50 protein-coding genes (2 of these 50 cut by a window edge) are annotated in these 57,671 nt (G+C 35.9%); 18 read left to right on the forward strand and 32 right to left on the reverse strand.

Annotated features, from left to right (window positions below; translation table 11 throughout):
- From FB551_RS16690 to FB551_RS16710, 5 genes are all read right to left on the reverse strand, one after another.
- Positions 1-230: the 5' portion of a T9SS type A sorting domain-containing protein gene (locus FB551_RS16690; RefSeq protein WP_047426940.1), read on the reverse strand. The gene continues 586 nt to the left of window position 1, outside the view; the window shows 230 of its 816 coding nt (coding positions 1-230); it begins with the start codon at positions 228-230; its stop codon lies off the left edge, out of view.
- 86 nt (positions 231-316) lie between these two features.
- Entirely contained in the window at positions 317-1,858 is a 1,542-nt protein-coding gene (locus tag FB551_RS16695) for a protein adenylyltransferase SelO (RefSeq protein WP_142018305.1), read from the reverse strand.
- A 75-nt stretch (positions 1,859-1,933) separates the two neighbouring features.
- Positions 1,934-4,312: a transglycosylase domain-containing protein gene (locus tag FB551_RS16700; RefSeq protein WP_047426945.1), complete on the reverse strand. Its 2,379-nt coding sequence runs from the start codon at positions 4,310-4,312 to the stop codon at positions 1,934-1,936.
- A gap of 6 nt (positions 4,313-4,318) precedes the next feature.
- Positions 4,319-4,783 (reverse strand): gliding motility lipoprotein GldH, encoded by a 465-nt coding sequence (locus FB551_RS16705; protein WP_142018306.1) that lies wholly within the window; start codon positions 4,781-4,783, stop codon positions 4,319-4,321.
- On the reverse strand, positions 4,776-6,155 hold the full coding sequence (locus FB551_RS16710; protein WP_142018307.1) for a PSP1 domain-containing protein: 1,380 nt from the start codon (positions 6,153-6,155) through the stop codon (positions 4,776-4,778). The genes FB551_RS16705 and FB551_RS16710 overlap by 8 nt, the downstream gene beginning before the upstream one ends.
- A gap of 463 nt (positions 6,156-6,618) precedes the next feature.
- Here FB551_RS16710 and FB551_RS16715 point away from each other — a divergent pair, with 463 nt between their 5' ends.
- The 5 genes from FB551_RS16715 to FB551_RS16735 all read left to right on the forward strand — a co-directional run bounded on the left by FB551_RS16715 (position 6,619) and on the right by FB551_RS16735 (position 12,642).
- A complete protein-coding gene (locus FB551_RS16715) occupies positions 6,619-7,857 on the forward strand; it encodes an OmpP1/FadL family transporter (RefSeq protein WP_047426954.1) in 1,239 nt (412 codons plus the stop codon).
- Positions 7,858-7,869: 12 nt separating this feature from the next.
- Positions 7,870-9,429, forward strand: a complete 1,560-nt coding sequence (locus FB551_RS16720) for an SGNH/GDSL hydrolase family protein (RefSeq protein WP_047426956.1) — start codon at positions 7,870-7,872, stop codon at positions 9,427-9,429.
- An 85-nt stretch (positions 9,430-9,514) separates the two neighbouring features.
- Positions 9,515-10,453: a ribose-phosphate pyrophosphokinase gene (locus FB551_RS16725; RefSeq protein ID WP_047426959.1), complete on the forward strand. Its 939-nt coding sequence runs from the start codon at positions 9,515-9,517 to the stop codon at positions 10,451-10,453.
- Between the two features lie 56 nt (positions 10,454-10,509).
- On the forward strand, positions 10,510-11,157 hold the full coding sequence (locus tag FB551_RS16730; RefSeq protein ID WP_047426962.1) for a 50S ribosomal protein L25/general stress protein Ctc: 648 nt from the start codon (positions 10,510-10,512) through the stop codon (positions 11,155-11,157).
- Positions 11,158-11,421: 264 nt separating this feature from the next.
- On the forward strand, positions 11,422-12,642 hold the full coding sequence (locus tag FB551_RS16735; RefSeq protein ID WP_142018308.1) for an aminotransferase class V-fold PLP-dependent enzyme: 1,221 nt from the start codon (positions 11,422-11,424) through the stop codon (positions 12,640-12,642).
- 53 nt (positions 12,643-12,695) lie between these two features.
- On the opposite strand, the gene FB551_RS16740 is transcribed toward FB551_RS16735, so the two are convergent.
- The gene (locus FB551_RS16740) at positions 12,696-12,821 is read right to left on the reverse strand and encodes a GNAT family acetyltransferase (RefSeq protein ID WP_142018309.1); all 126 of its coding nucleotides are present in this window, start codon (positions 12,819-12,821) and stop codon (positions 12,696-12,698) included.
- Between the two features lie 154 nt (positions 12,822-12,975).
- Between FB551_RS16740 and FB551_RS16745 the strand changes: the two genes are divergently transcribed.
- Positions 12,976-13,797 carry a T9SS type A sorting domain-containing protein gene (locus tag FB551_RS16745; RefSeq protein WP_142018310.1) on the forward strand — a complete coding sequence of 274 codons (822 nt, stop codon included), beginning with the start codon at positions 12,976-12,978 and terminating at the stop codon, positions 13,795-13,797.
- A gap of 75 nt (positions 13,798-13,872) precedes the next feature.
- On the opposite strand, the gene hemE is transcribed toward FB551_RS16745, so the two are convergent.
- From hemE to hemA, 4 genes are all read right to left on the reverse strand, one after another.
- Positions 13,873-14,904 (reverse strand): uroporphyrinogen decarboxylase, encoded by a 1,032-nt coding sequence (gene hemE, locus FB551_RS16750; RefSeq protein WP_089692984.1) that lies wholly within the window; start codon positions 14,902-14,904, stop codon positions 13,873-13,875.
- A 45-nt stretch (positions 14,905-14,949) separates the two neighbouring features.
- The gene (locus tag FB551_RS16755) at positions 14,950-15,633 is read right to left on the reverse strand and encodes a uroporphyrinogen-III synthase (protein ID WP_142018311.1); all 684 of its coding nucleotides are present in this window, start codon (positions 15,631-15,633) and stop codon (positions 14,950-14,952) included.
- Positions 15,634-15,696: 63 nt separating this feature from the next.
- On the reverse strand, positions 15,697-16,605 hold the full coding sequence (hemC, locus tag FB551_RS16760) for a hydroxymethylbilane synthase (RefSeq protein WP_142018312.1): 909 nt from the start codon (positions 16,603-16,605) through the stop codon (positions 15,697-15,699).
- Positions 16,592-17,866, reverse strand: coding sequence for a glutamyl-tRNA reductase (gene hemA / locus FB551_RS16765; protein ID WP_034691745.1), 1,275 nt, complete (start codon positions 17,864-17,866; stop codon positions 16,592-16,594). The genes hemC and hemA overlap by 14 nt, the downstream gene beginning before the upstream one ends.
- Before the next feature lie 372 nt (positions 17,867-18,238).
- On the opposite strand from hemA, the gene FB551_RS16770 reads away from it, so the two are divergent.
- The 6 genes from FB551_RS16770 (at position 18,239) to FB551_RS16795 (ending at position 24,587) form a co-directional block, all read left to right on the forward strand.
- Entirely contained in the window at positions 18,239-19,264 is a 1,026-nt protein-coding gene (locus tag FB551_RS16770; RefSeq protein WP_002982450.1) for a rod shape-determining protein, read from the forward strand.
- Positions 19,265-19,292: 28 nt separating this feature from the next.
- Positions 19,293-20,147: a rod shape-determining protein MreC gene (gene mreC / locus FB551_RS16775; protein ID WP_047426984.1), complete on the forward strand. Its 855-nt coding sequence runs from the start codon at positions 19,293-19,295 to the stop codon at positions 20,145-20,147.
- Entirely contained in the window at positions 20,140-20,646 is a 507-nt protein-coding gene (locus tag FB551_RS16780; RefSeq protein ID WP_002982456.1) for a hypothetical protein, read from the forward strand. The genes mreC and FB551_RS16780 overlap by 8 nt, the downstream gene beginning before the upstream one ends.
- Positions 20,643-22,688, forward strand: coding sequence for a peptidoglycan D,D-transpeptidase FtsI family protein (locus FB551_RS16785; RefSeq protein WP_047426988.1), 2,046 nt, complete (start codon positions 20,643-20,645; stop codon positions 22,686-22,688). The genes FB551_RS16780 and FB551_RS16785 overlap by 4 nt, the downstream gene beginning before the upstream one ends.
- Positions 22,685-23,914: a rod shape-determining protein RodA gene (gene rodA / locus FB551_RS16790; protein ID WP_047426990.1), complete on the forward strand. Its 1,230-nt coding sequence runs from the start codon at positions 22,685-22,687 to the stop codon at positions 23,912-23,914. Before FB551_RS16785 ends, rodA begins: the two co-directional genes overlap by 4 nt.
- Positions 23,915-24,011: 97 nt before the next feature.
- Positions 24,012-24,587, forward strand: a complete 576-nt coding sequence (locus FB551_RS16795; RefSeq protein WP_142018313.1) for a pentapeptide repeat-containing protein — start codon at positions 24,012-24,014, stop codon at positions 24,585-24,587.
- A 186-nt stretch (positions 24,588-24,773) separates the two neighbouring features.
- Here the strand turns inward: FB551_RS16795 and FB551_RS16800 are convergent, their stop codons facing one another.
- The 3 genes from FB551_RS16800 to FB551_RS16810 form a co-directional block, all read right to left on the reverse strand.
- Positions 24,774-25,484: a C40 family peptidase gene (locus tag FB551_RS16800; RefSeq protein ID WP_047426996.1), complete on the reverse strand. Its 711-nt coding sequence runs from the start codon at positions 25,482-25,484 to the stop codon at positions 24,774-24,776.
- A gap of 338 nt (positions 25,485-25,822) precedes the next feature.
- Positions 25,823-28,018: a glutamine synthetase III family protein gene (locus tag FB551_RS16805; protein WP_047426998.1), complete on the reverse strand. Its 2,196-nt coding sequence runs from the start codon at positions 28,016-28,018 to the stop codon at positions 25,823-25,825.
- 646 nt (positions 28,019-28,664) lie between these two features.
- Positions 28,665-29,990, reverse strand: a complete 1,326-nt coding sequence (locus FB551_RS16810) for a hypothetical protein (RefSeq protein ID WP_142018314.1) — start codon at positions 29,988-29,990, stop codon at positions 28,665-28,667.
- Positions 29,991-30,159: 169 nt separating this feature from the next.
- Here FB551_RS16810 and FB551_RS16815 point away from each other — a divergent pair, with 169 nt between their 5' ends.
- The 4 genes from FB551_RS16815 to FB551_RS16830 all read left to right on the forward strand — a co-directional run bounded on the left by FB551_RS16815 (position 30,160) and on the right by FB551_RS16830 (position 34,867).
- Complete coding sequence (locus FB551_RS16815) at positions 30,160-31,851, forward strand: DUF6909 family protein (RefSeq protein WP_142018315.1); 1,692 nt, start codon at positions 30,160-30,162, stop codon at positions 31,849-31,851.
- A 46-nt stretch (positions 31,852-31,897) separates the two neighbouring features.
- Entirely contained in the window at positions 31,898-32,377 is a 480-nt protein-coding gene (locus FB551_RS16820; protein WP_167497885.1) for a cysteine peptidase family C39 domain-containing protein, read from the forward strand.
- 4 nt (positions 32,378-32,381) lie between these two features.
- Positions 32,382-32,852 (forward strand): DinB family protein, encoded by a 471-nt coding sequence (locus FB551_RS16825; RefSeq protein ID WP_142018317.1) that lies wholly within the window; start codon positions 32,382-32,384, stop codon positions 32,850-32,852.
- Positions 32,853-33,028: 176 nt separating this feature from the next.
- A complete protein-coding gene (locus FB551_RS16830) occupies positions 33,029-34,867 on the forward strand; it encodes a M1 family metallopeptidase (protein ID WP_142018318.1) in 1,839 nt (612 codons plus the stop codon).
- Positions 34,868-34,917: 50 nt separating this feature from the next.
- Here the strand turns inward: FB551_RS16830 and FB551_RS16835 are convergent, their stop codons facing one another.
- The 9 genes from FB551_RS16835 to FB551_RS23345 form a co-directional block, all read right to left on the reverse strand.
- The gene (locus tag FB551_RS16835) at positions 34,918-35,520 is read right to left on the reverse strand and encodes a hypothetical protein (protein WP_142018319.1); all 603 of its coding nucleotides are present in this window, start codon (positions 35,518-35,520) and stop codon (positions 34,918-34,920) included.
- A 16-nt stretch (positions 35,521-35,536) separates the two neighbouring features.
- Complete coding sequence (locus tag FB551_RS16840; protein WP_142018320.1) at positions 35,537-35,914, reverse strand: hypothetical protein; 378 nt, start codon at positions 35,912-35,914, stop codon at positions 35,537-35,539.
- 6 nt (positions 35,915-35,920) lie between these two features.
- The gene (locus FB551_RS16845; protein ID WP_142018321.1) at positions 35,921-36,409 is read right to left on the reverse strand and encodes a hypothetical protein; all 489 of its coding nucleotides are present in this window, start codon (positions 36,407-36,409) and stop codon (positions 35,921-35,923) included.
- A 130-nt stretch (positions 36,410-36,539) separates the two neighbouring features.
- A complete protein-coding gene (locus FB551_RS16850) occupies positions 36,540-37,007 on the reverse strand; it encodes a hypothetical protein (RefSeq protein ID WP_142018322.1) in 468 nt (155 codons plus the stop codon).
- A gap of 18 nt (positions 37,008-37,025) precedes the next feature.
- Positions 37,026-37,466 (reverse strand): hypothetical protein, encoded by a 441-nt coding sequence (locus FB551_RS16855; protein ID WP_142018323.1) that lies wholly within the window; start codon positions 37,464-37,466, stop codon positions 37,026-37,028.
- A gap of 65 nt (positions 37,467-37,531) precedes the next feature.
- Positions 37,532-38,047, reverse strand: a complete 516-nt coding sequence (locus tag FB551_RS16860) for a hypothetical protein (RefSeq protein ID WP_142018324.1) — start codon at positions 38,045-38,047, stop codon at positions 37,532-37,534.
- Positions 38,037-38,471, reverse strand: coding sequence for a hypothetical protein (locus FB551_RS16865; RefSeq protein ID WP_142018325.1), 435 nt, complete (start codon positions 38,469-38,471; stop codon positions 38,037-38,039). Before FB551_RS16865 ends, FB551_RS16860 begins: the two co-directional genes overlap by 11 nt.
- A 436-nt stretch (positions 38,472-38,907) precedes the next feature.
- On the reverse strand, positions 38,908-40,797 hold the full coding sequence (locus FB551_RS16870) for a hypothetical protein (RefSeq protein WP_142018326.1): 1,890 nt from the start codon (positions 40,795-40,797) through the stop codon (positions 38,908-38,910).
- 180 nt (positions 40,798-40,977) lie between these two features.
- A complete protein-coding gene (locus FB551_RS23345) occupies positions 40,978-41,133 on the reverse strand; it encodes a hypothetical protein (RefSeq protein ID WP_167497886.1) in 156 nt (51 codons plus the stop codon).
- Positions 41,134-41,283: 150 nt separating this feature from the next.
- Between FB551_RS23345 and FB551_RS16875 the strand changes: the two genes are divergently transcribed.
- Together FB551_RS16875 and FB551_RS16880 are read left to right on the forward strand one after the other, a co-directional pair.
- Entirely contained in the window at positions 41,284-42,042 is a 759-nt protein-coding gene (locus tag FB551_RS16875) for a type III pantothenate kinase (RefSeq protein ID WP_142018327.1), read from the forward strand.
- A 71-nt stretch (positions 42,043-42,113) separates the two neighbouring features.
- Positions 42,114-42,644 carry a GNAT family N-acetyltransferase gene (locus FB551_RS16880; RefSeq protein WP_142018328.1) on the forward strand — a complete coding sequence of 177 codons (531 nt, stop codon included), beginning with the start codon at positions 42,114-42,116 and terminating at the stop codon, positions 42,642-42,644.
- A gap of 108 nt (positions 42,645-42,752) precedes the next feature.
- On the opposite strand, the gene FB551_RS16885 is transcribed toward FB551_RS16880, so the two are convergent.
- From FB551_RS16885 to FB551_RS23545, 10 genes are all read right to left on the reverse strand, one after another.
- Positions 42,753-43,184, reverse strand: a complete 432-nt coding sequence (locus tag FB551_RS16885) for a nucleoside deaminase (protein ID WP_047427018.1) — start codon at positions 43,182-43,184, stop codon at positions 42,753-42,755.
- A 1-nt stretch (position 43,185) separates the two neighbouring features.
- On the reverse strand, positions 43,186-43,797 hold the full coding sequence (locus FB551_RS16890) for an energy transducer TonB (RefSeq protein WP_142018329.1): 612 nt from the start codon (positions 43,795-43,797) through the stop codon (positions 43,186-43,188).
- Positions 43,797-44,414, reverse strand: a complete 618-nt coding sequence (locus tag FB551_RS16895) for a hypothetical protein (RefSeq protein WP_226798719.1) — start codon at positions 44,412-44,414, stop codon at positions 43,797-43,799. Before FB551_RS16895 ends, FB551_RS16890 begins: the two co-directional genes overlap by 1 nt.
- A 53-nt stretch (positions 44,415-44,467) precedes the next feature.
- The gene (locus FB551_RS16900; protein WP_047427026.1) at positions 44,468-45,388 is read right to left on the reverse strand and encodes a helix-turn-helix transcriptional regulator; all 921 of its coding nucleotides are present in this window, start codon (positions 45,386-45,388) and stop codon (positions 44,468-44,470) included.
- A 124-nt stretch (positions 45,389-45,512) separates the two neighbouring features.
- A complete protein-coding gene (locus FB551_RS16905) occupies positions 45,513-47,861 on the reverse strand; it encodes a M14 family metallopeptidase (RefSeq protein WP_142018330.1) in 2,349 nt (782 codons plus the stop codon).
- A 488-nt stretch (positions 47,862-48,349) separates the two neighbouring features.
- The gene (locus FB551_RS16910; RefSeq protein ID WP_142018331.1) at positions 48,350-49,108 is read right to left on the reverse strand and encodes a hypothetical protein; all 759 of its coding nucleotides are present in this window, start codon (positions 49,106-49,108) and stop codon (positions 48,350-48,352) included.
- Complete coding sequence (locus FB551_RS16915) at positions 49,105-50,982, reverse strand: hypothetical protein (RefSeq protein WP_142018332.1); 1,878 nt, start codon at positions 50,980-50,982, stop codon at positions 49,105-49,107. The genes FB551_RS16910 and FB551_RS16915 overlap by 4 nt, the downstream gene beginning before the upstream one ends.
- Positions 50,983-51,053: 71 nt before the next feature.
- The gene (locus FB551_RS16920) at positions 51,054-54,878 is read right to left on the reverse strand and encodes a hypothetical protein (protein WP_142018333.1); all 3,825 of its coding nucleotides are present in this window, start codon (positions 54,876-54,878) and stop codon (positions 51,054-51,056) included.
- Positions 54,879-54,885: 7 nt separating this feature from the next.
- Positions 54,886-57,060: a hypothetical protein gene (locus FB551_RS23435; protein WP_185150219.1), complete on the reverse strand. Its 2,175-nt coding sequence runs from the start codon at positions 57,058-57,060 to the stop codon at positions 54,886-54,888.
- Between the two features lie 58 nt (positions 57,061-57,118).
- A protein-coding gene (locus FB551_RS23545; RefSeq protein WP_226798720.1) for a leucine-rich repeat domain-containing protein crosses the window boundary here: on the reverse strand, positions 57,119-57,671 show its 3' portion. Its footprint extends 80 nt past the window's final position; only the last 553 of its 633 coding nucleotides appear in the window; the start codon falls outside the window, past its right edge — the gene reads right to left on this strand; the stop codon is at positions 57,119-57,121.

The following is a 57,671-nucleotide window of genomic DNA, read 5'->3' on the forward strand; positions in this document are numbered from 1 at the left end:
GCCTGGGCAATCCATCCTATAGCGGCTGATTTTCCTCCATTGATATTAAATGTTGCCTGCCCGGTTGCATTGAAGATTGTGGTAGTGAATCCCCAAGGTCTTGAAGCTACATTTGTTCCGGTTGTCCATCCTGTTGGAGGAAATGTCGTACCCTGAAAAGTCTCTGTGAGAATCTGTGCTTTCCCAAATACAAAAGAGATTAGGAAAATGAATAGTAATTTTGTTTTCATTTGGTTTACGTTTAAAGTTGTTAGTAAATGTAATAAAAAAATGAAAATAATTACATGTTTTTTAATTTTTTATGAATATTTGTCAGTTACGAACTGCATGAGAGTGTGGAACATCCGGCTGTATCATCGTATCCTGACGGTCTTTTGACAGAGAACTCCGGGTATATTTCCTCATACGGATTTTCAAGGGCTTTGATTAACTTCTCAAGCATCTCTTTTCTGCCATTGCTGATCTCTTCAATACATTCATAGAGAAGATAATTTCGGAGTATAAATATTGGGTTGGATTTTTCCATCATGGCTAAAGAGTCTTCTTCCGAAATGGAGTTTAACGCTTTTCTTGCTTCATAACTTTTGATGAAACTATTAAGTTTTTCCAGCTTCTCTTCATTCAGAATACTATAAGAGGTGTCTTTAAAAAGTTCCGATATATTTGCGTTTTGGGTTATTTTTTTCAGTTGATTGAAAAACAGGGTGTAATCCAGCTGAAGTTCCTGCATAAGACCCTGCCAGTTGGTGAAAAATTCTTCATCCTGTTTTAGAAGCTGATCAAAACCAAATTTTTTACAAAGCATTTGATCATGAGCTTCCCAAAAATAAGTTCCGAAATTATTTAAAGTATCTTCTAAAAACTTTTCATCTTTGATTAATGGGTGAAGAGCATTGGCGAGCTGCCAGAGATTCCATTGGGCAATTTGTCCCTGTTTTCCGAATGCATATCTTCTTCCCGGAAGGTCTGTGGTGTTGGGGGTGAAATTCAAATCATATTCGTCCATCATTGAATAGGGACCGTAATCAATGGTTAATCCCAGAACTGACATATTATCTGTATTCATCACTCCATGTACGAATCCCACTCTGAACCATTCAACCATTAGGTTAGCAGTTCGGGTACATATATTTTCAAAGAAGTCTTTGTATTTCTTATTGTCAGTGGCTGTAATTTCGGGGTAATAGTTTTCAATGGTAAAGTCGGCAAGATCCTGAAGATTGTTGTATTCTCTTTGGGCAGACATAAGTTCAAAATGTCCGAAACGTAAAAAGCTTTCAGCAGTTCTGATAACCACAGCCCCTTTTTCCAGTTTTGGATTTCCATTGTACATGATGTCCCGCATTACATCTTCACCTGTAAAAGCCAGACTAAGCGCTCTTGTTGTGGGAACGCCTAAGTGATACATGGCTTCACTCATCAGGTATTCGCGTACAGAAGACCTTAGTACGGCTCTTCCATCGGCATGTCTGGAGTATGGGGTAGCGCCGGCTCCTTTCCATTGGATCTCGGTTTTTTTTCCTGCCTCATTGGTAATTTCACCTGCAAGGATGGCTCTTCCGTCTCCAAGCTGTCCAGCCCAGTTTCCGAACTGATGTCCCGCATACGCTGTAGAATAGGTTCGAACGTTTTCCGGAAGGTTATTTCCAACCAGAAAGCTCAGATCTTTATCTTCATATGTCCCCAAACCTATTTCCTTTGATAAGGTTTCATTAAAAGCAATCAATTCCGGTTTATCAAAGCCGGAAGGTTTAATGGTAGCAAATAAAACCTTTGGAGTGTTTCTCTGCATGGGATTGTTTGAAAAATCACCGGGAAAAGTTTCAATAAATGGCTGTCTGATACGTTCGATATTCATCCTTCAAAGGTATTAATTATAAAAGAAAAGACCTTCCAAATAATTGAAAGGTCTTGTGTATTACTAAAAGAGAATTTATTTATTGAAATCTACTTCATCATTGGAATGAAGGTTTTCATTGATGTTGTCCTCTTTCTTTTCTGTTGGTTTTTTAGGAGTTGGATCTGCTGGTCTTGGGTTTTTGATTTCGTCAATGGTCTGAAGACTTCCATCATCGCCATATCCTCCACTTAATCCTTTAAGGTTTGAACATCCGTCTTTCCAGTCTGAAGGTTTAATAAACTTATCATCCGGAGTAACCCCTAAGCTCTTATCCGCCCAAACTTTCTTCATGAAAATGGCCCAGATCGGTAATGCCATTCTCGCACCCTGACCTTCACCTGTTCCAAAGAAGTGGGTGGCTCTGTCTTCCCATCCAACCCATGCTCCTGTTGCCAGTTTTGGAGTAATTCCCATAAACCATCCATCTGAGTTGTTCTGAGTTGTTCCTGTTTTAGCAGCAATTTCTACCGCTTTTGAGATCCCTCTTCTTCCCAACTCTCCGGAAGCGGTTCCGTACTGTGCAACACCTTTCATGAGTTCAATCATGGTGTACGCATACATTGGGTTCATTACTTCTTTCGGCTCTACGTTTACTTCTTTGATAACTCTACCGTTGGCATCTTCAATTCTCCAGATCATTTCTGGTTTGTTATAGTTACCATAGTTAGCAAAAGTACTGTAAGCACCAAGCATTTCGTAAATCGTAATGTCTGATGAACCTAAAGCGATAGTATTGTTTCTTGGAATATCTTCTGTTACTCCCAGATCTCTTGCCGTCTGGATTACAGCGTCTACTCCTGTCATTTCAATTAGTCTTGCAGCAACAGGGTTTTGAGAGTGTGCCAATGCATCTTTCAATGTAAGCATTCCACCTCTTCCCGGTACGTGCCATCCGTTATGATCATAAGTTCCGTTAGAAACGGCTGAACAAGGAGTCATTCCCAGTTTCATAATAGCCGTAGCATATACGAAAGGTTTGAAGGTAGATCCTACCTGTCTCTTACCTTGCTTGATGTGGTCATACTGGAAGTGCTGCCAGTCGATACCTCCTACCCAGGCTTTGATTTCTCCGGTTCCCGGAACCATAGACATCAAACCTGCCTGTGCAATTTGTTTGTGGTATCTGATAGAGTCCCATGGAGACATTTCAACCTCTTCTTCTCCGGCCCATGTGAATCGTGAAGTTTTGATAGGTTTCTTGAACTCCATCATGATGGAATCTTCAGGCATTCCGTCAGCTTTCAGCAATTTGTAACGGCCGGTTCTTTTCATGGCCTGAACCATTACATCTTTGATCTGTTTATCATTAAGATAGTAGAAAGGTCTGTTCTTTCTTCCTCTCTGTTCTGCATCAAATCTCTTCTGAAGATCTGTTAAGTGTTCTTTGATTGACTCTTCAGCATATTTCTGCATTTTAGAATCAAGAGTAACATATATTTTTAAACCGTCCTTGTAAAGGTTAAGTTTTTTACCGGTTTCTTTTTCATGAGCATCAAGATATTTATCAATCTCTTTTCTCAGATAGAACTTGTAATAAGCAGAATATCCATCTGTTATACTTTTGATAGGGTGGAAGTCTACTTCAATCGGAGTAGCAGCTGCTTTTTCATAGGTTGCAGCATCAATATATCCGGTTTTCTGCATTTGATCCAATACCACATTCCTTCTTTCTTTAGCCTTTTCAGGATATCTGTAAGGATTGTTTTTTCTTGGATTTTCAAGCATTGCTACAAATGTTGCAGCTTCAGGTAGTGTAAGCTCAGAAGTCTTCTTGTTAAAGTAAACTCTGGAAGCCATTTCAATACCATTAGCATTGAAAAGGAAATCGAATTTATTGAAGTAAAGAGTAATAATCTCTTCTTTGGTATATCTTTTCTCAAGGCTCACGGCTACTACCCATTCTTTCAGCTTCTGGAATGCTCTCTGAACTTTATTCTGAGAAGCGTTTCCTGTGAAAAGAAGTTTGGCAAGCTGCTGGGTAATGGTAGAACCTCCACCACGTCCACCACCGTATGCTACGGCTCTGGCAACGGAATATAAATCGATTCCCGAGTGTTCTTTAAAACGCTCATCTTCTTTAGCCTGTAGGGCATAAATAAGATAAGGAGGAAGATCCTTATAAACGATTGGCTGGGTTTTTTCTTTTTCAAATTTACCCAGAGTAACTCCATCTGAAGATATGATCTCAGAAGCAACAAAGATGTCCGGATTTTCAAGTTCTTTTACATCAGGCATTTCCCCAAGGAATCCTTGAGAAACCGAAAAGAAAAGTCCTGAAATTCCCAGAACCACTGCAATGAGTCCGATCCAGATAAATGAAACCCATTTTCTCCAGGAGGTATCTTTCTTTTTCTTGGGAGGCAGAGGAAATGTTTTCCCCTTATTTCCTGCATTTTTTTTGTTTTCTTCCATTTATGGTTACGGTTTAGCCGTTTCTATTTTTACCCCAATATCCTCAATTCCCGGAAGGTTGTCATTTCTCATCGCCTGGGTAAGACCGATTTCATACTTTCCTTTTCCTGGGAACTGGTAATTTACTTTATACTGAAAAAAAGTTTCCTTCGTATCACCAAACCCTGTACCAAGCCATTCTCCGTTCGGTTTTGCCAGTACATAATTCAGGGTGTCTGTTTCCTTTTTTTTGTTTTGGAGATTGGTGAAATTCACTATAAACCTTATATTGCTGTAAGGATAATTGTTGTTATTTCTTACAACAAATATAATATTTTTAGGATTCTGCGGATCTGAAATTTCAAGATTAAATTTTTGCTCACTTTTCTTATTCCATTTGTTATCAACGGAATTCATGATGATGTCTCCTCCTGAGGAAGAGTTACAGCTAAAGAAAAGGATAAGTGACAGTAATCCTAAAATTTTATGCATTATTATCTTTTTTTGGAGGATATTTCTTTTTGAATTTCTTCTTGTTTGGGTTGCTCTGTGGTTTTTTATCAGCGTCAGAATTATTCACAGCTTTTTCCACAGGTGCTTTTTGCTGTGGGTGCTGTTTTTGAGGTTTAGGCTGATTTACAGACTGTGGGTTCGGGTTTTCGGTTTTTTCAGATCTTTCCGGTCTGTTTCTTTTTTGTCCCTGTCCTTGTCCTTGTGGACCCTGTTGGTTGTTATTCTGCTTATTTTGGTTATTTCTATTTCTGTTTCCTCTGTTTTTCTTCTCAAAACGATCCACATTATTTTCCTGGATCAGATCAATAGTGTGGGTAGAGGGTTCAGGTTGTTTCAGATCTTCAAGAGGAAGTGTTTTTTCTCCTCTTTTGTTTTTTGAAATCAGCTTTTTAACAAGATCAATATCGAAATCATACCATGCAATTGAACTGTCCACATAGGCAAACCACATTTTCTTTTTGAAAACGTCAATTTTAATACAGAATGCTTTTCCTTTCTCTGTTTCCAGAGTCGTTGAAGATGAAGGGAAGTTGCTTAACGCATCCAGGTAGCTGTCAAGCTCATAGTTAAGGCAGCATTTCAGCTTACCGCACTGTCCTGCCAGTTTCTGAGGATTGATACTCAGCTGTTGATATCTTGCAACATTGGTGTTTACAGACCTGAAATCTGTAAGCCATGTAGAACAGCAAAGCTCACGTCCGCAAGACCCGATTCCACCCACTTTGGCGGCTTCCTGTCTGAAACCGATTTGTTTCATGTCGATCTTGGTACGGAATGCTCCGGCGTAATCTTTGATCAGCTGTCTGAAATCTATTCTGTTATCAGCAGTATAATAAAAGGTTATTTTTGAAGAGTCACCCTGATATTCCACATCGGTAACTTTCATTTCAAGGCCTAATCTTTGTGCAATTTTTCTTGCTTCAAGTTTTACGCCGTCTTCTTTTTTCCTTGCTTCCTGCCATACCTCAAGATCTTTTTGGTTGGCCTGTCTGTATATTTTAAGTGCCGACTCTTCCGAAAATTTTTTCTTTTTCATCTGAATCTTTACTAATTCTCCCGTAAGGCTTACTACGCCTACATCGTGTCCCGGACTTGATTCTACTGTAATTACGCTACCTATATGTAAAGGAATATTATTTACATTCTTATAAAACGATTTTCTGTCATTTTTAAATCTAACTTCTACAAAATCACACCTGTTTGGTGCCGGATTGTTGATGTTAGAAAGCCAGTCAAAAACACTTAATTTATAACTATTCCCGCAGGTATTTACATTTTCACAGCCATTTGCGGTTTTTTTAGGGCCGCAAGAATGTGCAGAATCGCCGGATGTTTTACATCCACAACTCATATTTTCTATTATTTATAATCTGCAAATTTATGTATTTTTATCTTTATGCGATTCTAAAATACTCAAATAAGCTGAATTCGACATAAAACATTTCCAGATTTTGAAGAGAAATGATGGCTGGAGGCGTGGTTGGAGGTGTTGTACGGAAATATAAGTGTTGATTTTTAATTTTATATTTTGCTCTGTGCTGTTTAATTTAACATTTATTATCTTTTTACTTTTCTTAGGGTGTTTTTATTGCATAACCATTTAATTTTAAACGATCGTTTAAAATTAAACAATGAATGTAACTTGGTTTTTTACCTGTTTTAAATGGTTAATAATGATGATTTTGTGTTTTATTTTCTTTAAGTTGTTATTTTAAACATAGTTTTCTTTTAGAATATTGTTTAAAATATTAGGAAATATTAACAGACGTATTCAAAATAATTTTATATTTGGCTTATATATATAATAATAGTCTATGAAAAAAATATTAGTATCAACTGCTTTATTGGCGGGAGTTCTATCTTATGCAGGAGGCTTCAGAGTTTCCCTGCAGGGGGTAAAACAATTGGCAATGGCGCATACTAGTGCTCATGCCGAAGACGCGAGTGTGACATTCTTTAACCCGGCGGGTATGTCATTTATCCCTTCCAAACTGAGTGTAGTGGCTGGAGGGTTTGGTGCAAGTAATAAAGTTACGTTTCAAAACTTCAATACTTTACAAAGTGCAGAAACAGATAACCCTATAGGAACACCTATATATGCAGCAATTACTTATAGACCCATAGAGAAACTTACCGTAGGATTCAGTTTTTCAACGCCTTTTGGAAGTACAATCAAATGGCCTGATAACTGGGAAGGTAAAGAATTGGTGCAGAAAATGGAGCTGAAAAGTTTCTATTTCCAGCCAATGGTCTCTGTAAAATTGGCGCCATGGGTTTCTTTCGGTGCCAGCTATATCTATGCACGAGGAAAAGTAGATTGGGACAAAGCAGTGACTCAATTTGACGGAAAGGTTAACATTAATGATAATAACGCAAGCGGTCACGGTTATGGATTCGGTTTCTACTTCAGACCTGATCCGAAATTAGATGTGAGTATTGCTTACCGTTCTGCAATCGATATGAAAGCTAAATCAGGAACAGCTACCTTCCAGTTCCCTTCACAATCTGTTTATAATCAGCTAAAACTGAATGCTGCAGGACAAGATGGTTTCTCAGCAACATTACCATTGGTTGAAGAATATACTATTGGTTTAACCTATAAGGTAACACCGAAATGGCAGGTTTCTGCAGACTTTAACTATCATGGATGGGAAAGATACAGCAAACTTACATTGGATTTCGACAATGCACCTATTGGAAACAATCCTTCAGATCCGACAATTCTTACAAATCCTAAGAACTTCAAAAACTCCAAAACTTTCAGACTGGGAACTCAGTATGCGTTCACAAACATGATTTACGGACGTTTGGGAGCTTATTATGATGAAGCACCTTATACTACAGATAACTTTATCCCGGAAACACCTTCATATGATACCTATGTGGTTACAGGTGGGGTAGGCTTCAAGCTGAAGCAGTTCGGAATTGATATTGCGGGAGGATATGCAATGCCTCAGTACAGAAAGGTAAATAATGCTAATATAGGGCTTAACGGACAGTCTAAAGCAACAGCTTTCTACCTGGGTCTAGGTTTCTCTTATAATCCATTTTAATTTTAGAAGACTATGAAAAAAATTATAATATCGACAATTGCTGTTTCTGCACTTCTTTTTACAGTAAGCTGTAATACGGATTTCGATACGGATGTGAAAGATATCCCGGTAACAAAAGGAGACGCAGACTTTTCAAAATATATTTCGCTAGGAAACTCCCTTACTTCAGGATATCGTGATGGTGCACTGTACAGCAGCGGTCAAAATGAATCTTATCCAAGTATGATTGCTGCACAGATGAAACTTGCAGGCGGAGGAGACTTTAAACAACCATTGATGCCTAATGATATAGGTGGATTCAATAATCTTCCCGGGTTTCCTGGAAAATTAACTCTTCAGGTAGTTAACGGATCTTTAGCTCCTGTACCAAGTGGTGCAGCAGCTCCATTAGATGTGTTATCTGGCGGAGGTACTTATAATAACATGGGGGTTCCTGGGGCGAAGTCATTCCACTTAGTGGCTCCCGGATATGGTAGTCAGGCAGGTCTTCTGACCGGAACGGCTAATCCTTATTTTGTAAGGTTTGCTTCTTCTGCAACAACCAGTGTACTTGCTGATGCCATGGCTCAGAAGGCTACGTTTTTCTCTCTTTGGATAGGAAATAATGATGTATTGTCCTATGCTACCAATGGAGGAACAAACTCGCAGACCGTAGGAGGAGTGACAACCTATTCGGTTGCAACAGTTCAGACGGGAAATACAAATCCTACAACTTATAAATCAAATGATATCTCTGATCCTGCACTTGTTGCCGGATCTATTAAAGCGGTTTTAGACGGTCTTAAAAGTGTAGGAACAACAAAAGGAGTTATTGCTAATATTCCTTCTGTTACTTCAGTTCCTTTCTTTACTACAGTTCCTTATAACCCTTTGACACCTGCTCTTTTAGGTTCAAATCTGACAACGCTTAATACGAGTTTGTACGGACCTTTGAAGCAGGCACTTACTGCTTTCGGAGCTGGGGATAGAATCAATTTACTTTCCGCTACAGGTCCGAATCCTGTTTTGATTAAAGATGTCGCTCTGACAGATTTATCTGTTCAGCTTACAGCGGCTTTAACTCCTGCTTTGGGTGCGCCAACAGCTGCAGCTTTTGGACAAATCTTTGGTCAGGCAAGACAGGCAACGGCAGATGATTATATCTTGCTTACTACCAGCTCTGTGATTGGAAGTACAGCGGCTGGAGTTCCTGCTCCGGTAAATATTTATGGAATTTCTTATCCATTACAAAACCAACATGTATTAACAAAAACAGAAGCCGGCTATGTGAAAACAGCAACAAATGCATATAATGCATCTATAAAATCACTTGCTGATTCCTATGGACTTGCATTTGTAGATGCCAACACTAAGATGGTTGAACTGAATGCTCAGTCAGGAATTATATTTGATGGTGTAAAATATTCTGCGAAATTTGTTACAGGCGGAGCTTTCTCTTTAGATGGAGTTCACCTTACAGGACGTGGATACGGTATTGTTGCTAATGAATTTATCAAGTCTATCAATGCTAAATATAAGTCTACACTTCCACAGGTAGACCCGAACAAATATTCAGGAGTTAAATTCCCTTAATAATTGATAAAATAAAAACTTAGAAACCACAAGAGTAAATCTTGTGGTTTTTTTTTAAATTTGCAAAATCTTTTAAAAAGTAAAAATGGCCGATCAGTTAAGTTATCTATTTTGTACAAGAACCAGCAGGGACTTGGCAGAGAAAATTGCCCAGAATTATGGGAAAGAATTAGGAAAAATCAACTTTCAGGAGTTCAGCGACGGGGAATTTGAGCCTGTTTTGGACGAATCTGTAAGAGGAGGAAGAGTTTTCCTGATTGGATCTACATTCCCTCCTGCAGACAATCTTTTGGAGCTTCTTCTAATGATTGATGCAGCAAAAAGAGCTTCTGCAAAGAGCATTACCGTAGTAATTCCTTACTTCGGACTTGCCAGACAGGACAGAAAAGACAAACCAAGAGCACCGATCGGTGCTAAACTAGTTGCTAACCTTCTTACAGCAGCAGGAGCAACAAGAGTAATGACTATGGATCTTCACGCAGACCAGATTCAGGGATTCTTCGAAATTCCGGTAGATCATCTGTATGCTTCTTCTATTTTTGTGGATTATATCAGATCTTTAAATCTTGATAATCTAACCATTGCTTCTCCGGATATGGGAGGTGCAAAAAGAGCTAAAAACTATGCCGGCCACTTAGGTGCAGAAGTAGTAATTGCTTATAAGGAAAGAAAAAAGGCAAATGTTGTGGAAGAAATGTTCCTTATTGGGGATGTAACAGGTAAGAATGTTATCCTTATTGATGATATGATTGATACTGCAGGTACACTTTGTAAAGCTGCAGATATCTTAATTGAAAAAGGAGCAAAAACAGTAAGAGCTATGGCAACTCACGGAGTGCTTTCAGGTAAGGCTTACGAGAATATTGAGAACTCAAAACTCTTGGAAGTTATTGTAACTGACTCAATTCCTGTTAAAAATAATTTGTCATCTAAAATAAAAGTGCTATCTTGCGCCCCATTATTTGCTGACGTTATGACAATGGTTCATGAGCACAAATCAATTAGCAGCAAGTTTGTTATTTAATTGATTTTAAGCAGGTTGCAAATTAAAATTAGAATAATTTTTTAAATTTTTTATAAATGAAATCTATTACAATTCAAGGTACAAAAAGAGAAAGCGTGGGCAAAAAGTCTACAAAAGCTTTACGTGATGCTGAATTAGTTCCTTGTGTTGTTTATGGAGGTGAAGCACCTTTGAACTTCTCTGCTGAAGAGAGAGCTTTCAAAGGATTAGTATACACTCCTGAAGCACACACGGTATCTATTGAAGTTGACGGAAAAACAATTCCAGCTGTTCTTCAGGATATTCAGTTTCACCCAATTACTGACAAAATTCTTCACATCGACTTCTATCAGTTATCTGACGATAAGCCAGTTATCATGGAAGTTCCTGTAAGAATTACTGGACGTTCAAAAGGTGTTGTAGCTGGTGGGGTTTTACGTCAGTCTTTCAGAAAACTAAAAGTAAAAGCTATTCCTGCTAACCTACCTGACGAAATCGTTGTAGATGTTACTCCATTAAGAATTGGTAACAAACTTTACATCGGTGGTATCAAAACAGAAGGATATTCTTTCATGCACCCTGACAACGCAGTAGTAGTTGCTGTTAAGATGTCTAGAAATGCAATGAAAGGTGGTGCAGCAATGCAGGATGATGAGGATGAAGAAGAAGTTGCAACTGAAGAAGGTGCAGCTCCTGAAGCAGCAGCTGAAACTGCAGCAGAATAAGAATTGCTTATTTAAACCATATAAAAACCCGTCAGTTTTGGCGGGTTTTTTATTTGATCACCGCTCTTCACAGCATGAACTATACAACGTAATAGGTTGTTTCCAATTTTGTCTGCTTGCTTTATTGTCTTTCTTCACTTTAAACTATCGAATATTTCTATCACCTGACAATGATCAGTAGCCAACCTCATGCTTCCTTTCGAAAAAAAAGCCGTAAATTTGAAGAGTTCTAAATAAGAACGGTTTAATTTAAAAAATAAATAAATGTTTGACATTCAGGAAATAAGAAGCCAGTTTTCTATATTGGACAGAGAAGTGAATGGTAAACCCCTGGTTTATCTGGATAATGCAGCTACATCCCAAAAGCCAAATTCAGTTTTGGAAGTCTGTCACGCATATTATACAGAACTTAATGCCAATGTTCACAGAGGAATTCATACGCTGAGCCAGCTGGCAACAGAAGAAATGGAGCTTTCAAGAAGAAAGATCCAGAAATTCATCAATGCTGAACATGACTTTGAAGTAATTTTTACAAAAGGTACGACAGAAGGGTTAAACCTCATCGCTTATATTTTAACACAAAAACTCCAAAAGGATGATGAAATCATTATTTCATATCTGGAGCACCATTCTAATATTGTTCCCTGGCAGATGCTTTGTGAAAGAACCGGAGCAAAACTTCGTGTAATTCCGATTGATGAAAACGGAATCCTTCAGATGGATCATTTTGATCAGTTTCTGAGTGAAAAAACGAAGGTTGTCTCTGTAAATCAGGTTTCCAATGCATTGGGTATTGTGAATCCTATTGAAGAGATTATTGCCAAAACAAGAAAAAATACGGATGCTTATGTTGTTATTGACGGAGCTCAGTCTGCCCCGCATTTCAATATTGATGTTCAGAAACTGGATTGTGATTTCTTCGTATTCTCAGGTCATAAAATGTATGCTCCGATGGGAACAGGTATTTTATATGGTAAACAAGAAATATTAGAAGCTTTGCCGCCGTTTCACGGAGGAGGAGAGATGATTGCAACATGTTCTTTCGATGGTACTACTTATGCAGGTCTTCCGTTCAAATATGAAGCAGGAACGCCCAATGTAGGTGGGAATATTGCTTTAGGTGCTGCCGTTGATTTCATGAATAAAATAGGTCACACCAATATTCAGAATCATGAAAATGCCCTATTGGAATACGCACAAAGACAGCTTCTGGAAATAGATGGCATTAAGATCTATGGTGAAAAAGCAAAAAGAACCGGAGTTGTATCCTTTAATCTGGAAGGAATAGGGATTGCTTCCGATGTCGGGATGATCCTTGATAAAATGGGAATTGCTGTAAGAACAGGGCACCATTGTACGCAGCCTATTATGAACTTCTTTAATATTGCCGGAACAGTGAGAGCAAGTTTTGCTGTCTATAATACCTTCGAAGAAATTGATGTTTTGGTGGAAGGGGTTAAAAAAGCACAGAGAATGTTGAGCTAATTAGTACTACATTTCAACTATAAATTAAAAGCAGCCTTGGGCTGCTTTTTTTATTAATCCATGGGTACACAATAACATCGGCCATCAATAATGACCTGATAGTATCCAATAGCACACTCAAGGCAGATTTCTCCTCCTGCCATCATGCTTTTCATTTTTTCTTTGTTTAGCTTTTTCATTTGATGTGATTTAAAGTGTAAATATAAAGGTGTAAAATTGTGATAAAAATTCTTATTCGTTTTAAAAATGCATGTAATGTATTGATTTTGTGTATAATTATTGATGTTTTGTGAAATATTTCGCTAATTTTATATAAACATCAAATCCTTTATTATGAAAAAACTATTTATTCTATTATTATCTATTTGTGGTCTATGTGACGCACAAGTTTTTTCTGAAAACTTCAATGGTAATACTTTGCCGACGGGGTGGACGGTAGAGAATCCGGATAACGCTTTTAACTGGAATGTGGGTGCACAGAATGGTTTCGCAGGCTTTCCAGATGGGGCAGCTTTTTTTGATGATGATGATGCGGGGCCAACCGGGGTTAATACAAATGCCAGATTGATTTCTCCTGTAATTAACCTGACCGGAGTGGTAAATCCAAAGCTGTCGTTTAATTATGCCAATATGATTGATAATCTGGATTCTACTTTAAAAGTTGAAGCTTTCAATGGAACTTCCTGGATTCAGGTTTTTACCTTTTCAGGCGAAGCAGGGGTATGGGATCTTGATTTTAATACATTCTCATATGTAGTAACGAGCTATGATGCTGCTACAAATATAGACCTGACACCCTATGTGAACCCGGCTTTTAAATTAAGATTTGTTTATGATGATGCCGGTGATTATTCTTATGGTGTAGTAGTAGATGATGTAAAGATTACGAGTGGTGTTTTGGCAACTTCAGAGGTTTCACATACTGACCTTATGAACGTATATCCAAATCCCGTCAAGAAAAGCCTTTATATTAAACAAAGCTCAGGAATTAAAGTTGAAAAGGTATCTGTCATTGATCAGTCGGGGAAGCTGGTGAAAGTATTGAGTAAAGGATTGGATTCCTATGATTTATCAGATCTGCCAAAAGGAGTCTATATAATAATGATCACTAACCATGATGGAAAAATGGTTAAGAAGAAAATTATTAAGGAATAACTATTGAAAATACTTTTAACAAAAAACCCTTATAGAATAACTATAGGGGTTTTATATATTTTTAAAGAGTAACCTTTATAAATTTGGCTTCCAGTCAACTACTGCTCTGATGAATGCTTCAGCATTTTCAACAGGAACATTCGGTAGAATTCCGTGGCCTAAATTAGCAATGTATCTGTCTTTTCCGAAACGGTTGATCATTTCATTCACCATTTTCTTAATGGTTTCAGGAGTTGAATGAAGTCTTGCCGGATCAAAATTCCCCTGCAGCGTCATCGTATGATTGGTCAGCGTTCTTGCGAATTCCGGCTTAATAGTCCAGTCTACCCCAAGAGCAGAAGCTTTAGACATCGTCATGTCTTCCAGTGCGAACCAACATCCTTTTCCAAATACCACTACATGGGTAAGCGGACTTAATGCTTCCACAATCTGATTGATATACTGCCATGAGAATTCCTGATAATCGGTAGGAGAAAGCATTCCTCCCCATGAATCAAAAACTTGTACTGCAGAAACTCCTTTTTCTACTTTTCTCTTTAAATAAGCAATCGTAGTATCAGTGATTTTTTGCAATAATAAATGAGCTGCCTCAGGCTGTTGGAAACAGAACGACTTTGCAATATCAAAAGCTTTGCTTCCTTTTCCTTCTACACAGTAACAAAGAATGGTCCATGGAGAACCTGCAAAACCGATCAATGGAATCTCATTATCCAGTTTCTGAAGAGTAAGTTCAATAGCATCAAAAACGTAGCCTAAAGTATCGTTCACATCCGGAGTTTCAATATTCTGAACCTGTTCCATTGTTCTGATAGGAGTATCCAGCCATGGCCCAACGGATTCTTTCATTTTGAAATCAATTCCCATTGCCTGCGGAACTACCAGGATATCAGAAAACAGAATCGCGGCATCCAAAGGAAATCTGCGGATAGGCTGTAGAGTAATCTCAGCAGCAAGTTCAGGAGTCTGACATCTTGTAAAGAAATCATATTGATCTCTTAAAGCAATGAATTCCGGCAGATATCTTCCAGCCTGCCTCATCATCCAGACAGGAGGTCTTTCAACGGTTTCTCCGCGAAGTGCTTTTAAATATAGGTCGTTTTTTATCATAATCTATTGTAACTAATATTACCGGCAGTTTCGGTAACAGATATTCTAAATTCTACTTCTGATTTCTTTTCTGATCAATGCAAATATCGATGTCAGCGTATTTTCTTCAGAAGTAAAAATTTCTTCCTGCGTATAATTTCTCAGCTCACCGGAAGTGGTTTCGCCAATAGAAAAAAGCTTCATGCCTTGCAGAGAATTTCGCCTTGCAAAACTACGAACTCCGCTCGGACTAAAAAATACTGCAGCATGATATTTTTCAGTTATTACAGGATTGATTTCTTCAGTATTGTAAATTGTAACTTTTTTGTACTTAATGTTTTGTAAAGGAAGATCTTTATCCAGAACGTTAATGGCAAGATTGCCACAGAAGTGCAGGAACTGCTCGTGCTGACATTTTCCAATAATGAATCTGGAAAGCGTTTCAGCATTTTTCAGCACCTTAAATGTTCCAAAACCATGTTTCCTCATCTCTCTTTTGGTCTTTTCTCCTACGCAATAAATTTTGTTATAATTTTTTGCAGTAAAATCCTCATTGGGTTTGAATCTGTTTTTAAAAAAAGAAGTAACTCCATTGACACTGGTGAAAATCAGAGAATAGTTTTTCAGCTCAAAAGGACTGATCATGATAGGTTTGGTCTTAATCACCTCAACACAGTCAACCCCAATATCTTCTCCTAATTCTTTGGAAATAATAGATGGGTCTATATTTTTGGTAAATAAGATTTTCATGTCTGTAAAATTAAGAAGATGAAAAGTAACGGTAAATGGTTAAGAGAATTGAAAATCTGAATATCAGATCTGGCTTTTGATTTCTGCCATTAATTCTTTCCCTCCGTTCTCAAGAACAACTTTTGCAAACTTTTCTCCAAAATTTTCGGTTGGAGTATACACAAAGTTTTCATCTACAGCAATGCAGTTTTTCCCGTCCAGAGAGCAAAGTGCTGCCTTGAAGCGGATCTGATCGCCTATGATTTCTGCAAAAGCCCCGATAGGTGCAGTACAGCCGCCCTCTAAAGTACTCAGGAAATTTCTTTCAATTTCCACACAGATCTGAGTCTCTTGGTGATTGATCTGGCGCACAATTTCGTTAATCTCCGGTTTGTCGGTATGTCCGGCCACAGAGATTACACCTTGTGATGGAGCACAGATCATTAATGGAAGCATTTCATAATCAATTTCCATTTTCATTCTTTTGATTCCCGCCAAAGATAAAATGGTGGCATCAAAATCTCCGTCTTCAAGTTTTTGAAGTCTGGTTTGAATATTTCCACGGATATCCGAAAAATCAGTAGCCGGGTAATTTCTCAGCCAGAAAGCTCTTCTTCTCAAACTGCTGGTAGCAAGTTTAAGCTCATGGAATTCTTTATTCCTTGAAGATTCTTTTCTGATCAGAATGTCCTGTGGATAATCTCTTTCGAGATAAGCAATCATCTCAATATTTTGAGGCAATTGAGTAGGAACATCTTTTAAAGAATGTACGGCAATATCAATTTCGTCATTCAATAAGGCCATATCAAGGTCTCTTGTGAAAACCCCGGTAATTCCTAAAGAGTAAAGTGGCTGATTAAGGTTCTTATCGCCAGAAGATACGATAGGAACAATTTCCGTTAAATAATTGTTGTTCTGAAGGTGCCTCGCAACCTCTCTAGCCTGCCAAAGTGCAAGTGCGGAATTTCTCGTTCCGATTCTAATGCTTTTCATTGAATTCGTTGTTTGGTTGTTCAACTAATATTTCGTGCATTAATTTACTAATTTCTTCGGCTTTTAAAGGATTATCGATGATATATTTTGCAAAACGGTTGGTGATTTTCTGGATCATTTTATCAGAAAGTTCCATGTCCGTGATGTTTATGTATTTATTCTTTTTGTAAAAGTTATGCATTTCATTGCGTTCCATATTCTTTAGAACTGCTTTAAAATGATGAATATTAGGTGCCAGTTTTCTCTTTTTCTCCCACTCAATAAAGTCTTTCATCAGTTCCTTAATGATTTTTTCAGCTTTCGGGATTTCTCTTTCACGCTGTTGAATCGTCTCCTGAATTTGTTTTGAAAGCTCATCTACGTCAATCAGGGTTACGTTTTTATTTTCAGTAACATTCTTTTCAACGTTATGAGGAATAGAAAGATCAATGATCAATGTTTCTTTTCCATTCGGGAAGTGAGACTGGTTGACAATAGGATGCTTGGCTCCTGTTGCCACAATAAGAATATCCGTGTTTTTTAATTCCTGGTCAAAATCAGAATAATCAACATGAGGAATATTATATTTCTGGGAAATCTTTTCAGCTTTCTCCTGAGTTCTGTTGGCAATTTTAATTTTTGGCTGATAGACATGCTTTACCAGATTTTCAACGGTATTCTGTCCTATCTCACCTACACCCAAAAGAAGAATGTTTTTTTCAGTTATTCTTTTCTGGCTGTTTAAAATATAATGAACCGCAGCATAAGAAACAGAAGCTGCACCATTGGAAATGCCGGTTTCATTTTTTATTCTTTTCGAAATCTGAATAGCCGCATTGATCGCTCTTTCCAGATAAGGATTAGAATTTTGTCTTTCTTTTTTGAAACGGCTGTATGCTTTTTTAATTTGCCCGATAATTTCAAAGTCTCCGATAATCTGACTTTCAAGACCTGCTGCTACTCTGAAAAGATGGATCAAAGCTTCCTCTTTGGTAAGAATATTAGCAAACTGAAGAAAATCGGTAAGTTGTACTCCAATTGTTTTGCAGTATTCTTCGGCCACTAAAAGGTAATTGGGAGAAGTAGTATAAATTTCGGTCCTGTTACACGTGGAAACCACAAATGCATCACCCAGGTCTTCCTGATGGACTCTGGAAACAAAGTTTTTGATATTCTCATCAAAGAATGCAAACTTTCCTCTCGTTTCTACGTCGGCTTTCTCGTAGCTTATTGAAAGCACGGCAAAGTTTGACGTTCGATGAATGTTGGAATACTGTAACATAAGCAGTCGCAAATTTACGATTTTTTTAATTAACCTCTCTCAGATAGTGTATATGATAATTATCGTAAAAAACTATAAAAGGTACAGAACATGGAATGTTAAATTATAAAATAGCTTATCTGGTCAGATAGCATCTGTTTTACCTGTAAATTCCCCGGTTTTGATTAGCCTTTCTGCCCATTCGAAAATTGGCTTTTTTATCCTTTTAACATCCCATTAATTTTAGTTGAAATCAAACTCTGTAAATGTCTAAATTGAAAGTTAATAAAGAATTATAAATTTTAATAAAATTTTAACCAAATTAAGTTGGTGGGAAATTTCTTTAGTACTGTTAAATTTATATCTTTGTAAACTTAAAATCAGAAGAAAAATATGAGTTTATTTGATATGTTTACGCAAGAAATTGCGATAGACCTTGGAACTGCTAATACCCTAATCATCCATAATAATAAAATTGTTATAGATCAACCTTCAATTGTTGCAATTGAACGTTCATCGGGTAAGCCGATTGCCGTCGGAGAGCAAGCCAAGCATATGCAGGGTAAAACTCACGAGGATATCAAAACCATCCGTCCTTTGAAAGACGGGGTTATTGCTGATTTCCACGCTTCTGAACACATGATCAAGGAATTCATCAAGAAAATTCCTGGAATCAAAGGTAAATTCATTCAACCGGCATTACGAATTGTAATCTGTATCCCTTCTGGTATTACTGAAGTTGAAAAAAGAGCGGTAAGAGATTCTGCTCAGAAAGTAAACGCAAAAGAAGTAAGATTGATCTACGAGCCAATGGCTGCTGCAATAGGAGTTGGGATTGACGTACAAAAACCTGAAGGTAACATGATTATCGACATAGGTGGTGGTACTACGGAAATTGCTGTAGTAGCGTTAGGAGGTATCGTATGTGATAAATCTGTGAAGATTGCCGGAGACGTATTTACGAATGACATTGCTTATTACTTAAGAACTCACCATAACCTTTATATCGGGGAAAGAACAGCTGAAAGAATCAAAATTGAAGTAGGTTCTGCAGTAGAAGATCTTGATGTAGATATCGAAGACATCCCGGTACAGGGTAGAGACCTTATTACAGGTAAGCCAAAAGAAATTATGGTTGGATACAAAGAGATTGCACGCGCATTAGATAAATCAATCATCAGAATTGAAGATGCCGTAATGGAAACATTATCTCTTACACCACCGGAATTGGCTGCTGATATTTACAAGACAGGTATTTATCTTGCAGGAGGAGGAGCGTTATTAAGAGGTCTTGCGGACAGAATTCACAAAAAAACTGGTCTTCCGGTATTTGTTGCTGAAGATCCGTTGAGAGCTGTAGTTCGCGGAACAGGTATTGCGCTTAAGAATATGGATAAGTTCAATTTCTTAATTAAATAATTTTAACTTTTTAGGACTTTATATCTGAATGGGATTTTTGCTGAGATTATTTTCGAAGAATACTCTTTTCGTCTTCTTTATATTCCTGCAAATTATTGCTCTGGTTTTGATATTCTCAAGAAATGCCATGCAGAGATCCTGGATTGCGGGCCAAACGGCTGCATTTAATTCCTGGGTTTCCGGATATATTGATGAAGGAGTTTCTTATCTGAAGCTAAAACAGATCAATGAAGATCTTGTGGCTCAGAATAAAGCCCTTATGACTGAACTCTACGGAAAAGACGGGTCAAAGAATCCTGTTTTCAAAAGAGTTCATGACACCATTGGTGGCGGGCAGATCTATACTTTTGTTGATGGTGAAATTGTTTTCAACAGTATCAACAGAAGAAACAACTATTTTACAATCAACCGCGGACGCAGAGACGGAGTCTTTCCTCAAATGGGAGTAATGGCACCAAGAGGTATTGCGGGAATTGTAATCAATTCTACAGATAGTTATGCATTGGTTCAATCGGTGTTAAGTGTTAACAAGATCAGAATTAATGCAGCCCTTAAAAACTCAGGGTATTTTGGTACTTTAACATGGAATGGAGATAACTCAAGGGTGATGCACCTGGCAGATATTCCAAAATATGTTGCCTTAAAAGTAGGTGATACTGTTGTTACAGATGGTAAATCTGCTATTTTCCCTAAGGGAGTTACCATTGGTACTATTGCGGGATACTCTGTGGACAATAAAACCGGCTTCTGGGATATTTCCGTAGAGCTGAGTGAAAAAATGGGAGCGTTGAATAAAGTGTATGTAGTGAAGAATCTTAAGAAAGCAGAAGTACAGAAGATTCAGGACACTATGCAGGCTGTAATAAAAAAGGAAAATGATTAGCAGGACTTTATTTACCGATATATTGATCATGATCTTTCTTGTTGCATTACAGATATTTGTATTGAACAGGATTACGCTTTTCGGGAAATATACTCCGGTATTATATCCTGTGTTTGTTATGTTCTATCCATTTTTCAGAAATAAATTTCAGTTCCTGGCATTGAGCTTTTTAATAGGGCTGTCCATTGACGGTTTCCTCTATTCGTGGGGAATCAATGCATTTGCAACAACGTTAATTGCCTATTTCAGAACGTTGATATTCAGGACTTCTACAGATACGTCTACGGACTTTTTCTCATTTCAGTCCCTTCAATGGGCGCAGTTTTTGCTGTTTTTATTTTCAAGTATTTTCCTGCATCAGCTTTTAGTACAGTATATTGAGTTCTTTAAGTTTAGCAGGTTTTTTGAAATATTATTTAATGTGTTGGTAACAAGTGTAATTTCATTTATCTTTATAGTCATCTACGCATTAATATTTAAAATCAAACAAAAAGTTTGAACACACGTTATTTAAAAATTTTTTCCGTCCTCGTTATTATCGCCCTTATTTTTGTGGTGAGGCTTGCTTATTTGCAGTTATTTACAGACCGTTATGCATTAAATGCTGCCAATACATCCATTAAAACAGAATATGTAATTCCACAGCGTGGGGTTATTTTCGATAGAAATGGTAAAATCATGGTAGGTAACCAGCCCGCCTATGAAGTTTCGTTTACCCAGGCTTTAATGAAACCTGATTTTGATACACTGGCTTTTTGTAGTTTAATGAAAATTACAAAACAGGATTTTATCAATAAAATCAATGTGATCAAAAAGGAAAAATATTATTCTAAGCTGACCCCGATGACTTTCATCAAAGACCTCAGCAGAGAAGATATTGCCAGGGTTCAGGAAATTATTTTCAAGTATCCCGCATTTAATATCGTATCAAGACCTCAGCGTCAGTATGAAGTTTCCACCTCCGGAAACCTTCTCGGTTATACCAGTGAGGTAAACGAAAGAGATATTAAAAAAGATTCTCTCTACTATTTACCGGGAGATTTCATTGGGAAAACAGGGGTTGAAAAATCTTACGAGAAAGAACTCCGTGGAGTAAAAGGAGTAAAATATATCCAGAAAGATATCAGACTTCGGAATATTGGTTCCTATAAGAACGGTGCTTTGGATAAAGATGTGATTACGGGTAAAGATATTACTTTAACCATTGATTATGACCTTCAGAGAACGGCTGAAGAAATGTTAGTCAATAAACACGGTGCCATTGTAGCTTTAGATCCTAATAATGGAGAAGTTTTGGTAGCAGCAACCGGACCGGATATTGACCCGAACCTTTTTACCGGACCTAATAAATCAAAAAACTTATACGCTCTTTCAAAAGATACACTTTACGAAAATAAACCTACTTTTGACCGTGCATTACAGGCAGGATATCCTCCCGGATCAACCTTCAAATTACTGACTGCTTTAGCGGCAATGCAGATGGGGGTAATGGATGAGAAAACAATCTTCCCTTGTGGAGGAGGATTTTTCTATAAAGGAAAAAGAATTAAAGGTCACGGTGGAGCAGATCCGCTTATTCCTTCCATTCAGGTTTCGAGTAACTGTTTTTTCACCTACGCTTTTATTGCCATTATCAAAAAATATCCGGGAAACCCTTCAAAAGGTGTTGATGAATGGAAAAAAATCATGAGCAGCTTCGGAGTTGGAGAGTTTTTAAATAACGACTTCGCCGTTGGGGCAAAAGGAAGAATACCTTCAGGAGATTTTTACGAAAAAAGGTTTAAAGCCATCATGAAGGCAAGCGGTTCTCAGAGAACTGATTTTAAAAACTGGGATGAAATGTCTACCGGTGCTATTTATAATGGAATGGGTCAGGGAGATGTTCTGGTAACTCCTATTCAGTTGGCCAATTATGTAGCTGCTATTGCTAATAAAGGATGGTATTATACGCCTCATATCGTAAAAGGGATTGATGGAAAGCCTAATCCTGACCCAAGATTTAAGGTGAAACATAAGACTTTGGTAGATCCTAAACATTTCGAACCTGTACTGAAAGGTATGGAAGCTGTAGTGTTGAGAGGAACGGCAAGAGGACTGAAGTCCAATGACTTTACCCAATTAGCAAAAACAGGAACTGCACAGGTGCCACAGGGGAAGGATAACTCCATCTTTGTATTGATTGCTCCTGCTGATAAACCCAAAATTGTTGTTGTAGCAGTTATGGAACATGCAGGGTTTGGAGCTACATGGGCAGGGCCAGCCTGTACCGTGATTGCAGAAAAATATATTACTGGTGATTTGAAAAGAGAAAATCTTTACAAAAAAATGATCACCTCGAGTTTCATGCCTGAATATAAAAGGCAATGGATTGCAGATTTAAAACGAAAAGGTTTGTACGTTGATCCTAAACCTGATTCAATTAAACGAAAAAGATTAAAAGATAGCCTGGATTTGGTAAAACAACAAAAGGCTAAGCTGCAAAAAAAAATAGAAGAGGAAACTAAAAAGAATAACACCGCTAAAAAACCTGTAAAGCAATGAAGTGGACGGAAGGAATAGATAAACTGGGCCTTGGGCTGTATTTCCTGCTTTGCATTTTTGCCATTGCAAATATTTACAGTGTGGACCAGAAACTGGGTGAAAAACAATTGGTTTTTTTCTGTATTTCTGTATTTGTGGGGCTTATTATATTCGTAGGAAGAAGTAAATTCTTTGAGAATATGGCCGGGATTATTTACATTGGAGGAGTTTTACTGTTGATCGGGCTTTTCCCGTTTGGTAAAGAAATTCTGGGCCAGAAGAACTGGTATAAGTTTGGAAGTTTTACCATGCAGCCTGTGGAATTTGCGAAAATAGGTACAGCCTTGATGCTGGCCAATTTTGTTTCAAGCCCGGATTTTAATATTAAAAATAAAAAATCTATCTGGACTTCCCTCGCCATTATTGGAATTCCGGCAGCTGTCGTTCTGGCGATTCCGGATGTGGGTTCTATGCTTGTATTCATTGCATTTTTCATTGCTTTATATAGAGAAGGACTGAGTGGTCTTTTATTCGGGATAGGATTTATTTTTGCGGGAGTCTTTCTGATTTCTTTAGCTGTTCCTCCTGTTTATGTGGCTGTAGCCGTTTTAATCATTGCCGGTGTTCTGATTGCTATGAATTACCATAGAATGTCATGGGATGTGATTTCTATTTCAGGAATTACCGGTTCTGTTCTTTTATTGTGCGGACTGGCTTTCGGATCTCCTTATATTCTAGAAAAACTGCCTAAACACCAGAGAGAAAGAATTGAGGTTCTTTATAAAGGGGAAAAAGCATTCAGAGATACTTCCGGATATAACTTATTATACTCAAAAACAGCCATTGGATCTGGTGGACTTTGGGGAAAAGGATATCGTGAAGGATCTGTTACCCAGGGGAAATTTGTGCCGGAGCAGGAAACTGATTATATCTTTTGTACAGTAGGGGAAGAGTGGGGCTTTTTAGGAAGTGCAATTCTGATCTTATGCTACATGGTTTATATAGGAAGAATATACTATCTGGCAGAGCAGCAGAAATCTACTTTTAACCGTGTATTCGGGTATTGCTTTGCTTCCATTCTGTTGATGCACTTTTCAATCAATCTAGGGATGGTTATGGGGCTTTTCCCTACCGTTGGGATTCCTCTTCCCTATTTCAGTTATGGAGGGAGTTCCTTATTGGCTTTCTCAATGATGACTTTTATTTTCTTTAAACTTAATTACTCTGATAAAAACAGTTTAGTGTAACTCTTTTCATACGAATTATAAAATCGTAAAGGGTACTGTTTTTTCTTTATAGATCTGCCGATTGCTGAAATATATTGTCGTTTTTAAATCATAAACAATGAAAGAAGCTTATGTCCTGGATCAGGATTTTGAAAATATTGGTCTTTCTCAGCTGGAAAAAGGGGAGTACGAAAACTGTACATTCAGAAACTGTAATTTTGAATACGCAAATCTATCCGGCTTCAGCTTTACAGACTGTGAATTTGCAGGATGTAATCTCAGCATGGTAAAATTGGTGAAAACAGCTTTTCATGAGGTTGTTTTCAAAGAATGTAAGATGTTCGGACTTCAGTTTAATGAATGTAATGCATTCGGATTATCTTTTATGTTTGATGGAAGTGCTTTGAATAATTCAGTTTTTTATCAGGCGTCCATTAAGAAAACAGTTTTTAAAAATTCCAAATTAATTGAGGTGGATTTTACTGAATGTGATTTATCAAATGCAGTCTTCAGTAACTGCGATCTGTCAGGCGCTATTTTTGATGGTACAAACCTCGAAAAGGCAGATTTCCGAACATCGGTTAACTATTCAATAGATCCGGCTTTAAACAGGCTTAAAAAAGCTAAATTTTCACTATCTGAAATCTATGGGCTGTTGTATAAATTAGATATTGACATTGATAAGAACAGTTGATATCTTCAGTCGTATGATAAGCGAGATATTAAAATGTCAATATTGAATCAATAGGAGCGGATTTTAACCCGCTTTTCTTTTTAACAATATTCCAAGGCTTCAGCCTAAATTTATTCTAAAATATAACCTATAAAAAAGCCATCAGATTTCTGATGGCTTCATTATTTAAATCAATTATTTATAAAATTAAAAATTTGCGGGTGTAGAAAGAGTAGTAGCTGCTAAGTTATTGTAAGCTTCTCCTTCTTCGTTGATCACTCTTTTTGCGAATCTGAACTTAGGTCCCCAATAAGAATCATTCAGTGAAGAAATCATTACTCCTTTTGATGTTGCTGCGTGGATAAATTTAATCTCACCCTCTTCAGAAACACTTTCTACAATACCTACATGAGAAATTCTTCTTCCGTGAGAAAAGAAGATTAAGTCTCCTTTCTGTAGCTCTCCTTTTTCAATTCTTTCTCCTTCCTGAGCCTGAGAAGCTGCTACTCTAGGTAAGCTAAGGCCTGCTGCTGCTCCGAATACGGAAAGAACAAAAGCTGAACAATCTATACCGTTTCTGGTTGTTCCTCCATATCTGTAAGGAGTTCCAAGGTATGTTTCAGCTTCTTCAAGGATACCGTCAATGGTTTTATTATGTTTGATTGCTTTTGCAATCTCAGAATTCTTAACTGCTTTTTTAGCACTAGCGATAGATGCAGCCTTTTCAGCAAGGAACGAGTCGATAAGTTTTTGCTTATCCTGCTCCATTTTTTTGTTATCTATAGAAGCTAGTTTGGCATCTGTTTTGTATTCTTTTGTGTAAGTTGCTGGTTTTGAAACCACATAATTTGTAGCACACGATTGCAATGAAACTGTAGAGACTAAAGCAACTAAATAAAACAAAACTCTTTTCTTCATATATATTTGATTATCCGTGTTAAAAAGGAATATTTATTTTCAAAAGCAATACAAAAGTAGAGATTCCGAGCAAAAGACCCCTGATATGATAATTGTCAGGATCTTATTTTAACACATTTTAACATATAATTTACATATGTTAAAGAAAAATAAACCGCAACAGCCTGTTTTTGGTAAGTGTGCGGTTTTTTTTATTAAGATTCTTTAACAAACGCAATCGACTTTCTTCTATATATCAGGTTTTGTGATATAAAACTCTAATTTTCAACTCTGTTAATAAAACAAAAAAATTCCCCGGAAAACCGAGGAATTTAACTAATATGGAACTTTACAGGACGTTATTTTGTAAACAACATTTCTCTGTATTTTGTCATCGGCCAAAGCTCATCGTCAACCATCATTTCCAATGCATCAGAGGCTTCTCTGATTGGGTCGAATAATGGTTTTACTTTATTACAATAGCTTTCTGCCTGTTTTTGGCTGTCTGAAATACCTTTTGCTGCTTCTCTGGCTTTTAGAAGTTCTTCAACACCAAGTTTAATTTTAGAAACATTTTCAGAAATGCTTGTAATTAAACTCATTTGTTCTTTTGCTAAAGACTTGAATTCTTTATCACCAAAGATTTCTTTAAGACCTTTCACATTTTCAATTAATCTGTTCTGATAATTTAAAGCAGAAGGAATGATGTGGTTTCTTGCAATATCACCCAATACTCTGGATTCGATATCAATAACCGTAGAGTATTTCTCTAATTTGATTTCGTTTCTCGCTTCAACTTCTCTGTGGTTGAAAATTCCCATTTCCTCATATAGGTCCAAGAATTTTTTATCCATTTCCTGCTTTAAAGCTTCTGGAGTTGTTTTAAGGTTGTTTAATCCTCTTTTCTTAGCTTCTTTCGCCCAGTCATCAGAATATCCGTCTCCTTCAAACATGATGCTTTTACACTGCTTGATGTATTCTCTCAATACGTTGAAGATCGCTTCATCTTTCTTAAGACCTGTTTCAATTAAAGCATCAACTTCTTTCTTGAAATCGTTAAGCTGTTTTGCAGCAATAGTGTTCATTACGGTCATAGACTCTGCACAGTTTGCAGAAGAACCTACCGCTCTGATCTCAAATTTATTTCCTGTAAATGCAAAAGGAGAAGTTCTGTTTCTGTCAGTGTTATCTAACAGGATTTCAGGAATCTTTCCAACAACATTTAATTTTAATTCTGTTTTCTCTTCCGGAGATAGTTTTCCGTTTGTTACTTTTTCAAGTTCTTCCAATACACTGAACAGCTGGCTTCCGATGAATACGGAGATAATTGCTGGTGGAGCTTCATTGGCACCAAGTCTGTGGTCATTGCTTGCAGAAGCAATACTTGCTCTTAAAAGGTCTGCATATTCGTGAACCGCTTTAATCGTGTTGACAAAGAATGTTAAGAACTGTAAGTTTTTCTTTGGATTTTTTCCAGGACTTAACAGGTTTTCACCAGTATCTGTAGCCAAAGACCAGTTGTTGTGTTTTCCGCTTCCGTTTACTCCCGCGAATGGTTTTTCGTGGAAAAGAATGTGGAAATGGTGTTTGTGAGCTACTCTCGCCATGATATCCATCAACAAAGAGTTGTGGTCTACAGCAACGTTCACTTCTTCAAACATTGGTGCAAGCTCAAACTGGTTGGGTGCTACCTCGTTGTGTCTTGTTGTTGCAGGAATCCCCAATTTCATACATTCGATTTCCAACTCTTTCATGAAGTTCATTACTCTTGTAGGAATAGAACCGAAATAATGGTCATCTAACTGCTGTCCTTTTGCAGGAGAATGTCCTAATAATGTCTTACCTGTCAGCACAAGGTCCGGACGGGACTGATATAATGCTGAATCTACAAGGAAATATTCCTGCTCCCAACCCAAAGTAGGAGTTACTTTCGTTACGTTTTTGTCAAAATACTGCATTACATTCGTTGCAGCTTCGTCTACAGCGTTCAAAGCTCTCAAAAGAGGTGCTTTATAATCTAACGTTTCTCCTGTATAAGAGATGAAGATAGAAGGAATACATAATGTAGTTCCCATAATGAATGCCGGAGATGTAGGATCCCAAGCTGTATAACCTCTTGCTTCAAAAGTATTTCTGATACCTCCGTTAGGGAAAGAAGATGCGTCTGGCTCCTGTTGGATAAGCATGTTTCCACTGAATCTTTCGATTGCTCTTCCTCCTTCAATTGGTGTAAAGAAAGAATCGTGCTTTTCTGCAGTAGTACCTGTTAAAGGCTGAAACCAGTGCGTATAGTGGGTTACCCCTTTGCTCATTGCCCAGTCTTTCATTGCTACAGCTACCTGATCTGCGATATGTCTCTGGATCTTAGTTCCTTTTTTAATCGCATCCATGATAGAACCGAATGCTTCTTTCGTTAAATATTCTCTCATTGTTTCTTCTGAGAAAACATTTTTACAGAATAGTTCTGATAATTTCGCAGGGATCTCAACAGAGTTGTCTTTTCTGAAATCCTTAAATGGAAGGGTTTCTAATGCTTTGAATCTTAAGGTTGACATAATTGGGTTGATTTTTTACAGTGCAAATTTACAAAAAAAATGAATCGAAAATATTTTAACCCCTAAAAATTTTAGGGGTGTTCTGAAATTTTATATAATTTAAACAATTGTTTGGTGTTTTTTAACAGGGTGTTTTATGTTTTCTGTTTAAAAACATTTGTAGAAACAAGAAATTGGTTGTCTGGATGGTGCAAAAAGCGATTGTATTTGCTGTGTTGCGGTATTACCAAATTAAAATTACAATTATTTAAACTAATTCTTGAGATTTTTTCTGAAAATAAATAAAAATAAGGGTAGAAAAATAATAAATGAATAGAGAAAAGACTTAAAATAATCTATGTCATAAATATCAAATGCGTAAAATAAGATATGAGTTGCAAAAGTTATTAAGAGATAAGGTATTACTTTTTTAGAAGAAATAACTTCATTCACAAAGAACATGACCAGCATTTGAATGAGAATTACCAGCGGGAACTTATCGAACAACCCATAAATTCCTGCAAAAGGGGATATTAAAATTGATTTAATAATTTGGGTAAAGTCCGGTGCTTCATCAAGCTGAAACAAAAAAAATAAAGCTCTGATAGGAAAGTATATCAAGATATGACAAATCCATATTTTCCAAAAAAGAGAAATTCTGCTTAATTTATTTTTCATAAGGTTTAATAATTTTTACAATTTCATTATTGACGGTTCCATCTGAATTCAGTTTGCCTTTAAATCCATACCATTTTGGTTTATGCTTTGATAAATATAGCATTAATAATGGTAAATCTATCCTGAATTGTGAATCTGTTACTTTAGCATTAGGCGTAAAATCATCAAATGCCGGAACAATATCGTTAAACCAACTAATTGCTTGAGCTCCGGCTCCATGCCAGCCGCCTTGAGGGTCTTTGTCTGCCATATTCTGGAACCTGGATATCGTTGATGAACTTGTTTTTCCATAAATAGGAGGAGCTACAACCCCTTGTTCATGTTGGATAAATTCTTTGTCCCAGATATAAGCGGCGTCTCCTTTTAAGGGTGTTTTAGCATATTGTCCATACATCAGCTCATGAAATTTGGTTATGGCAAAATCGCAAATCCCTAAATTTAATTCATTGAGAATAGTTTCAACATCATTGGCTAAAAAGCTGTTGCCTCCTTCCAGTGAGTTTGATAATGCCTTTACCAACCCTTTAGCCCCTTTGCACCACTTTACTTCATGCCCGAAACGGTTCTTAATATTCCAGTCTACTCCTTCGTAAAAATCATAAATTTGCTTGAAAGGAGCAAGTCTTCCAGGTATTTTGTGTTCAATAATATAGGAATAGGCTCTTCTCCAGGTATCATTATTTTCTGCCCTGTCTTTTGTAAGCCATGAACCATCCTGTCCTTTCCAGTCTTCTATTTTTATAGCTTTGTTTCGTAAAGCAAGTTTATAGGTTTCGTAATCAGGAAATTCTCCTCCAATATATTTTTCTACAGAATTTTTGTTGGTCAGGAAATCATACATCGATTGAGGAAAGTTATTGCCAACATAATTTTTGGGAAGAAGTATTTTAATTTTGCCGCCATCAATATTAATATATTTTGAATGATGAATGGAGGAATCAAAATATTTTACTCTAGAAGCTCCCTCTGCAATTTCTATAACAAGTGGATTGATATTTTGTTCCACATCTTTTACTCCGGCGTAGTTGAAAAGAATATTGATTACAGGAAATATTTTTCCCACAATAAAGACTCTTTCTTTAGGAAATATATCTGTGGAATAGTCAGATAACTGAATAGGCTTAATATATTTTCTGTAATAATTTGCATTACGAATCTGAAAAAGGGTTTTTACCGTATTAAGTTCTGTTTTATTGAGAAAAAGAACATCTGCTTCTTCCCTGTCTTTTACGGTTAATATTTCCTGTTGTGTAAGATTTGAAATACTCATCGACGGATATTGGGTAGGTAATCCTAATCTTTTTGGATAGCTCATTTGTTTATGTTTAATATGATTAGGACAAACTTAGCCTTAGCAGACGCCAAATCTCGACGTATTAAAGCAAATATTCATCAGCCTGAAGGATATGTTTTTAAACGACTTGTTAAAAGACAGTTAAAATAAAGTGGGCAAAGATTTTGTATATTTGTGTGAAATTTATTTTATGACAAATTCTAGAGCAAGAGAAACAACAGAGGCTATTGAAAGACTATACATCTCTATGAGACATTTATTTTATAGAGGATTTTTCAAGCCAGGTGGAGTTTCAGGAGAGAGTATCAGAAGTTTGTTAAAGACCATCAATCCGGAAATTTACGGAACCATGAATATTCCAAGTAAATTGGAACTGGACGGTTTGATGTATGTACTAGACAGACTTCCGGAAGGAATTGAAGAATGTGCTTTTATTCATCTTACATCTGATGAAGGGTTTGACAAAGGAAGTTTCGAACCTATTGTTCCTAAGAAAAGAAGAAGAAACTGTTATAGAATAGACGAACACCAGATGAATATTGAGGTTCTTTTGGGCCGTTCCGAAATTTATGACATTCTTACCCACCTTACCTTCCTTTTTATAGAAGCTGACAAAATCCGTAATCTGGCATTTATCCAGGATGAAAACTGGAAGCCGACACGTGCCTTCAAAATTATTGAAGAAGTGGTAAAGGGTGAAAAAAAATACAGCAGAAAAGAAAAAGAAGTGGCACTTATTCATCTTTCTTCTTTAATAGGAAGATCTTTTGATGAGACTTTAAGAGCCTATAATACTTTTGGTGATGACCATAACCCTGACCGTCTGTTCAAAATCATTTACAACTTAGGAAAAGTAAGTCTTGATGATGCAAAAGGAAGCAGAGAAAGAGAAATTCATTTCAGTTCTATATTAAAAGAGAGAGTGGGACACCACTATTTCGGGGAGAAATGGGCGAATAAAGTGAAAGAGGTTTTATTTGAAAATGATCTTCATATGAGACCTTTGCACATTATTTCTGCCAATATGCACTCCGTGAAAAATATGCTGTATGCCAATAATGCTCTTAAAAAGAAACAGCACCATGAGATCGACTATAAACTATACGAAGAGATCTCCAACAAAAAAGAACTTCGTGACAAAGTTTTAAAATATGCTCTGGATGAAGGGATGATTCATATTGCAGACAAGAGTGGAAGTAATATTGATGTACAGATCATAGACCTCAGCAAAACAGACCTGAAGAATACCCCATTTGCAGACTGTAAGTTCGGAGGAGATGATGTGGTAATGGTTTTTGACTACGCATTCGGAGAGCAGGCTTTTGAAGTAATGGATGAATTACTTCGACCTTTCGAACATAAAGGAGAAGTCTATATGATGCATGTGAAGTCTGTTTCCATCATGGGTAAAGCAGGTATTCTTACCGGAGAGAAAGGAGATATTATGATTCCTACTTCTCATATTTTTGAAGGAACAGCAGATAATTATCCTTTTGAAAATGCGTTAAAGCTGGAAGATTTTAAAGATGATGAATTAAAAGCATTTGAAGGTCCAATGATTACGGTGTTGGGAACCTCTCTCCAGAATAAAGATATCCTTTCCTACTTTATGAATACTTCATGGAAAGCCATTGGACTTGAAATGGAAGGAGCTCACTACCAGAAAGCCATTCAGGTGGCATCTAAAATCAGACATCACATTTCACCGGATCTGTTTGTAATGTATGCTTATTATGCATCGGATAACCCGCTGGAAACAGGAAGTACACTATCTTCAGGAGGCTTAGGCCTTACAGGAGTAAAGCCAACGTATCTGATTACTTTAAGAATCCTTGAGAAGATTTTAAGAAGCGGAAAGAAAGAAGCTTCGACTAAAAAATAATTACATTTTTAAGATGACTTTTCTTTATAAATTAAGAAATAATTTCATGAGCGTATCTTTTATGCTCATGATTTTTTTTGTGTCAAGTTGTAACGTAAAAGAAGAACAAAATTTTCCTTTTTACCAGCAAACGAATGAAAATAACTGTGGTCCGGCTTGCTTAAAAATGATTTTTGAGTATTATGGAAAAATCTATTCAGAAAAGTACTTAGGTGAAATGACTCATGTCAATAGTAATGGAACAACTATGCTTGAATTATCTGATGCCTCAGAAGCGCTGGGATTTAAACCTACAGGACTAAAGGTTGATTTTCTAAATCTGAGTAAAAATGTTAATTTACCATGTATTGCTTATTGGAAATCCAAACACTTCGTAGTAGTTTATAGGATAGAAAATTCAAAAGTTTATGTAGCAGATCCAGGAGACACCTTAAAGGTTTATGATAAGGATGAGTTTTGTAATTTGTGGGAGGATCCTCAATATATTGGTGAAAAAACTGGTTATATTTTAGAAATTAATAAATAAAATTATGAGCCAAATCTTACAATTATCAAAAAGATTCAGAGAAGTTTTGCTGGATGGCCTCTGGATTGCCAATACCAATTTTAAAGACCAGCTTTCAGATGTGACCTGGGAACAGGCTATGACAAAGATTGATTCTTTAAATACCATTGCAATGCTCACTTTTCACATCGATTATTATATTGCAGGCATTGTCAATGTCTTTGAAGGAGGAGATCTTGAAATAAAGGATAAATTCAGTTTTGATCTTCCTCCCATAGAATCACAGAAGCAATGGGAAGACTTGCTGGGTAAGCTTTGGGTAGATTCTGAAAAATTTGCAACCTTATTGGAACAGATGCCGGATTCCAGACTTGATGAGGTTTTTGTGGATGAAAAATATGGAACCTACCGAAGAAATATAGACGGAATGATTGAGCACAGCTACTATCACCTGGGACAGATTACTTTAATCAAGAAACTCTTGAAAAGCCGATAAAATATCCTTGTTAAGGTTTTAAACCTTGGCAAGGATCACAAATAAGGTTTAAAAAGAATTTAACAACCCGAATTAAAATCCATCTAAAACCATAGCAAACAGAATAAAACCTCAGAATAACTCCTATTTGAGGTTCTTAGTTAAATTACCTACCTTTAGAAAAAATAAAATTTTAAATGAGAAAATCGGCTGCAATCATTTTTGCGTTTATCATTTCACAATTTCAGGCTCAGCAAGGAGCTTATTATCAGCAGGCTGCAAAGTATAAGATGGATATTGATGTTAATGCTGAAAAATTTACCTATCAGGGAAAACAGACTTTAGAATACACCAATAATTCGCCGGATGAGCTGAATGTGGTTTATTTCCACTTATACTGGAATGCCTTCAAACCTAATTCTATGATGGACCAAAGAGTGGCTTCACAGGGAAAAAATGGTGACGGAAGACTTCAGAAAGACGGTGTTTCAAGACTTGCTTCCATTCCAAAAGATCAGGAAGGTGCGCAGAATATCCACTGGATTAAACAAAATGGAAAAGACCTGAAATTTGAGGTTCAGGAAACCATTATGAAAGTATATCTGGCAGAGCCTATCAAGCCAAATTCTACCACTACTTTTACAATGGATTGGGATTCTGTAATCCCTCAGCAGATCAGAAGAAGCGGAAGAAACAACAGAGAAGGTGTAGACATGACTATGACCCAATGGTATCCGAAAATTGCTGAATATGATTATGATGGCTGGGCTACTTTTGATTATCTGGGAAGAGAATTCCATGCGCCATTCTCCGATTTTGATGTTACCATTAAAATCAATAAAGATTATGTGGTAGGAGCAGGAGGTATTCTGGAGAACCCTTCAGAAGTAAAAGGCTATGATGCCAATGCAAAAATAAAAACAGAAAAAGATAAAAAGGCAATCTGGAAATGGACGGCAAAAAATATTCTTGATTTTGCATGGAGTGCAGACAGAGATTATTCTGTAGAAAGCTTCAATGTTCCGCAAGGTCCGAAAGTATACCTGGTGTATCAGAAAAATGATAAAACGAAAGCGTGGGGTGAATCTCAGCCTTATATTACGAAATACTTCCAGATCATGAATGCTCACTTCGGAAAATATGTATATCCTACCTATGCATTTATCCAGGGAGGAGATGGCGGAATGGAATATGGGATGTGTACCATGATTTTAGGAGAAGCTAAAAGTGTTAAAGATTTAATGGGATTAATGGCTCATGAAGGATCTCACTCATGGTATCAGCAGATGCTTGCCACTAACGAATCTGTACGTCCGTGGATGGATGAAGGTTTTACAAGCTATGCGGAAGGATACACCATGTATCAGTTATTTCCTGAAGATTTACCAAATCCTTTTGTTGAAAGATTAGATGCCTACAGAAACTTTGTTAAAAAAGGAATTGAAGAACCTGCCGTTTGGTTAGGAGACCATCATGATAACGGTACTGCTTATACTTATGCATCTTATGTAAAAGGTGAGTTGTATCTGGTACAGCTTGGATACATTATGGGAGAGCAGAACCTTGCAGAAACCTTAAAACAATATTATGATCAGTGGAGTATGAAACATCCTTCAGACAGGGACTTCCTTCATATTGCACAGAGAGTTTCCGGGATGGATCTGAAATGGTTTCATAACTATTGGATCAATACCACAAAGACGATCGATTACGGAATTAAAGATGTAAAATACGATGCAAAATCTACTACCATTACCTTAGTCAACAATGGCCAGGTTCCAATGCCGATTGATTTTGGCGTAATGACAACTGATAAGAAGATTGTTACGTATCAGATTCCAATGAATATGACGCATACATGGAAAGAAAAGGATGCGTATGGTGAGTTTAAAACAATGCCTTACTGGCCTTGGACACAGAAAGAATATACGCTTACCATTCCTTATACAAAATCTCAATTATCGGTTCTGGGAATTGATTTCAGCCAGAGAATTGCAGATGTGAATATGGAAAATAATTTTGTTGAAGTGAAATAACAATAGACCTATACAAAGAAAAAATCCACAGACTCATCTGTGGATTTTTTTTATTTTATTCCAAATTGCTGTACCATCCAGTGATTGGGATGATTTTGGGTAAGATCCTGCCTCAAAGTTTCATCTTTTGTATTTAAATAACTGTAGACCTTTAAAGGAACAGAATCCGGATATTCTTTTAAACCGTTGGCAACCGTAATTTTTGCTTCTTCTTTTTTTGAGCCGCTCTCTAAGGCCTCTGCTTTAAAAATGTAAATAATTGCCGGGAGCTTTCCATATACTTCTTTTGTTTCACTTTCCAGAAGATGCATCGTTTCTATCTGAAACACAGGATTGGGGTTTTTCCCTTCTGCCACTGCCTGGCTGATATGCTGCTGATACATCAGAAAAAGATAAAGCAGATGCATATTTTTGGTACCTGGATCAGAAACTGCTTTTTGAAATTTGTGGGTAAACTCGGGAGTCATTTCATCATTGTCGGCCTGAAGATTTTTTTGATAAAACTCATCCATCAGATCATACACCATCTTATCCTGAGTATCAATTTTTGACTGACTTTTTATTTTTTGTAAAATGCCTGCCATTGAATTGCCGGATTGTGCAAAAATGGAGACGCTGAGACATAGTAAAGTGCCGAGGATCAGTTTTTTCATGATATAGTCAGAATAATTATATTGTGTTATTAAATATAGTGATTTGTTCCGGAGAAAGTCTTATACCTGTTTTGTCAATTATTAATTTTCCAGTTAAATTAGTGACAGATTCTCCTTGATTAAAATAAAATTTATTAAATGAATAGGTAGAGTCTTTTTTATCTCTAGAAGCGTCTCCTTTATTCAAATTAAAATATTTATAATCATCCCTATTATAGAATTCATCTTTAATAGGAATAAAATAATATTTTCCGATTACTTCCTCCAATTTAGGCTTATAGTCTGGTAGACTTATGATGTTTTCTTCTTCTTTTTTATCACCAAAACAACTCATAAGTACCGTAATTACTAAACCTATGAATAAAAATTTTAAAAGTTTATTGTTTCTGTGCATGTGAAACTACTTCATTTTTTTCAAAAATAGTCTGTATTCGTAGTTACTATAATTTTCAATATTGAGATGATTATAAAAATATATATCTTTCTTAGATTGAACAAACCCTTGTAAATTAGTGGAATTTTCTGGAAAAGGAATAAATACTTTATCAAGTTCATCCAAATTTTTTACAATTTTCCCATGATAATTATCTACTCTAATCAATTTATCATGATAAAAATGGTTAAAAATAAAAGTAGAGTCAGCCTTAATCTCTAATATTATAGAATCTCCCTTTTTTAAACCAAAGGTTTTAAAGTTAGGATAATCATTATCATTAATACTAGGAATAAAAAAATATTTTCCAGAAGACTGACTAAGAGAGAATCTATTAGGTTTTAAATCATAAATATTTTCTTTCTCACTATTTTTTTTATCATTAGAACAATCTACAATTGTCATCATTGAAACACTTACAAATATTAATTTTAAAAACTTATTGCTTCTGTCCATGTGATTATATTTGGTTTGTGTTAAGAGAAAAACAAAATGTTATTCCAAAAGTGTAGAAATGATGATTTGCTCCCTGAGATTACTAATGGTCAAAAGCAATAATTTAATATCGATACAAGTTTACTAATTTCTAATATTCTAGTTTCTTGTTTTCTTTTACCTTTCTTTTATAATACTTTTGAACTATTTTATTAAGTTCTTTACTCTCATAAAAGCTTAAACAGGTAGAAATAATAAAATTTTTACCCTTTATTTCATTCTCGTTTTCATGAAGCATGTATACAGGAGGAAGATTAGAGATTATTTGCTTTGCTAAACTATTTTGTATTGTATCTTCTGTAATAAAAGGTTCATCAGAAGGAGTAAATAAATCTTTCTCTGCCATTAATTTTCCAATTTTAAAATTAATATCCTTTCCATATCCATGTTGTAGACATTTATAAAAGACAGCATCCTTAAATCTTTTGGTATAAAAATCCTTTTCATTGCCTTTGTGTTTTCTATCACTTCGATAGCTGAATTGTGGTCTTTCATTGATTGAACATGAACAAATTAGTAAAAAGGAAACGATAGGTATGATTAATTTTAGATTATTCATTTCTATTATCTTTACTAATTAAAAAGATGGGTTTTTTGAAAGAATTAACAAATCTAAATCTTTGACCTTCTTATATTTATTAATATACTTAGTAGCAAACTTATCCAGTTCTTTACTTTTATAAACATACAAGCAATTTCCAAATACAATTTTCCCTGCTTTTGCTTCAGAGACCTTACCGATTGATTCCATTGAATCTTCTTTCATTTTATTTATTTTAGGGGTCAAAAAAGAATCTATCTCATCATCAAATAAGGCTATTGCAACAGGGTCATAGAGTGTCTTATCTATATCATATATTTTATTTACGAGGTCTTTATTCTGATAACCTTTCAATAGACATTTTTGTAAAGTTCTATCTTTGAAATTTTGTACTGTCAACTCTTCTTTAAATCCTAGTTTATTAACGGTACATGAGATCATAAAGCATCCTGTAATTGTTATCGCTAATTTTTTCATATAAATTTATTTATTGATTCATCGTCAAATAAAGTCATTGCAAAGGAGTTGTAGGGTATATAAGATTACTTCACTTTTTTATACGTGATATAGTATTCAAATTCTGTTGGGTCGGTTGGGCTATTAATACCGTAATAATAATGGAGTCCTAATTTTTTGGACTTTTTAAATCCTAATAAATAGATAGTTGCATTTTTAACATCAGAGCTTGGAGAAAGGCTTACACCTGTTTTGTCAATTATTAATTTTCCAGTTAAATTAGTAACAGATTCTCCTTGATTAAAATAAAATTTATTAAATGAATAGGTAGAGTCTTTTTTTATCTCTAGAAATAAAGTGTCTCCTTTCTTCAAATTAAAATATTTATAATCATCCCTATTATAGAATTCATCTTTAATAGGAATAAAATAATATTTTCCGATTGCTTCCTCCAATTTAGGCTTATAGTCTGGTAGACTTATGATGTTTTCTTCTTCTTTTTTATCACCAAAACAACTCATAAGTGTTGTGATTATTACACCTTGCTTAAATCTGTATATACATTTCATCTTGCTGCAATGCAGTATACTATTAATTTTCATTTATTGATGTTGCATCACTGACGATTTGAGTAAAATTTGGATGCTTAATATAAATTTTACCTTTTCCATCAAAAAACTTGAATTCTATTTCGGATATTCTTTGTTCGTACAAGTCAGTTTCCTCATCATAAGTCAAAACTTTATATTTTAGATTACAATTGTTCATATTTTTAAAATCGCAAATTAAGTTTTCAATTATTTTGAATCGAATAAATAGCTCTTCTTTTTCTTTATGTATAATCTTTAAATCAATTATACCATTTTGAATATTATATTTAATAGGAGCATACCATTTGTCTCCATCAATAGGAATTGTAGAAGCAAAATATGTTAAGTTTTTAGGACAATTATTTTCTATAGTTTGACAAAATAATGATTGCCAAACCGAAAATATGGTAATAATTATAAATAATTTTTTAAACATTATTTTAAGTTACTTTAATCCATTTTTTAAACGAGTACCAATTTAGTAATCCAATTAAAATTGTTATGAAAATAAATAAATAATTAAAATGACTTTTACCTAAAAAATGAATTGTCAATAAATATATTGTTACAGGATAAAATATGTGTAACCAAAATTTATTACCAAACCTTGTAATGATTAAATATAATATTAAATATAATGGTAAATAAAATATAATCGGTAAAAATAAAAAATCGTAAATGAAGATTAATTGAAGTAAAAAATTATAAGAATAATTACTTTCTTGTAAGTTATATAATTTGTATAGTTTTATGTCACTCTCAGAATTAAATAAATATCCTAGAATTAATTGCATCAAGTTTTTAGCTATAATTCCAAAATACATAATAAGTATAATTTTTAATATATTATTTAATATTTTCATAGATATTTATTAATGACAGCCTAAAGAACTTAAAGGGGCTTTCCCTTTCAAGTAGTTTTTGATTTTTGTATAATCTGGTCTATATGTTTTCTCAGGAAGTTTATTAGCATTTCCATTTCTATCATTTATATATTTTGACAGTTTATCTTGCATACCTTTCCATAATTGGTCAGCTCCAAAAAAAGCAGAACTCTCAATTAAATAGTTGGCAAGGTTAGGTGTACTTGTTGCTATTTGAGACACTCTGTCAACACCCCTCGTAAATATATACATTGAATTATCGTTTGGATTGACATAATATCCAAACAATCTGTTTCCTGAAACAGGATGAATGCCATCATAACCTATGCTCATGGGAGCTTTTATTGTTGAAAATACCCATGCTTTAGGACCGAAGCCACTACAAATCACTGTACCATCGTTAATTGGAATTTCAATATGAATAAGTGAACCTAAAGGATTTGATGAGTTCCATAAAGTGGTATCATTAATACCATAATAGCTGTCAACAATCGGAGTGAATTTTTCTGCAAATAAATTTAAGTTAAGTCTAAAGAAATTAAAAAATTCTTCAGGAGTATATTTTTGAGTACTATTTGGTTTATTCGGTAGTGAATTAATCTGTATTGGAAATAAATCCATATTTATTTTAGTACTGGCACCGTCGTCTAAATTGGTAATTTGCCAATTACTCCACCAGCTGGTTTGATTTTTTATATTTTGTAATTTATCCTTTACTGATTGAGGAACATTATGTTGAGCTACTGTTTGCCAATTATCCAATTCACTGCATGGAATATCTAATAATAAATTAGAATTTTGAATTATAGCATCATTTAAATCTTTTTGCCTGATAAAAATTTGTTCTGCATTCAAAGTGTCTGAATTTTCCTGTAAAAATTTGTCTGCAAAGGTTAACATAGGTTCAAAATTTTTCCACTTAATAATAAATGTTTCATTTGAATTTATATTTTGAATTAGATATTGAATGGCACCATGTAATATCTTATCCTTATTCCCATATAAATTATTATAAAAATAAGAAAGCAATTGTCCTCCAATATATTGATTATTTTGAATATAAGTATATTCTTCTGCGGAAAGTTCTGAAAATCCAGCTTCGTTCAGCATATAATTAAAGCTATCCTGGATAGACATTTCATTAGTTGTGGTTCCACTATTTCCACTGCTGTCACCACCATCATACATTCCCATATTGGGAAATCCTTTTGGAGGTTGTCCGCCACTTGGGCAAACCTCTGTAATTTCTACAACGTAATAAGGTTTTTCACTTGCGGTACATTGTGAGTATTCAGAGGGTGTGTGATGTTCCCCGTTACACTCTACCTCAATAAGCCTGATGCTTAATGAGCAATCGATCTTATTCGCAAATGTTTTTGCTGCTGTTGCTTTATCGGGGAGTGGTGCGCCATTGGAGAGTTCTTTGGTTCCCATGGGTCTGCCATCCAGTGTCGTATATTCTACCGTACCTGTAAAATTATCAATCTGATAGTTTTTTGTTAGGTCTGCAGGTTTATATTTTGCGATAAAGCCTATACTTTTATTTTCATTATCAATACTATACACTAAAACATCTGATGATCTGTCCAAGTTTCTGATGACGGTACTATAAGAAGTTACATTATGTTGTGTAATTACTGTTACTGTGGCATCATCAGGTAAAGAAGAGAAACAATCCTCTTTTTTACCATGTGTATGTGGAGGACCGTTTTTTATCCCGGTAATATACGTTTTGAAGGCTAAGGCTTCTTTTAGTTTAATAGTTTTTCTGAAATCTGATTGAGTAATGTTGGTGTCCGTTTCATTGGTGAGTTCAGTTCTACAGCTGAATATAATGGACATGATTGCCATTAGGATAAGCAAATTAATTTTTTTCATTTGTGTAATTTTGTGTTTTTAAATTCTTATTACAAGAATAATTTTTTTTAATCAATTAACAATACATTTTTTTTAAATATTTTTAAACCCTTAGGAATGCAGTGGATAGCAAAGTGTCTCATAGTAATTAATGTTACCTCGTTTTGTTACAAACAGACCTGTGAGATACTTTTGGAGAACTCATGTGGTTTCCGACAGCTTGCAGGAATCTTTCGGATATCTGCTTAAATCTCCCGCAGCTAGTTTTAAATCTCCGGACACCTCTGGAAGACTAAAATACTGTTGTTTGTAACTTCCGGAGGAATCATGCAGCTTACAAACAGCTTTGTTTTGCATTCAGGAGAATTCTACAAATGATATTATTAAGATCATTGTAATTTATGGGAGATTGGCAGGTTGTTTTTAGAAAAATTATTAAATTTAATGCCTCAAAATCAAGCGGGAATTTCAAGTAGATCTAATGAATTTCTTCTGAAAAATATGTCAATGAATTCAATTGTAATAAACGTAGGAAACAGCAATATCAGATTTGGTCTTTTCAATGGGGATAATTGTGATATTTCGTGGGTAATTAATACAAAGCCTTACAGAACGGCAGATGAACTTTATGTACAGATGCTGATGCTCTATCAAACCTATAAAATTGATCCCAAAGAGATTGATAGGGTAATTATAGGATCCGTAGTACCTCAGCTTACCAAAGTCATGAGCTCCGGGATCAAAAAAATCCACGGAACAACTCCAGTGATTGTTGACAGAAATACTCCTTCCGGAGTACAGGCAAAATCCAAGCAGATGGGAACCGATATCTATGCAAACCTGGTGGCTGCACACAATTTGTACCCGAACAGAAAGAAGATTGTCATAGATTTCGGAACAGCCCTTACCGCAAGCTGTGTCGCTGAAACAGGAGAAACTTTAGGGGTAATTATTGCTCCGGGAATTGTGACGTCTCTGAATTCACTGATTAACCAGACCGCACAACTTCCGGATATAGAACTGAAGAAGCCAAAATCTGTTTTGGGACTGGATACGGTAACCTGCATGCAGAGCGGTATGGTATATGGCTTTCTTGGGATGGTAGAAGGTTTTGTAACCCGTATCAATGAGGAAGTGAATGACGATTGTTTTGTAGTGGCAACAGGAGGGGTTTCCCATGTTTACAAGCCTCTTACGGATAAGATTCATGTGATGGACAGGCTTCACACCCTGAAAGGTCTTTATTTCCTGGGTAAAGATTTATAAATTAAAGAGTAAGAGTCAGATTGAATCCGGATAAATATCTTCATCATGACCTCAACCCTAATTTTAGTATAATGAACAAGTTTCCTGTAATAGAAACCGAAAGATTGGTGCTTTCGCAGCTGGAAGAAAGAGATATTCCTTTTATTGTTGAATATCTTCAGCATAGAATTTTTTCTGATCTTACTTCCAATATTCCTTATCCATACGTGGAAAATGATGCCAGATCCTGGGTTAAAATGTCAAAAGAAGCTTTTGATAACAATGCCGGATACACGTTTGCGATCCGGAATAAAGAAGATCAAATTATAGGAGCTATCGGACTGCATGACAGGGATGATGACAAGGCCGAACTCGGCTACTGGATAGGAATTCCTTATTGGAACAAGGGGTACGTTACTGAAGCTGCGGAAGCAATCGTAAATTTTGGCCTTAATGAAATGAAGTTTAACAAAATTTTTGCTACCCATTTCCTTCACAACCCGGCATCCGGGAGAATTATGGAGAAGATAGGAATGGAGCAGGAGGCGATATTAAAACAGGAGATGAAGAAGGATGGTGAATATTTTGATATTGTGAGGTATTGTATTTTGAAAACTGATTAGAAAGAATAGTACTTTTATAAAACAAAAAGCCAGGGAATATTCAATATCCTCTGGCTTTTCTATACTATTATCAGTGAATTTGCTGGTAAATTTTTCTAAAGGCTGAAATTATCTTTTACTCTTAAAAAAGTCTTTAACAATAGAAGAGCATTCTGTCTCCATAATCCCCGTTATAATTTCTGTTTTCGGATGCAGAGAAAGGTGTTTATTGATAAAACCTCTTTGTTCATCCCGTGCTCCAATCACTACTTTCGAGATTTGAGACCAGGAAAGTGCGCCTGAGCACATCACACATGGTTCCATGGTTACATAAAGGGTGCAGTCTTTAAGGTATTTTCCTCCCAGGAAGTTGGCCGCGGAGGTGATAGCCTGCATTTCTGCATGGGCGGTAACGTCGTTCAGTGTTTCGGTGAGATTGTGGGCTCTTGCAATAATTCTGTTGTTTGAAACCACAATACATCCAATAGGAACTTCATCTTTTTCTAAAGCGGCTTCTGCTTCCTGCAGCGCCATTTTCATGTAATATTCGTCGGTAAACATATTAATCAAAATTTAATGCAACAGGAAAAGACATATAAGCTCTTTCTGGTTGCCCGTTTCTTATTGCAGGTTCCCATTTCTCTTGAGTCAGTAATACAGCAAGTTCAGCCTGTCTGTTGAAATTTTCGTTATCGCCAGAAGTTTTTACTGAAGTGAGGCTCCCGTCCTTTTCTACAGTAAAATATACCCTGCACTCAATTCTATTCCTACCCTTAATAGCATCCGAAAAAAAATTGTCAGAAATCTCTTTTTTGAAAAAATCTGATCCTTTGGGATGTTTGGGACCAGTACTATTTTCAATTTTCTCACTGTCGCCAGATGAAGAACTGGAAGAGGAGTGTGAAAGTCTATAAGTTTCTTTAATTTTTACAAGTTCTTCCAGATATTCATTATTTCTTAGAAATTTAATAGCATTTATCTCTTTGTCCTTTATCGAAGTAATTTTATTAACACGTTTTCTTGAGAGAGCTTTAGAAAGGGCATCTGTATAACTATTTTCTATATTCTGAATCTGGATATCGTATTTTGCCTTAATAATTCTCAGACCTTCTGTCTGCTGCGAGAAATAAAAATTAAGTACAAAAAATAGAAACAGGCTGAAATGCTTTTTCATTATTCGGTTATGGTTAAAGTTAAAGGAAGTTTAAAACGATAAATCGTAGGATCACCTTTCAGCATTGCCGGAGAAAATTTTTCAGCCAGAGAATATAATGCTATTTCTGCCTGCCTGTTGAAGGTGAAATTATTTCCTTGTGCATGAACATTACTGACAGTTCCATCTTTTTCCACAATAAAGGCAACATCGGTTTTTATCATTTTTTCTTCAGAATATACTCCTTCAACATACAGCAGATTGGCTACTTCCTGTCTCAAAGAATTAACTCCACCGGGATAATCTGCAATTTTTTCAGCATCCGAAAATTTTTCAGATGAGGTCAATCTGGGACTTTTGATGGCCTGTAAATCTTCAAGGTTCCTTACTTTTAATAAAGCTCCAATCAGAGCATTATTTTCAATGCTGTCCATTTTCTTCATAAAAAAAAGAAAATCTCCTTTTATAGCAGCTTTTTTTACTGTGTTGGATTCTGCATCGAATTTCTTTTTGAACTCTTTATTCAGCATATTTCTGTGCTGGTTATAGTAGCTCTTTACAAGTCTGAACTCTTCTTTCTGCTGGGCAAGAAAAAAGGAAGAGATAAAGCAACTGATGCCGATGAATAAAGTTTTCAATAAGGGTATATTTATGTAAATATAACAAAAAATATGAAATACTTTCTTTATAATCAGCTTTCAAGATAACGGTTCAAAGATTCCTGCAAATGATTGCGAATGTCATCAACTAAACCTTTCGGTTCCAGAACGGTGACCTCTTTTCCGTAAGAAAGAATCTCCTGCATAAAATCATAAGTAGGGTGGAGGAAGAACTCAAAATAGATCTCTTCCGGCGTTTCTTTGGTTTCTTTCTGGGATTGATGAAGAGGAAAACTTCTGATATATTCTCCCTGATGGCGGCTGCATTTCAGAACAATATTCTGTGGATTCTGTTCTGTCAGGTTCATCACCCCGAATGCATTTTTGAAATGCTCTCTGAAGTTGTATTTGTACTTTTCCCGAAACTGATTTTTGGCTACATCCAGATAGTTGATCCTGTCCAGCCCAAATGATTTTAACACTTTATCCTTTGTATCAATGGCAATAAGATACCATCGGTCTTTAGATTCTTTTAAAGCCAAAGGGTGAACTTTCCTAGAGGTCATCAGTTTGTTTTTGTAATTGTAGTGTTCAAAACTTACAACTCTTTTATTTCTGATCGCGAAGAACAGGTCATAAAAATGTTCTACACCGGTAGGTTTTCTGCTTTCAAAAAAGATAAAATCTGAAAAATCAGGGTGAAGATTCAGGGCATTGCTTACCTGGAAGGACTCAAGAAGTTTTTGATTGTATTCATCCACTTCCATAATGGGACGGCTTTCAATATAATATCGGTTGTCACCCTTTTTTTTGTTGTGGATAGAAAGGTTAAAAAGATCGGAAATCTCCCGGATATCCCTTTGCAGAGTACGGATAGAGTAGCTCTTGATTCCTGCATCCTGGAATTCAAAAGAGTTTAAAAGATAGTCCTCCAGCTGTGAATAGGTAGCCGGAGAACTTTCTAATCTTTTAATTATTAAGGCATATCTTGTCAGATAAAAATCTTTCTTCATTTCTCTATTTTTAGGGTGCAGCAACGCTGCGTTTCATGGTAAAGTTTTATAAGACAAATATATGCGGTTAATGCGACAAAACGTGTCGTGTTTTAATTTTTGTAGAAACTTTATGAAGAATTATTTATAATCTGCTGTTATAAAAATCAACAGCAAATTTACCCATAGAGTAGAATGTATTGACGTAGGTTTCTATGCTTCTTGTAATGACATTACTGTTAAAAGATGTTGGGTCTGTTGGATTGTAGAAATCATTCTGATCAGTTTCCATTGTCATTGCTACTATCTGCTGATTCCCCATCCAGGCCTGAGACATCGGAGAGCTGCCATCAATATCTGAAAAAACAAGCAAATCTTTATCGGCTAAATAACTATATCGTTTCCTCATTTCAGCATCTAATCTGTCGCATAATGAATAGATGGCATTCTGAACAGTATTAAATGATGAGGCAAACCAGGCAGCCCGATAATCAATATTTACTCCTGACCCAAAATTGTGACAGTCGATAAATAATACGGTGTCTGTTTTGATAGCATTAAAAGTATCCCTCACCAGTTGTGATTCTCTTTCGCTGAAGGGAGAAGTGCCTTTATATGATTGAGAGCCAGGGCCGCCGTCTGCATATTCTGCCCAACGATAATCAAAGTTTCTGTTAATATCCACGCCGTTATGATTCCATCTTACCGATTCTGTTCCACCCACATTTCCAACATTCAATGCATATGGATTAACTAATGGAATCAATGTCCAATCATAATTCGTACGTAAGACGTCTATCATCTCATCTTTATTGGGATTTTCAAGCAAGAGTTTAAAAAATAAGTAGGTAGTGTAAACACTCAACTTTTCACCCCCATGGGTACCTCCGCTTACAACTATACGAGGCTTTCTGCGTCTTTGTGTTGGTGGTGTTTTTCTGTTAAATGAGATATCAATTCGTAAAATATCATAAGGTGTTGACCCTTCTGTTTGCCCTATAATTGTTTTTGTGACATTTTTTGAGAAAGGTGTTATTACACGATCATACATTGAATAAAGGACATCTGATGTAAGGGTCAAAGGATTGAAAGCAGGATAAACCGGAGCACTCCAATACTTAATTCCAAAGTTATCGACTACAAATTTATTCATTTGCCGGGTATCCTTTTGAGATACAGGAACTCCGTTTACAGAATAATTTTTCAGGCCGGTGACGTAAAAACTAGTGAAAGCACCGCTATATCGGTAAGTAAACAAAACCAAATGACTGAGTAACGGAGCCGATGTTTGATTTTGAATAATGATTGTATTGTTTGTTTTATTATACAGTACCACGCCAGCTGTTATTGAGGAAGGCATATCTATACCCACGGTTGAAGTGGGCAGACTGATTCTTCCTACAAGTGTGTTGCCTGTATCAATGATTGCTCCCCCGGAAATTATGATCTTACGATTGGTTAAATCAAAATTGATGTCAGTGTCATTCGTATTTAGGATGGCAACCTGTTCATTTATTGTATAAATCGTAGATGGAAGAGGTTTGCTTTTTTTACTTTCATTTAATAACTGATCATACTTACTAACACTGATATTCTTCAAAATATAGGTGAAATCGAGACGATCTTGCTCGGTAACGATGTCTGTTGGACTATTCTTTTCAAAAACGAGTCTCACCTGATTAGAGGTCGCATTATCTACTGAAAAGTCATTGGTTGTAACATTCTGGTTGGCGAATATTCCATCCTTATAAAAAATAACACGGGAAATTTTATATCCTGATTTCTGATTAATTAAATATTTGCCAGAAACTACAGGAATTAAAGCTGTTCTTATCCCTGTATCAGAGGTAGAATTAAAACCATTATTTACGGCTATTCTGCCGATTTCTGTAGGAATATTTTCTCCTAAATTAATTTCTAAATCATTGTATTCTGATATGACTTTTATAGATGCTTTTGCATTTTCTACAATATCATTAAATGTGAGTGATTTAGATGAGTAGCAATTAATCTTAATTGCATTTAATTCTGACTGAGTAACTGCTTGCGTTTTGTCAATATGATGCACGGAAACTTTCCATTTCTTTGCGGTTGCAGGAATGGTTGGAGTAAATGTTTTTGCGTTTATATCCTGTTTTGAAATAAAAACATTTGCATCGGTATAGTAGAAAATAGTTTGCAATAACATATCACCCATAAGTTCGATATGATTCGCATAGATGGTATCTAAAAAAGCATCTGTTCTACCTCTTATAGTTGAACCCGTGGGAAACCCAACAGATCCGGAAATTGCCAGGGCTCCAACTTCCAAGGCTGGATTCATATAATCATTGAAACTACTGGTTTGCTGAATAATTTGCTCGTTATTCTGAATTTGGTTTAAGGGAATCAGTTCATTTTTGTGCCAGTAGGAATCCAGCCAGGACCAGAAATGCTCTTGCGTGGGTTGGTCTCCATTTTCGAAGTATAGTTTTAAGTCTTCTTTTGTTTTCATAATAAAGTGGTGATTTTTGTATTAAATAGGTTAATATCAGATAGTTCAGTTTTTAAAGCTGACTATATTTCAAGCTTTAGATTCTCAGACATAGTTGTGGCTGTTCAGCATGTTGTGAATGCTGAATTCAAAGGTTATTCAAAAATTTATGATTGTTTTTTTGTGTCTTGACTTATGCTTCAAAAGTAGGCTGGGAAAACGACAAAACTTGACGTGTTTTATTTTTTATCCTGCTATTGTTAGCATGAGATAAAAACGATTATATATTAACTCGCTTTCTTTTATTTTCAACACTTTCATGCATTTAATTGGCTCCCATTTTTTGCATGTGATGAAGATAGCAAGAATGTGACAGTTTTAAAAATATAAGCCACAGCATTGCTGTGGCTTATATATTAAAGTATTCTACTTTTTGTATAGTTTCTAAATGTAACATCTATACATTATTTCTGCAAAATTTTTTTAAGTATTACTATAAGAAATCAGTTTTAAATTTTTTTGAAATCCTGTTCCTGAAATTCCTTATCATTAATACTATTGTAATTAATATTATAGCGTTTTAAATAATCAATTGCATCTTCCTTATTCCCTTTTATAATGGTTTTTCTCATTAAAAGATTCATTTGCCTATCAACTTTCTCATAAATAGTAATTTCAAACTTATTTTTAGCGCTGTTAGATGTTAGTGATAAAGTATTGTAATACAATATGTTGATTATTTTGAAATCTTTGTTAATATCAATATATTCATTAGATATCACATGGGTTTTGCATAGGAAACTTTTTGAAATCCATGTTTTTGTGTTATCATTATCACAACTACTACTTAGCATAAAAGAGTTTAAATATGTATTAATATACTTAACTCCTGAATTATCTTTTTGTGATTGTATAAATAACTTATTTGTATCAATTTCTAAAAAATTCAAACAGTTTTCCTTGCTGTTCTCATATTGATCAAATTTGAATTTTATATTATATTGATTGGGAAAATCTTCAATTTTTATTGTGTAGTTTTTATTTTTACTTTCTTTATGCTGAGTTGCAAACTTTAAAGGCAGAATATCAGACTGAATATATTCTTTGGAATTACTATTATAATTGGTTACAGCTTCTTGGAAAGCCTCATATAGAGAACCTTGAAAAACATAATTTACCTGTTTTTTAAAATCATATTGTAAAGCGTCTTGAGCTGAAAATTGTAATGGAATAAATATAAAAAATATAAATTTAAATAGAGTTTTCATAATTTATTTAAAGTTTTGGTAATTTCATTAGCAAAAATAGTCAAAATTTTATCACTAGAATTTTTAATTTCTGAATAATCTCCATTATATTTTTTTTCCATTGCTCTCATAAGAAAATCCATTAAATTTCTGCTATAATCCCATATATAACCTGTTTCTTTTGTAAAATCGATGAGGCCGGATTGGTTTCTGTCAGTATGTTGCTCAAAGTTAAGTTCTGCAACTGTATTCACATGTGAAGAAACACTCTCTCTTATTTTATCCCATTGGTATTTAATAAAAGACCTTCTATCAGAATCACCATTCTTAGGGTAATCCATAATATTTTCAAGGGTTTTTTGCTGAGGGAGTTTCAGATCGCCTATTTGTGGACTGCTTCCTGGAATATCAAAAGTATGCCTTACACCGAAGCAGTGTGCAATTTCATGAGCTAAAGTCATTGTTTTTCCAATAGCATTACTTGGAATAATGATTTCTTTTGCATCGAGAAAAGCCATTGCTTCGTCACGGGAAGTAGTTGAAGTAGTTGCTGTTGAAGTTGTAGTTACCTTCGTTTCGATATTATGGCATATAAATGCAAAAAGATAATTTATTTTAAATTCATAATGTAAATAACCATATAATCGATCTTTAATAAAATCATATCTTTTCATAACACTACCTCCTGAATTGAAAGGCTTTGTAATATCCAGGTCATCTAATGTTCCCTTTAGTGAGGAGGATGGGTCAATTAGCTTTCTTGTAGCAGTTCCGTCATTTACATCGAGATTTTTTAATTCTGTTTCAGTATTTATTATAATTTCATTAATTATTTCTTCATAGAATCTGGACGTTATTATTCTTAAAGCTTTATTTAAATCATTGAGTTCATATGGCTTTCCAGCTCCCTTATTTGTCAAGATATTGGAAATTGGCTGCCCGTCATATTTTCCATCTACAAGTTCTTGATCATTAGCTTTAATAAACATTGTTTTATTTGCTCCTCCGGAAATTAATTCTACAGACGATTGATTTAAAGCTTTCATATTTAAATCATTTATCATTGTTATACCATTGAAGGGAGCAGTTGGAGTAGTAGTATTATAAAAAACATCAATAAAGAAGGATTTTGCTTTTAATAATTGATTAGGTAATAGATTTATTTTGCCTATTTCCAATTCTTTCCCTGTGCCATCATTGATAAAAGCTGTTACTGTTGTTTTGTCAGCAATAAATTCGCTAGCCTTAGTTTTGATAATAAAATCTAAAACATCCTCATTATTATTAAATGTAAGAGTGGGGGTAAAAGTTTCAATACCTTTATTATTAGATAATTTGAATGAAACAATAGCTCCTAATTTTGAAGCATTATCTGTGTCGAAAAATTTGGCAGACAATACGACTTGTTGACCTGGCTTAATAAGTACATTAGGAATATAATAACTGATATCTGTCATTTTTTTGTTCCTTTTTGATAATGTGTATGTCTCATCAATAAAGTAAGATACTGGCGGAGCTTTTGGGTCTTTTAATTCATATGTTAGATTAGGATCTTTTTCATAAAAAGACTCAAGTTTTCCTACAATTTTTTCTCTTGATTTGTCGTCAACTGTTTTTCCGCCAACAACCTTTTTTTCATAATACCCATTTTTGTAGACATCAGTATTATTACCATATAGATGCTGGCAAAACATATCAAAACCAAATGATTGATTATATTTCATATCGTTGTTTTTACCAGACGAATCTTTAGGAAGGCCCTTCGCCTGATCTGAAGATCTAAAAAACATTAATAATTTGGGAGATGTGGCACTAAATTTCCTATGATTAGCCTTATAAACATCCACATCAGCCACTCCAATCTTCGCAAGGTTTCTAATATCTATATTTTTCATTTCTTAAGTTTTTTGAAATTAAAAATTGTAAAAAAATAGCGGTGATATTTCACACCGCCATTAAGGTAATTCTATCCGACAATTGTTGTAGGCAATGTAGTAGCTCCGTCACTATGTGACAATTGGGCATCTTCATCCAATCTGAAACTTGTTTCAAACTCCAGTTCTGAAGGGTTTTCACAATTCTCAGGTGCATTTTCCGGGAAAATCGGTAATGGCTGATTTACCGGAAGTCCTGTAGATTTATCCTGAAGGATCGTTAAGGTAGTAGGGATTCTGGTGATCCAATATTTACCTTGAGGTTCTCCGGTAGGCTGTCTCATTTCGTCCACAATACTCATATACATTGGGTCTCCGATTACCGGAACAGAACCACCATTCCAGATTATTCCTGTTTCAAGGAAGAACTGAACGGCTGCTTCGAAACCTGGTTTTACGGTAACAATAATTCTTGCCATACCTGCCTGTAAGAAGCTTCTGAACAATGGATCCATACTTTCGCTGATGTAGAATTCCTGCCAGCTCTTACGGTTAGCCCAATAGTATGGGTAGAAGGTGTAATCCATGATTTCCCATTCAAATGCCTGTTCCATAAACTTGGCAAGAGCGGTATATCTGTCCAGATTTTCATTCAGGTACACCTGGAAATTATCCATGGTTGTTTTCTCATCAGCGCCATTGGTTGTTTCCTGTCCTAATGTATAAAGGTAATCCTGTAATAGATAAGCAATACAGTTGTGCTTTAAGACATCATGTTCCATATAACGATAGAAAGTATCCTGTCTTTCTTTAAGCTGAGCCTCTTTTTCTTTCTGTTCAGCATCCAATCTTGCCTGATCTTCCTGGAATTTGGCATAAGCAGCTTCATAGGCTTTAATAATATCGTTAAAACTGTCTGTTTTCCACTTATTGATAAATGCATCGCTCAGCTCACAGTTTACCACTACTTTGATGGTATAACTTCTTACGTTGTGTCCTTTCACCTGGAAAGTTACATTACCAGTGATATTGAAGCCAGATGATCCGTCGTCAAAATTAAGATCTCCACCACGTTCAGAACGGCCAATCATATCTCCTTTTAAATTTGAGAAGAGGACTTCAGAGTAACGGGATCCTGACCATCCGCCACCTCTGTTTCTTGTTGATCTGCAGGCAAAGCTTGCATTTTTTCCGGCATAGTTGTCCGGGATGGTAAACTGTGTATGATCAATTCCAAAATCGTCATTTGTCTGAGGAACGCTGGAAGCTGTATGAATAACCTGTTTGGTTGCTTCCGGGAATGCTTCTAAAGTTACTCCGTATTCCTGAGCCCAATGCTGGATCTGTACAATCGTTGCAGATTTTGGATCTGCCATTAACCATGGTTCAGGCGCTTTTCTTGGATCTACAGGTGCTTTAAGTACCTGAGCTTTGGCAACAGTAAGAGCCAGACGGTGTAATCTTGAAGGTTCGGGAACCATAAATTCAAACATCGTACGTTTACCATAGTTGTAGATCTGGTTTTTCATTTTCTTGTCGATCCATCTGTAAACTCCGGTAATGTGCTTAGGCTGTGCTGCTTCAGCATTATCAGTATTGGTTACTTTTCCTCTGTTGTCATATTCATGAACATTGGTTTCTGTATATTCTTTGATGATTTTCTGAACTCTTTCTTCTGAAATTTTAGTAAGAACTCTTTCCATTGCTCTTTCCGTGATTTCCTGAGATTTCATCACAGCTTGTCTTGTGCTGTCGTGCTGTGCCGTATTATTGGCATAGTCAGCTCCGATTTCAAACTTCATAGCACTGTCATTTCCATAGCTGAATCTTGTGTAGGCAGAAATACTTTGCTGCTTCTCAATTTCTTTAGCAACTTCAGTCTGCATATCTGTTCTGGAAGTTTTGGAAGTGTCTGACATCTTCTCTGTTTCCTGAGATTTGGAAGTTGTATCTGTAACTTCAGAATATTCTCTGGAAACCGAAGATTTATGTCTCAATTCGCTTGCCATAACGTTCTCAATATTGGAAACCTCTCCAGGAACGTAAGCATGAACGCTTTGCACTACTTTCATATAATCTGCTACTCCCAATCTTTTGATCCCGAAATTTTTACGTTTTTGGACTGTACCCGGTTCAGGTGTCCCTGGGTTTTCAACGGCAGCACGCTTCAAAGTCAACATTCCGGTAAGGTTTAAGTCTTCTTTCAGATATTGTGTGGCAATCTCTCCATAGGCCTGGCTTCCGTTATCAAAAATGATTTCTATTTTGAAACTAAAGCTGGTTCTGAATCTGTCTACCAAAGCTGCAGGTAAAGTAATCTTATTATCTACCACAGGAATATTGCTGTAGTTTTCTTCGAAAGTTCCGGCAGCATCTGTTGTTGCAGTAATCTTGACATTGGCAACGCTCCATGAAACATCTTCAACTTCGAAAGAAAAATTAACAAATCCTCTGCTACCAGATACCCTGTAAGCACTATGCGCATATAAGCTGTATGCCATCGGCGTTCTGGCTGTATTTTGAATAAGAGGTACTGAAGCACCACCGATATTGGCATACTGTTGTTCTGGAAGAGGGCTGTTTTGAAGTGCGGTCTCCATAGAAGAAGAGATATTGTTTCTTACAACAAGTAAAGCATCAGCATAGCTTTCTATCTCATCATCAAGAACAATGGTCTGAGCACCCATTCTCAACGTGTCATGTGAAAGAATCTGAAGACTGTCTGTATCTTCTGCCACAGAAGTTAAGCTAGCTGTGGATTCACCGAAAAGTTCAACAAATAGGTCGAAAGATTCCGGAGAAAGCTTTGCCTGCAAATCTTCTAAATTGATTTCATTTTTGTACGTAAATACAAACGGAGTAACTTCATATTCCTTTAAAGTGCTGTAAAGACGTTCTTTTTCTTCCTCAGACATGTCCGGAGTAATTTTACTGTCTACTTCGGCTAATTTTCTGTCATAGAGTTCTAAACGCTCTTTGTTTTCTTCCATATATCTTGAATAGGCATCCTGATAGGCCTGATGTCTTGACTTATGGAATTTTTTCTGAAGTTTTTCCAGTTCAGAATTCAGTTTGCTCAAAGATTCTTTTCTGTGGATCGCTTTACTGGATACAAAAGAAGCTCTTGCTTCAGATTCTAATCTTTGAATCGTTCTTGCTGCCAAAGCCGGTTCAGAACCCTCAGCACTTCTTGATGCCACTGAGGAAATACTTTCGATATCTTCTGAAAATAAGATGGCTGGTAATATAATTTTCCCATCCAATGCTTTTTCCAATGGTTTTTCGCCATTAATTTTGATGATTTCCTGATCCGTAAGATCCTGATTGCTGGCAAAACCAACCTGAATAGCCATTAGGATGTGGCTGATTGCTTCTTTAATATAGAAATCTCCCTGGGTAACGATTTGATGAATATAATTATTCCAAAGCTGGGAAAATATAGCAATTCCTTCTGTGTTTAGCTGTCTGTTGGTAGTAACAAGGCTTTTGTAATAGTCTGTAACGAAAGCAAGGTCGGCACTCTCTAATGTTTCTTTTTTAGAAAGCTTTCTTCCAATTACAAGAAGATCTTTAAATGGTCCTTCTTCAATTTTCTTTTCACTTTCGAATCCAGCGTTGTTAAACTCTCCGGCAACTCTTTTCATGGCTGCAAACTTTAACGTTTTGGCAGGTCTTCCTGCAACTGCAGTATCAAAAATACCGGTTACTCCCTTGGGTCTGTGGATAAATCCTAAGTTTTTATCTTTAATTTCTGTTAATTGCGGGTTTCTCAGACTTACAAATCTGAAAAGTGATTGTGATGCGTTATTGGTTGTATTCATAGGGTTTGTTTCTTTATAATTGATAATTCCTTCTCCTATTAAGGATTTTCCGACAGTAAATGCGGACTTTGCTGTTGATGTATTGTTTGTTGGCATTTTGTTTTTATTTTTTGGTGTATTCAAGTGTTAGAGTAAACGAGTTGATAACAGAGTAATCATAATCAGATGTATTCAACAGTTCTATAATGGCTCTTTCTCTTTCGATTGTGATATAGGCTTTTGTTCTCCATTGGTTACCTGCAAATGCCGCTTTAAGATCATCCCATTCTGTAAACATTTCGTTGGAGATGATGGTTTCAAGATCCGGGAATTCAGGTCTTAAATCGATTTCACCTGTCCTTGGAATCTGATCCAGATATAAGGTTTTCTTATAAACAGGCTTGCCATTGATCCACTTTCCGCCTGTCAGCTCTTCTTTGGTGCTGTAAGAATGTTGCTTATCGGCATACTGTTTCTGGATGTAGTCATTTTCCTGTGCATGGTCTCCGAAGTAAGTTTTAGAACTTAATCCTCTGGCATCTGTTGTTTCATGCTCTATAAGCACAGGTTCATCTATGTTCGGACTTGCAAAAATTCCTTTTACACCTCCACCGTTTGTCTGTCTTAAAGCGGCACCTACACCACTCAGCATCAAACGTGAGCCCTGTCCATAAGCGAAAACACCATTTTCTTTACTTACATCTACACTGGAGGCATTTGTTCCATCTAAATTGCCTGAAAACATCATTACAGACTCAGGAAATAAACCGAGTGCACTTTTTACACCATCAAGTTCATTAGTTCTGTAAATGATTCTCTCTTCCGGGTCTTCATCTGTAAACTGGATATTACCTGTTACTGGAGCTCCCGTCCCGGTTCCTGCTAATGAAATGAAATCAGTAAAGTCTGATAAGTTTTTATATCCAAATACATTACCGGCATTCAAAACCGCTACTTTTGTATAGGTGTTATCCGCTAAAGGTGTTCTTTTTGCAGAAACCACAGCATCAAAATCCAATGTTCTTGCAGCAAAGTCTCCACCAATTAAAGGCGTTACAAAATCATGGCGTCTTGCTACCGGATTGGATTCAATCACCAGTTTGTTGAAGGTTGAACCTCCTAACGGGGCATTACAGCCGATAACGACATTGTTGTCACCCCAAACACCCATAGCATGCGTGGTGGAGGCGGCATTATATCCAATAAATGTATTGTAACCCCATGCACCGGATCCTGTTGCTTTCCCATGAATATTTCCGGCAAACGCACCTAAGAAAGTATTCTGAGTTCCATTAGTTAAGGAATAAGCGGCACCAAGACCAAGAGCAGTGTTATTGGTTCCGGTAATATTTTTGTTCCCTGCTTCATCTCCAATGTACGTATTTCCGTTTCCTGTTGTTGTTTCAGTTCCCGCCTGCGTTCCGAAAAAAGCATTAAAATTACCCGTTGTAAGTTTAGTTCCACTTGAAACACCCGTTGCGGTATTCCATCTTCCTGTGGTGGTTTCATTTAAAGCATAAGAACCAAGGGCTACGTTATTTGCTCCGGTGGTTAATTTTGATAATGTATTATAACCAATTCCCAGTCCGTAAGCTCCGGTATGATCCGTGTTCAAATTTCCAAACCAAAAGGAATACGTGGTAGGGCTGAAGTTTATTTCACCTGCTCTGCCCTGGCTTGGCTGGAAAATAATGGGCTTGGTTGTTCCGTTACCTCTGTCGATGACATTTTGTAGATTATCATTCCCGCTAAAAGTCGGTTTATCAGAAAGATCATTGTAACTGCCTGTTACAGCCACTTTTTTTACAGTGATTTTTTCCTGTCCTTCCTGTGATAATGTTACGCTTCCATCAGCATTGGTCGTTGGAATGATACTGAATTCCGAGAGATTGATGTGAAAGGCAGATCCGTCATTTTGGGTTATGGTAATAATATTTTGAGAGGCATCATATACCGCGTTTTCAATGCTGATATCACGGGTTACCAAACTGCTTAAATCTACGGATTTGCTTTGCTGAACACCGTTCTCACCCGTATAAAATACAGTTAAGACATTTCCATTCAGTTGCGGAGCCTGAATCGCTGTTTGAGTTTCAATTTTTTCTTTCCAAAGCTGAGCATTCTGTGGGCTTAGATTGGATGCATTTACATCTGCTTTTTTAGACAGATCATAATCTAATTGGTCTGCTGGAATCTTTTCATCTTTGTGCCAATATGAATCATGCCACTCCCAGAATTCTTCCTGTACCGGAATATCTCCGTTTTCGAAGTATTTTTTTAATTCTTGTTTTGTTTTCATTTTTGTTTTGTTTTAAGTTTAAACAATGCTCCTTTTGAGCAAGGATTGCTGGGGTGCATTATTCTTCTATGATCCTGTCCAGGATAAGTGCTGTTGCCGGAATACCTGCGTCGCTGACATCTAATCCCATCGGTTTTGCTACGGTCTGAAGAGAGGAAATGGCAAATGCATTTTTTCCTACAAACTTTACTGAATTGGGAATATCTAAAAATGTTATAGGACTTCCGGATAACTGAAATGCTCCATCCTCAATGGTTTCGATGCCATTTTCCAAGACCAGTTCTGATACATTAGAAATACCCGTTGCGAAAGCATATGATTCTACTGTTTTACACGCCCCCGGAATGGCTAAAGTTCCTCTTAAATTTTGGCCATTAAATGCTCTCGACCTTATTCTTTCTAAAGATTTAGGAAACTTAATTTTAGAAATACGGTTTTGAGCAGCAAGCATGAATTGAAATCCTCCGATAGTTTTTACGCCTTCCGGGAAAACCATAATGGAATCCATTCCTGTGATTTCTGTGTTGTCTGTTGGTGAATAAATAAATTCATTGTAAGGAGTTAAATTTAGAAACGCCTTATCCGGTTTTTCATTCTTATGCCAGTAAGAG

The sequence above is a fragment of the Chryseobacterium aquifrigidense genome, assembly GCF_006716485.1.
Classification (GTDB): Bacteria; Bacteroidota; Bacteroidia; order Flavobacteriales; family Weeksellaceae; genus Chryseobacterium; species Chryseobacterium vietnamense.

What these genes read in the sequence shown, in the direction of transcription:
- FB551_RS16695 (WP_142018305.1), bottom strand. Translation starts at nt 1,858, where the DNA reads ATGAATATCGAACGTATCAGACAGCCATTTATTGAAACTTTTCCCGGT.
- FB551_RS16700 (WP_047426945.1), bottom strand. Translation starts at nt 4,312, where the DNA reads ATGGAAGAAAACAAAAAAAATGCAGGAAATAAGGGGAAAACATTTCCT.
- FB551_RS16705 (WP_142018306.1), bottom strand. Translation starts at nt 4,783, where the DNA reads ATGCATAAAATTTTAGGATTACTGTCACTTATCCTTTTCTTTAGCTGT.
- FB551_RS16710 (WP_142018307.1), bottom strand. Translation starts at nt 6,155, where the DNA reads ATGAGTTGTGGATGTAAAACATCCGGCGATTCTGCACATTCTTGCGGC.
- FB551_RS16715 (WP_047426954.1), top strand. Translation starts at nt 6,619, where the DNA reads ATGAAAAAAATATTAGTATCAACTGCTTTATTGGCGGGAGTTCTATCT.
- FB551_RS16720 (WP_047426956.1), top strand. Translation starts at nt 7,870, where the DNA reads ATGAAAAAAATTATAATATCGACAATTGCTGTTTCTGCACTTCTTTTT.
- FB551_RS16725 (WP_047426959.1), top strand. Translation starts at nt 9,515, where the DNA reads ATGGCCGATCAGTTAAGTTATCTATTTTGTACAAGAACCAGCAGGGAC.
- FB551_RS16730 (WP_047426962.1), top strand. Translation starts at nt 10,510, where the DNA reads ATGAAATCTATTACAATTCAAGGTACAAAAAGAGAAAGCGTGGGCAAA.
- FB551_RS16735 (WP_142018308.1), top strand. Translation starts at nt 11,422, where the DNA reads ATGTTTGACATTCAGGAAATAAGAAGCCAGTTTTCTATATTGGACAGA.
- FB551_RS16740 (WP_142018309.1), bottom strand. Translation starts at nt 12,821, where the DNA reads ATGAAAAAGCTAAACAAAGAAAAAATGAAAAGCATGATGGCAGGAGGA.
- FB551_RS16745 (WP_142018310.1), top strand. Translation starts at nt 12,976, where the DNA reads ATGAAAAAACTATTTATTCTATTATTATCTATTTGTGGTCTATGTGAC.
- hemE (WP_089692984.1), bottom strand. Translation starts at nt 14,904, where the DNA reads ATGATAAAAAACGACCTATATTTAAAAGCACTTCGCGGAGAAACCGTT.
- FB551_RS16755 (WP_142018311.1), bottom strand. Translation starts at nt 15,633, where the DNA reads ATGAAAATCTTATTTACCAAAAATATAGACCCATCTATTATTTCCAAA.
- hemC (WP_142018312.1), bottom strand. Translation starts at nt 16,605, where the DNA reads ATGAAAAGCATTAGAATCGGAACGAGAAATTCCGCACTTGCACTTTGG.
- hemA (WP_034691745.1), bottom strand. Translation starts at nt 17,866, where the DNA reads ATGTTACAGTATTCCAACATTCATCGAACGTCAAACTTTGCCGTGCTT.
- FB551_RS16770 (WP_002982450.1), top strand. Translation starts at nt 18,239, where the DNA reads ATGAGTTTATTTGATATGTTTACGCAAGAAATTGCGATAGACCTTGGA.
- mreC (WP_047426984.1), top strand. Translation starts at nt 19,293, where the DNA reads ATGGGATTTTTGCTGAGATTATTTTCGAAGAATACTCTTTTCGTCTTC.
- FB551_RS16780 (WP_002982456.1), top strand. Translation starts at nt 20,140, where the DNA reads ATGATTAGCAGGACTTTATTTACCGATATATTGATCATGATCTTTCTT.
- rodA (WP_047426990.1), top strand. Translation starts at nt 22,685, where the DNA reads ATGAAGTGGACGGAAGGAATAGATAAACTGGGCCTTGGGCTGTATTTC.
- FB551_RS16795 (WP_142018313.1), top strand. Translation starts at nt 24,012, where the DNA reads ATGAAAGAAGCTTATGTCCTGGATCAGGATTTTGAAAATATTGGTCTT.
- FB551_RS16800 (WP_047426996.1), bottom strand. Translation starts at nt 25,484, where the DNA reads ATGAAGAAAAGAGTTTTGTTTTATTTAGTTGCTTTAGTCTCTACAGTT.
- FB551_RS16805 (WP_047426998.1), bottom strand. Translation starts at nt 28,018, where the DNA reads ATGTCAACCTTAAGATTCAAAGCATTAGAAACCCTTCCATTTAAGGAT.
- FB551_RS16810 (WP_142018314.1), bottom strand. Translation starts at nt 29,990, where the DNA reads ATGAGCTATCCAAAAAGATTAGGATTACCTACCCAATATCCGTCGATG.
- FB551_RS16815 (WP_142018315.1), top strand. Translation starts at nt 30,160, where the DNA reads ATGACAAATTCTAGAGCAAGAGAAACAACAGAGGCTATTGAAAGACTA.
- FB551_RS16820 (WP_167497885.1), top strand. Translation starts at nt 31,898, where the DNA reads ATGAGCGTATCTTTTATGCTCATGATTTTTTTTGTGTCAAGTTGTAAC.
- FB551_RS16825 (WP_142018317.1), top strand. Translation starts at nt 32,382, where the DNA reads ATGAGCCAAATCTTACAATTATCAAAAAGATTCAGAGAAGTTTTGCTG.
- FB551_RS16830 (WP_142018318.1), top strand. Translation starts at nt 33,029, where the DNA reads ATGAGAAAATCGGCTGCAATCATTTTTGCGTTTATCATTTCACAATTT.
- FB551_RS16835 (WP_142018319.1), bottom strand. Translation starts at nt 35,520, where the DNA reads ATGAAAAAACTGATCCTCGGCACTTTACTATGTCTCAGCGTCTCCATT.
- FB551_RS16840 (WP_142018320.1), bottom strand. Translation starts at nt 35,914, where the DNA reads ATGCACAGAAACAATAAACTTTTAAAATTTTTATTCATAGGTTTAGTA.
- FB551_RS16845 (WP_142018321.1), bottom strand. Translation starts at nt 36,409, where the DNA reads ATGGACAGAAGCAATAAGTTTTTAAAATTAATATTTGTAAGTGTTTCA.
- FB551_RS16850 (WP_142018322.1), bottom strand. Translation starts at nt 37,007, where the DNA reads ATGAATAATCTAAAATTAATCATACCTATCGTTTCCTTTTTACTAATT.
- FB551_RS16855 (WP_142018323.1), bottom strand. Translation starts at nt 37,466, where the DNA reads ATGAAAAAATTAGCGATAACAATTACAGGATGCTTTATGATCTCATGT.
- FB551_RS16860 (WP_142018324.1), bottom strand. Translation starts at nt 38,047, where the DNA reads ATGAAAATTAATAGTATACTGCATTGCAGCAAGATGAAATGTATATAC.
- FB551_RS16865 (WP_142018325.1), bottom strand. Translation starts at nt 38,471, where the DNA reads ATGTTTAAAAAATTATTTATAATTATTACCATATTTTCGGTTTGGCAA.
- FB551_RS16870 (WP_142018326.1), bottom strand. Translation starts at nt 40,797, where the DNA reads ATGAAAAAAATTAATTTGCTTATCCTAATGGCAATCATGTCCATTATA.
- FB551_RS23345 (WP_167497886.1), bottom strand. Translation starts at nt 41,133, where the DNA reads ATGCAAAACAAAGCTGTTTGTAAGCTGCATGATTCCTCCGGAAGTTAC.
- FB551_RS16875 (WP_142018327.1), top strand. Translation starts at nt 41,284, where the DNA reads ATGAATTCAATTGTAATAAACGTAGGAAACAGCAATATCAGATTTGGT.
- FB551_RS16880 (WP_142018328.1), top strand. Translation starts at nt 42,114, where the DNA reads ATGAACAAGTTTCCTGTAATAGAAACCGAAAGATTGGTGCTTTCGCAG.
- FB551_RS16885 (WP_047427018.1), bottom strand. Translation starts at nt 43,184, where the DNA reads ATGTTTACCGACGAATATTACATGAAAATGGCGCTGCAGGAAGCAGAA.
- FB551_RS16890 (WP_142018329.1), bottom strand. Translation starts at nt 43,797, where the DNA reads ATGAAAAAGCATTTCAGCCTGTTTCTATTTTTTGTACTTAATTTTTAT.
- FB551_RS16900 (WP_047427026.1), bottom strand. Translation starts at nt 45,388, where the DNA reads ATGAAGAAAGATTTTTATCTGACAAGATATGCCTTAATAATTAAAAGA.
- FB551_RS16905 (WP_142018330.1), bottom strand. Translation starts at nt 47,861, where the DNA reads ATGAAAACAAAAGAAGACTTAAAACTATACTTCGAAAATGGAGACCAA.
- FB551_RS16910 (WP_142018331.1), bottom strand. Translation starts at nt 49,108, where the DNA reads ATGAAAACTCTATTTAAATTTATATTTTTTATATTTATTCCATTACAA.
- FB551_RS16915 (WP_142018332.1), bottom strand. Translation starts at nt 50,982, where the DNA reads ATGAAAAATATAGATATTAGAAACCTTGCGAAGATTGGAGTGGCTGAT.
- FB551_RS16920 (WP_142018333.1), bottom strand. Translation starts at nt 54,878, where the DNA reads ATGCCAACAAACAATACATCAACAGCAAAGTCCGCATTTACTGTCGGA.
- FB551_RS23435 (WP_185150219.1), bottom strand. Translation starts at nt 57,060, where the DNA reads ATGAAAACAAAACAAGAATTAAAAAAATACTTCGAAAACGGAGATATT.